The organism is Leptotrichia sp. oral taxon 215 str. W9775 (assembly GCF_000469505.1).
Classification (GTDB): domain Bacteria; phylum Fusobacteriota; class Fusobacteriia; order Fusobacteriales; family Leptotrichiaceae; genus Leptotrichia_A.
The window spans coordinates 5,264-45,908 of the sequence record NZ_KI272861.1 but is presented as its reverse complement, the minus strand read 5'-3'; the positions used below and the strand labels follow the sequence as shown (position 1 = coordinate 45,908).

The 40,645-nt window shown below is 32.7% G+C and carries 21 protein-coding genes; 4 read left to right on the top strand and 17 right to left on the bottom strand.

The genetic code is table 11. The annotated features are described in order from the left end of the window. The 11 genes from HMPREF1984_RS08475 to HMPREF1984_RS11000 form a co-directional block, all read right to left on the bottom strand. Window positions 1-6,880: autotransporter-associated N-terminal domain-containing protein (locus tag HMPREF1984_RS08475; RefSeq protein ID WP_021767554.1), on the bottom strand; the 6,880-nt coding region annotated here is incomplete at its 3' end. A gap of 324 nt (window positions 6,881-7,204) precedes the next feature. Beyond that, the gene (locus HMPREF1984_RS08470) at window positions 7,205-14,551 is read right to left on the bottom strand and encodes an autotransporter-associated N-terminal domain-containing protein (RefSeq protein WP_021767553.1); all 7,347 of its coding nucleotides are present in this window, start codon (window positions 14,549-14,551) and stop codon (window positions 7,205-7,207) included. A 328-nt stretch (window positions 14,552-14,879) separates the two neighbouring features. After that, window positions 14,880-15,911 (bottom strand): galactose/methyl galactoside ABC transporter permease MglC, encoded by a 1,032-nt coding sequence (gene mglC / locus HMPREF1984_RS08465; RefSeq protein WP_021767551.1) that lies wholly within the window; start codon window positions 15,909-15,911, stop codon window positions 14,880-14,882. Between the two features lie 10 nt (window positions 15,912-15,921). After that, window positions 15,922-17,436: a galactose/methyl galactoside ABC transporter ATP-binding protein MglA gene (mglA, locus tag HMPREF1984_RS08460; protein WP_021767550.1), complete on the bottom strand. Its 1,515-nt coding sequence runs from the start codon at window positions 17,434-17,436 to the stop codon at window positions 15,922-15,924. 90 nt (window positions 17,437-17,526) lie between these two features. Continuing rightward, a complete protein-coding gene (mglB, locus tag HMPREF1984_RS08455) occupies window positions 17,527-18,558 on the bottom strand; it encodes a galactose/glucose ABC transporter substrate-binding protein MglB (RefSeq protein WP_021767549.1) in 1,032 nt (343 codons plus the stop codon). Between the two features lie 89 nt (window positions 18,559-18,647). After that, on the bottom strand, window positions 18,648-19,823 hold the full coding sequence (locus HMPREF1984_RS08450; protein ID WP_036100348.1) for an ROK family transcriptional regulator: 1,176 nt from the start codon (window positions 19,821-19,823) through the stop codon (window positions 18,648-18,650). A gap of 283 nt (window positions 19,824-20,106) precedes the next feature. Then, window positions 20,107-20,403 (bottom strand): PG0541 family transporter-associated protein, encoded by a 297-nt coding sequence (locus HMPREF1984_RS08445; RefSeq protein ID WP_021767547.1) that lies wholly within the window; start codon window positions 20,401-20,403, stop codon window positions 20,107-20,109. A gap of 45 nt (window positions 20,404-20,448) precedes the next feature. Further along, window positions 20,449-23,508 (bottom strand): efflux RND transporter permease subunit, encoded by a 3,060-nt coding sequence (locus HMPREF1984_RS08440; protein ID WP_021767546.1) that lies wholly within the window; start codon window positions 23,506-23,508, stop codon window positions 20,449-20,451. 26 nt (window positions 23,509-23,534) lie between these two features. Further along, window positions 23,535-24,599 (bottom strand): efflux RND transporter periplasmic adaptor subunit, encoded by a 1,065-nt coding sequence (locus HMPREF1984_RS08435; RefSeq protein WP_021767545.1) that lies wholly within the window; start codon window positions 24,597-24,599, stop codon window positions 23,535-23,537. Window positions 24,600-24,638: 39 nt separating this feature from the next. After that, window positions 24,639-25,910: a TolC family protein gene (locus tag HMPREF1984_RS08430; protein ID WP_021767544.1), complete on the bottom strand. Its 1,272-nt coding sequence runs from the start codon at window positions 25,908-25,910 to the stop codon at window positions 24,639-24,641. A 52-nt stretch (window positions 25,911-25,962) separates the two neighbouring features. After that, window positions 25,963-26,571, bottom strand: a complete 609-nt coding sequence (locus HMPREF1984_RS11000; RefSeq protein WP_021767543.1) for a TetR/AcrR family transcriptional regulator — start codon at window positions 26,569-26,571, stop codon at window positions 25,963-25,965. A gap of 198 nt (window positions 26,572-26,769) precedes the next feature. On the opposite strand from HMPREF1984_RS11000, the gene HMPREF1984_RS08420 reads away from it, so the two are divergent. Together HMPREF1984_RS08420 and HMPREF1984_RS08415 are read left to right on the top strand one after the other, a co-directional pair. Beyond that, window positions 26,770-27,585, top strand: a complete 816-nt coding sequence (locus tag HMPREF1984_RS08420; RefSeq protein ID WP_021767542.1) for an META domain-containing protein — start codon at window positions 26,770-26,772, stop codon at window positions 27,583-27,585. A 386-nt stretch (window positions 27,586-27,971) separates the two neighbouring features. Continuing rightward, window positions 27,972-28,862 carry a DMT family transporter gene (locus HMPREF1984_RS08415; RefSeq protein WP_021767541.1) on the top strand — a complete coding sequence of 297 codons (891 nt, stop codon included), beginning with the start codon at window positions 27,972-27,974 and terminating at the stop codon, window positions 28,860-28,862. 335 nt (window positions 28,863-29,197) lie between these two features. On the opposite strand, the gene HMPREF1984_RS08410 is transcribed toward HMPREF1984_RS08415, so the two are convergent. After that, complete coding sequence (locus HMPREF1984_RS08410) at window positions 29,198-30,244, bottom strand: RIP metalloprotease (RefSeq protein WP_021767540.1); 1,047 nt, start codon at window positions 30,242-30,244, stop codon at window positions 29,198-29,200. Between the two features lie 117 nt (window positions 30,245-30,361). On the opposite strand from HMPREF1984_RS08410, the gene HMPREF1984_RS08405 reads away from it, so the two are divergent. Beyond that, on the top strand, window positions 30,362-31,327 hold the full coding sequence (locus tag HMPREF1984_RS08405) for a DMT family transporter (protein WP_051314499.1): 966 nt from the start codon (window positions 30,362-30,364) through the stop codon (window positions 31,325-31,327). A gap of 255 nt (window positions 31,328-31,582) precedes the next feature. Here the strand turns inward: HMPREF1984_RS08405 and mnmH are convergent, their stop codons facing one another. The 5 genes from mnmH to HMPREF1984_RS08380 all read right to left on the bottom strand — a co-directional run bounded on the left by mnmH (window position 31,583) and on the right by HMPREF1984_RS08380 (window position 36,842). After that, on the bottom strand, window positions 31,583-32,617 hold the full coding sequence (gene mnmH, locus HMPREF1984_RS08400) for a tRNA 2-selenouridine(34) synthase MnmH (protein WP_021767537.1): 1,035 nt from the start codon (window positions 32,615-32,617) through the stop codon (window positions 31,583-31,585). A gap of 106 nt (window positions 32,618-32,723) precedes the next feature. Then, window positions 32,724-33,224, bottom strand: a complete 501-nt coding sequence (locus tag HMPREF1984_RS08395) for a cell division protein SepF (protein ID WP_021767536.1) — start codon at window positions 33,222-33,224, stop codon at window positions 32,724-32,726. A 15-nt stretch (window positions 33,225-33,239) separates the two neighbouring features. Next, on the bottom strand, window positions 33,240-33,923 hold the full coding sequence (locus HMPREF1984_RS08390) for a YggS family pyridoxal phosphate-dependent enzyme (protein ID WP_021767535.1): 684 nt from the start codon (window positions 33,921-33,923) through the stop codon (window positions 33,240-33,242). Window positions 33,924-33,967: 44 nt separating this feature from the next. Continuing rightward, the gene (hemW, locus tag HMPREF1984_RS08385; RefSeq protein WP_021767534.1) at window positions 33,968-35,083 is read right to left on the bottom strand and encodes a radical SAM family heme chaperone HemW; all 1,116 of its coding nucleotides are present in this window, start codon (window positions 35,081-35,083) and stop codon (window positions 33,968-33,970) included. A 40-nt stretch (window positions 35,084-35,123) separates the two neighbouring features. Then, window positions 35,124-36,842, bottom strand: coding sequence for a phospho-sugar mutase (locus tag HMPREF1984_RS08380; RefSeq protein WP_021767533.1), 1,719 nt, complete (start codon window positions 36,840-36,842; stop codon window positions 35,124-35,126). Between the two features lie 316 nt (window positions 36,843-37,158). Here HMPREF1984_RS08380 and clpB point away from each other — a divergent pair, with 316 nt between their 5' ends. Further along, window positions 37,159-39,723 (top strand): ATP-dependent chaperone ClpB, encoded by a 2,565-nt coding sequence (clpB, locus tag HMPREF1984_RS08375; protein ID WP_036100345.1) that lies wholly within the window; start codon window positions 37,159-37,161, stop codon window positions 39,721-39,723. Window positions 39,724-40,645 lie beyond the last annotated feature (922 nt).

Here is a 40,645-nt window from a genome sequence, read left to right as displayed (position 1 = left end):
CATCTCCTACTTTTCCAAGTTCGTTTTCATATGCCGCACTTAATCCTACTGATAACTGGGTTTTTACTGCTAAAGGCTGTACATACTTGAATTCCAGTCCAACTTCAGGTTTTACTGAGAAATAGTCGTTTCCTTCAACCTCCAGTCTTATTTCTCCATCATCTTCCCTTATATCATTAAATCTTCCATATTCCATCTTCAATGATCCATAAGGTCTTAAATGGGTTCTTTCGCTCATTCTTATATCATACCCTAAATCTGTCTTAAGTGCCGCTCCGTATGAAGTATAATCTGATTTGGCATTAAATACTTCATCTACCACCAGGAATTTACGTTTCATTTCATTTCTTCCTACAAATACATCCCCTGCAACTGTCCATCTTAATGAACCGTTATGGTCTGTCATTGGTGACATTGTTTTAAAGATTCCTGCCTTTAACATAGTCTGATTTTCTTTTGATTTTCCTATATCCTTAAACTTGAATCTGTTTGTTACTGCCCCTGCATACCATCCTGAGCTGTTTCCAAGTTTTATTGCTTCATTTTCATGAACATAAGCTACTCCGTAAGCATCACTTGTATAGTCTATTATTCCCGCTGTATCTGTTCTGTATTCGTTTTTCATACCAAATACTTTGATTTTGTTATTATCTTTTGTTGGATTTCTCCACTCGTTTTTAAGATATTTAAACTCTTTGTCTAAAGTATTTCCTGTTTCATTGATTCTCTGCTGTACATTTGCATATTGATGTCCCATCATTTCATCAAATGCTTGGAATAGTAAAACTTCTTCATTATTTCCTATAGTATTTAATTTTTGGAATAATGCATTTTCTCTACTTCCTATTCCTTCAACTCCATATCTTTGTTCCAGTCCATCTGTAAAGTTATAAGTATTTTTATCTTTTGCAAATACAGGATAAGGTATCTTAGCTAAGTAAGCATTTTCTATAGTTCCATTAACTTGGTTTTGTCCTATATTAGCCATCCATGTCAATGAACCTGAGTAAATACTCCATTTATTTATTTGTGGATTATTCAATATAGTATCATTATATGGATCTAGTATAGTTTTACCAACTTGTATATATTTAGCTGTTGTGCTTTGAGCAGCTTCAGCTCCTATAATTAAGTCAGCTTTTCTTAATTGACTTAATTCACTTAGACCTGTTATAGGTTTTGTAAATTTAACTCCTGATGTATTTATATACATACCTATTGTAGATACTTGTGTTTCTTCTAATTCCAATCTCTTTGTTTCTACAATTTCTGGACTTTGAACTATATCTCCTAATTTAATAGTTCCTGTTGTTGCTCCTGCTGGTACATCTATAGAAATTTTATCCTTACCTTTTCCTAGACTCTTATTTAAATCTTTAGATTCAGAAACTTTTTCTACCTCTGAACCATCTCCTGTGATATTAAAAGTTCCATAGTTTTCAATAACTCCTAAAGTTTCTCCTTCATCTTTAGTTCTTAAAACACCTAGGGCATTGGTAGCATTTAAGCTTACTACCCCTGTAGCTTCATTTATAAATTTAGCACCATTTTTTACAACAACTCCTGTAACATCTTTTACTCCTGCAGCATTTGTTATTGTTCCATAGTTATGACCAACTGCTTTATCAGTTAAGTACATTCCTGTTGTATTATTTGCATTTAAGTTGATAGTTCCATAGTTTTTAGCAGTAGAGCCATTTCCACTGGCATACATTCCTAGACTGTATTGGCCATTTACATTAATAGTTCCTCTATTAATTATATTTCCAGTAGTTTGGACAGGTCTTTGGGAAACAGGTTTTAGTAAATCTTTCTTTGTCCAAGTATAACCTGCCGCCATAGCTATTCCATACTCATCATTTACAGGAACAGAACCACCTACAGTGATTGCCCCACTTCTATTTTCTATAGTTCCTCCATTAACACTATATACTCCTACATTTCCAGTTCCTGCTGACAGATTCATATTTCCATTATTAACAGTATAACCTGCTGAATAGATTCCATAGTTATTCTTTCCAGTAGCAGTGATATTAGTATTATTTATAATTTGTGGATTTGCTGAAGTTCCACTTGTATCTTTTGAGTAGATATATATAGAGTTATTTTGTAGGTTAACATTTGATATATCACTGTAAATCTTGTTATTTGAACCTACGTTAACAAAACCAAAAGCTCCTTTATCAGCATCACTTGAACCATCTCCAAGAGTCATATTAAATGTATTTGCTGCTGTTATAGTTCCACCATTTCCTGCAACATATACTCCAACTCCATCTTTTCCTGCTTTTATACTTCCAGATTCAAGATGACCATTTCCACTTTCTGTGTAAACTCCTATTCCATTTTCTCCAACTTCTATTGTGCTGTTTGGTAAAGTAGCTGAATCTCCATTAGAGAAATTCTTAGCATAAATTCCTATTCCATTTTTACCAACAGTAATTTTTCCCATGTTTCTTAAAGGAGATGACCCTGCTGTATACATTCCAATATTGGGTTTAGTCGGATTTAAAGAATCTTCTAAAGTAATATCTCCTTTATTTGTTACATCTGTTCCTGAAGATATAATACCAAAACCTAAGGTATTTGTATTAGTTATTTTTACATTTCCTTCATTAGTAAAATTACCATTTTTAGCATAGATTCCTATCATTCCTTCTGTAGCATTTGGAACATTTTCCACATTGATATTTAATTTATTAGTTATAGGACTTCCTGTCATTTCAAAATATGCCCCTGTTCCTACTACACCTGCTGCATTTGCTCCTGTATACTTTACATTCATAGTTCCAGTAGATGTATCTGTATTTTTAGCATAAAGTCCTACACCATTGTCTTTTATTTGGAAACCATAGTCTGTCAAGAGATTTACAGTTGAATCTTCTGCAGCAACTCCTATTCCATTTTTACCAACAGAGATATCATTTGTTCCTGTTCCTCTTAAATTAACTATTGCTTTTTTAGCATAAATTCCTACACTGTCATCTCCAAAGCTTAAAGAAGCGTTATTATTTACAACTGCATTTTCTTTTGTAACATGATTATTAAATCCAGCTATCGTACTTGTATTGTCAGCATAGATCCCTACAGCTTTTCCTGAAATTTCAATTTCTCCATCATTAGTAATATCTATTGTTTTTATAGTATTAGGAAGATTTCCTCCACTTGTTGCTATTAGGTTGCTAATCAGTTTATCTGTTCCATATTCCTGAGCAGCAGTTCCTGTAAGGAAACCTGCTATTCCTATTCCATGTTGACTTGGAGAACTTATACTAATTTTTCCATTTGCATTGTTTGAAATTTTACTTCCACTGCTTCCATATAGACCTATTCCATCATTCATACTAACTAAACTATTATTTTCAATAGTTCCATGGTCAACTTTAAGTCCTATACTTCCAGCACTTGCTCCCGTTATACTTACAGTTCCATTATTTATATATGCAGTCTTAGTATTATCTACAGTATTTTTTAAGGCAGCTTGTGCTAAACCTTTTCCTGCATTAGATGTAATAGAAATTCCATTATCAATTGTAACTTTTTCATTTCCCATAACTATACCGTTAAATACATCAGTTGTATCATCACGATTAATGTTTACTGCAATTTTAAATTCTCCATTAGTATAGTATGCCTTATATGTATGTCCATTCTTATTTAAGACTGAATATTTCATTATATTCTTAACATTAGTTTCAAAATTTGCTCCACCAGTCCAAGTTTCAGGTGCATGGTTGTCAACAGTTCTTAAAACTACATCATCACTTAGAAGATTTATAGTTACATTTCCCATACCATTATATTTTGTAGGAGTTACCCCTGCTGCTGTTGAAACGTTACTATTATAGAAAGCTGTATTACTTTCTTCATGAGGAAGTACTATTCCTTTTGAAACATTTATAGCAGTAGCTCTTGTAAAATCTATTTTTCCTGTTGCATCTGCATAGAAAAGTCTGGAATTATCTTTTGTTACATTGATAGTTCCACCATTTAACTTAGCATATCCATTATCTGTTGCAACCATTCCTCCAACAGTTCCAGCATTTATTACTATATCATTATTTGTTGAAGATAATATTGCTTCTGAACCTGTTCCTTTAGCAAAGGCTCCTATTCCATTTATAGTAACTGCTCCTTTTAGTTCAGCTTTTCCTCCAGCTTCTGCGAAAGCTCCTATATTCTTAAATTTATTAGCTTCAGAAACTGTATTTTTATCTATTGCTGTAACTGCTCCATTTACAGTAACTTGTCCCTTATTTTTACCATAGGCAATTATTGAACCATAGTTAACAGCTTCTGTTGTTCCCATTGCATTGACTATACCTTGGTTATCTCCCATATATGCTATACCTTCTTTTGAAGCTAGCACTACATTAGGATTGATATTTATTTCAGAACCTAGTCCTTGTAGTTTAGCAGCTGTTGTAGCAGTTGCATCTGTCAATGCTTTTCTAGCAGCTCCATTATTTATAGCCACTGCATCAGCATCATTTTGAGCAATTCTTGCATCTTCACTTCCATATCTATGTTTTAGCTGATCCCAAGTTCCTTCTGCATAAGCCACTATAGTTCCAGTTGAAGCATCTGCTTCAAGAGTATTAGCACCATTGATACCATCAGTAATATCTGAACTTACTCCAGTAATATGAAGATTAGAAGTATTTTTACCTACATCAATTACAGTTCCTTGTTTTGACAAAACCATAATTCCATTTTTAGAATATTTTCCAAATCTAATATCAAGTTTTGCAACTTCTAGATTATGTATAGGGTCTTTTGAATAATCATTACCCACTGCATAACTATATGCACTTCCGATTTTTGTATAATCCACCGGCAATAATTCTTGAGTACCTGGATTCCAAGGATGAAGAAACCATTTTTTATATTTTGGATCTGCTGCATTAGCTAATACTGTTGCTTGAGGTGGTGGAGTTTCTTCCATGATATCTCCTCTTGCTACTATTCCAACTCTTTGACCACTTTCTGAGAAAATTCCTACAGCACCATCAACTGTTTCGTTAGTATAACCTGCATTGTTTAAATTTCCTTCAGCTGTTTGTTGAGCTTGATTATTTATTGTTAATTTTTCTCCAATTTTTGCAGAAAAATCTATTTCTCCTTGATATATACCTATATGTGCTGCTTTACTATTAAAACCATAAACTCCTTCTAATTCATTTCCCCATTCTCTATGTACTTTAGCAGCATTTCCTTTCATTCTACTACCAAAATACATACCTATATTTTCATCACCATATAGCTTAATGTTTTCTAATTTTACTGTGTTTGTATATTTAGAATAGTCAACTGAAGTTGGACTTACAAGTTTAGATAAAGTTGGAGCATAAGAAAAACTTGAATATACTATATTTGAAGCTCCATCTGATTGTATTAATCCTTCATTTTCCCAATGTTTCATATATGATATTCCTGTTGTTAAATAAACTGAGTTATTTTTTCCATATACATTTACATTAGCTTTTCCTGTAAAACCTCCAACTGAAGTACGCCACTCTTTTCCTGTTCTAAAATATTTATAAGTATATCTAGCAATCGGCATATTATAGAATCCCATATTGTCGCTATTATACATATTTACCGTTATGTTATCTAAATCTACTATTCCATGTCTCCAAGTTTCAGTAGTTACTGCTCCTGCTCTTCCATATAGATTAAATACTATATTTTTAACATTTAAATCTCCCACTGTATGAACTCCAACAACACCTTCATCTGGAATACCATTTCCAAGAGCATCTTTATAGATTTTATGCCCATTATTAGATATTCCCAAATGTGCTCTAGTATTACTATCATTATAGCTATCTGTAGAATAATGCCCTCTTAAATAGAAAGTATTATTTTCAATTTTAGTTGCATTAGTTTGACTATTTATATAGTAAGCATTAGTATATCTATTATTTTCCCCTACTATACGTGTTCCTTCAAATGCTCTACCATTATATGAACCTGTCATTGCTGCAGGAGTAGGATTTCTATTATCTATATTTCCTATTAAAGAAGTAGGATCTATTCCTGAGTAAATAGAAATATTGTCTCTTAACTCTCTATGATTCCATGTTCCATCAAAATAATATCCTGTAAATGGTTCTGCATTAGGTTTTGCAATAACAACCACCTTACTAGGTGTATTAGGACGTGGTAATTCCAAGTTTATTGGTGTACTTGGATTGATAGTTGGTATAGGCACATTAGGTGCATTTATTCCAGGTATGCTCAATGCAAGTGGAGTCTTTTGTATAGTCTTAGGCTTAACTGCCGCATTAATTTCTATTGAAACTAGTGGTTCTTGTTTTCTTTCTACACCTGTTAATCCATAACCTGAAGCTAGTCCTCTTCTAGAACTTGTTAAAGCTGAGTATTTATTTGTAGAAAACTCTAAACTTTCATATTTTTCACTTAAAGGAGAAACAACTCTTTCAAATGAATTTAAACTTCTAGCAAATATACCTTCATAAGAATATTTTTCAGCTTTATCTCCTTTCCCTTTATATGTACCATTCCATTTGCTGTACATATAATTAGCCCCAAATTGCCAACTGCTCCAAGGAGCTTTTACCACATGGTCTCCTTGTTCCATAAGCTTAACAAGTTCAAGATTTGTATTTTTCAGCAGTTTATTATTTTCTTTCCTAGCTTCCTTTATAAGAACATTAAAGTCCTTTATATCTGTGGAAAGTATCTGCTTCTGCTTTTCTATATTTCCATCTTTTTCAGCTGAAAACAGATTACTTGAAACACTTACTGCACCTGTAATCAAAAATGTAATCAATGCTGAATCTGTATATTTAAATCCTTTACATTTTTTTGCAAATGCACACAACCCTTTCCTTATTCCTCTTAAATTATTTGTCATCTTCAATTTCTCTCCTTTTCATAGACCTTAGAATATTTAAACTTATATAACTTAAGTGGCTCTGATAACTTCCTTTTATACTGTTATCCTTCATATTATGTACTAAATATAACTTTAAAATTTCCTTAGTTTACTCATTTATTTTCGTTATAATTATATCTTAAAAATGAAATTTTTTCAATCATTTTCTTCAAAGTTTTACTTTTATTAAAAAACTAGATTATCTAGTAATAAACACATAAATAAATGCAGGAACTATACTTTAAATAACAAAATATAGTTCCTGCACTCTTTCTTTTAAGATAGTATTATTTTTTTCCTAAACTAGTAAATAGCTCTAAATCCTATTCCACCTCTTACATTTTTACCTTTTGTATCATATCCTGCATTCAATGTAAATCCTACTCTTTGATTTTCTATTCCAAGGTTCAAGTCTGCCTTAAAGTTTCCTTTTCTGTCATCCTTTTCTCCTCTTATACCAAACCAGTCAGCCGTTGTAAATCTTACTCTTCCTTTATTGTTTACATCTCCTACTTTTCCAAGCTCATTTTCATAAGCCAGTCCTAATGTAGTTACAAATGTTGTTTTTACTGCCATAGGTTGTTTATATTTAAATTCTATTCCTAATTCAGGTTTGATTGAATGATAATCATTACTTTGAATTTCAAGTCTGATTTCTCCTGTTTTTTCCTTTATTCCATTAAATCTTCCATATTCAAGTTTCAAGCTTCCATATGGTTTAATACTTGTTCTTTCACTTGTTCTGAATTCTTTGGAAAGTTCATTTTTCAGTGCCACTCCATAAGTGTAGTATGTAGATTTTGCACTAAATATATCATCTACAACAAGATATCTTCTATGCATATCACTTATAGAAGCATATCCTTCTCCTGATATTGTCCACTGTAGGCTTCCATTGTGGTCTGATGAAGGCGACATTGTTTTGAACACTCCAAGTTTTAGCATTGTTGTATTTTCTTTTGATTTTCCTATATCTTTTAGTTTAAATCTATTATGTACTGCTCCTGCATACCATCCTGAACTATTTCCAAGTTTTATTGTTTCATCTTCGTGAACATAAGCTACTCCATAAGCATCGTTTGTATAATCGATTATTCCTGCTGTATCAGTTTTATATTCTCCTCTTGATCCGAATGTTTTTATTTTATTAGATTGTTTTGATTTATTATCCCATTCGTTTTTCAAGTGAGTAAATTCCTTGTCAAGAATACTTCCTGTAGCCTGCATTCTTTGTTGTGTATTTCCATACTGGTGTCCCATCATTTCATCAAATGCCTGTGACAGAAGTATGTGTTCATTATTTCCTATTGAATTCAGTTTTTCAAACAGTTTTCTTTCTCTTGTACCAAGTGCTTCCACTCCATATCTCTGATCAAGTCCTTCTGCAAAGTTAAATGTATCAGTTGAATTTATTGGTGTAGATTGTTGTCCTACCCATACAGTATAAGGAACTTTAACTAGATATAGATTTTCTATTACTTGAGTATTCTTGTTCTGTACTGCTTTAGCCATCCATGTCAATGAACTTGAATATATCTGCCATCTTCTTAATCCTTGTCTTTGAGCCTCTAATATCATGTCATTGTAAGGTGCTATAAGATCTTTACTTAATTTCAAGTATTTTTCATTTGTCTGTTCTGCAGCTTCAGTTCCTATAATTAAATCTGCATATTTTATACCGGTTGCAGACAGTAATCCTAAATTATTTACAGGTCTTGTTGCATTTACTCCTGTTGTATCCAAATATATTCCTATAGGTGCTGTAGGAATTGTAGTTTTTCCACGTGCAAGTTCAGGTATTACATCAACTGTCTGAACATTAGGAACTTCAACTCCATTATAAGTAACAACTGCATCATATGTTCCTTCTTTAGGTACTATTCCTACCTGATTTACAGGAAGTACTCCCATTATTTTTGAATCATCAGATATTGTTGCAATTGCCACAGCTCCTTCTCCTGAAGCAGTTACATTTCCTGTTCCGTTATGCATTGTAGCAGTTTTCTTGTTACCGGATATTGTAAATTCTCCTCTGTTTACAAGTGTCAGTTTACCTCCGATTGCTATTCCTATTCCATCTTCTGCATCAATATTTACTGTTCCATAGTTATGGAATTTAGCTTCTCTCAGAACTGCAACTCCAACTTGCTCAACATTTCCAGTTCCTACTGTTGTTATAGTTCCATAGTTATATCCTTCAGCTCCGTCTTCAAGGAACATACCTACATTAAGATCTGTTCCGCTTAATTCTATTCTTCCGTAGTTCTTAGCTATTGAACCTTTTCCTCCTGCATACATTCCTATACTGTTAGGTGTTGTTACTGATATTACTCCACGGTTTTCAATATTTCCAAGTCCTATTACATCTCTATATATTTTTGTTTCTGTTTTAGGAGCTCCTGTAAGTGGATCTATTACAACATTTCCACTGGCATCAAGTACATTTTCAACCTGAGTTCTCTGTTTTACATATCCTGCAGCCATTCCAATTCCATTTTTCTGGTCAGTAGCTACTGTCAAGTCTGAAGCTGAAACATCTATTCTTCCATGATTTACAAATACATTAGGAGTTACTGTAGCAGGAACCGCTCCGGTAGGATGTGGCAGGTAGCTGTATATTCCAACATGACCTTTTCCTTGAGTCATATCCATATTACCATAGTTTTCTCCTCCACCATTAGTATAGATTCCATAAGCAAGTTCTCCACCTGTAGTTCTAAGGTTTGTATAATTTTTTACAGTTGAAGTAGTTCCTGTAGTATCAGCTGAGTATAAGTATACTGAATTATCAGGCAAGTCTACAGTTCCTGTACTGTTACTGAAGAATTTATTATTTGTTCCACCTTTTATTACAAATCCAAACGATTTATCTCCTATTGTAATTTTATCAGTATTATTTGTAATTGTTCCATTGCTTCCTGAATAATATACTCCTACTCCGTTGTTTGCTCCTGTTTCAAGTTTCGCTCCATTTGCAATAGTAATATCTCCACCTGTTGAGAATACAGCAACTCCATTATCTCCAACCTTTGTTTCAGAAGAAGCACCAAGAGTTATGTTTCCACCAGCTTTTCCGTAAATTCCTAAAGTATTCTTTCCTGCTTCTATTTTTCCGTTGTTTACTATTACATCACTTGAGTGTTCTGAATATATACCAATATTAGGTTTATCCTCGTCATTTGCATCCACAAGAGTTATTGTTCCAGTATTTGTTACTGCATGCCCTGCTGTCCCTTTATTATCAGTATGAAGTCCTATTGATTCCTGTCCTGAAAGTTCTATAGTTCTGCTGTTTGTCACGGCATTTGAACCATTGCTTGATGACATTCCTACTGCCCTCAATTTTGAGCTTTCTATTTTACCTTTGTTTTCAATATTTCCAGTAGCATTTTCAGAACGCATTCCTATTCCATAATCTCCATTAAGAGTTATTACTCCATTTGCACCATTTTCTCCTGTAGTTGCTCCTTTATTGTAAATTCCGACACCGTTTGTTCCTACTTTTATAATATTGTTATTTACAAGGGCTCCTCCAGCTTCTCCGTACAATGCAACTGCTTTGTCTCCTGAAAGGTCGATGGAACCTTCATTTGTCAAAGTTCCTGAATTTTTCAGATATGCAGCTACAACTTTATCTTTTGCACTTGTTAAAGTAAATGCTGTATCAAGTTTTATATCAGAATCTTTACCAAATATGAATACTGAACCATCTGTATCTATAGTTTTTCCTGCTTGATTGTAAACAAGTTTACTTTTGTCTGTTGCACTGTTTCCTTTTATATAGATATAAGTATATTTATTGTTTCCTGGATTAAATGCAAGATTATCTTTAAAGTTTGTAGTTGTATTTGCATCTGCATTTACAAGATAATATCCTACTGAATTTGGTCCATTTATTTTCAGTGTTCCCGCAGCCTGCCCATCAAAAGTAGTTGTTGATGTTTTTCCAATACCTTCTAAAATAAATCCTATAGATTTTGTACCTACTTCAACATTTCCTCCTGAAACTACTGTTGTAGAGTTAACAGCATTTACTCCTGCACTTTCATCTCCGACTTTTATGTTTCCTGAAGACGTCAGTCCAAGACTATTTGTGTATATCCCTAAACTTCCTTTTGCATTTAATAAGTCTATATTTCCACTTGTATGCTTTACTGTTGACCCAACTGATTTATTTGCATTGTCAGCATAAATTCCTATAGTCTTTACACCATTTGAATTAGCTGTAATATCACCTTTATTTTCTACGGTTATTTTTCCTGTAGTTTTTAAAGTACCATCCAAATCATTTTGTGCAAGTATCCCTGCTCCCTTACTTCCTATATTAATTTTTCCTGCAGTATCATTTGTTATTACAGAACCGTCTGCTCCATATAATCCTGTACTTTCTACTCCATTTACATTAATTATTCCTTTATTTTCTATAGTACCTGTTTCTCCAGCTATTCCTGTTGATTTATTTCCATCAAGTTTTATAGTACCTTCATTTATAAGTTTCATGTCAGCCGCATTGGCAGTAATTGTGTTTCTCTGACCAATTGCAACCTGATTTGCTGATGTCCCTTCTATTTTTTTACTTGAAGCTACTTTTATACTTGAAGACTCTTTATCTATTCTTCTATACTTATCAGTAACCGTTTCCAAATTCACATCCTCATCTACAAGAATATTTCCACCTGTTATTTTCAAAATTTTATAGTCATTCCCACTAGTTGCATTATCTATTTTTACACGAGTTCCTACAGAAGTAAGTCCTGATGTTGTTACTCCAGGTAACTCAGATAATTTCATTTCAGTTCCTGCTCCTATTGAACTATTTTTTACAGTAAACAAGTAACTTCCATTTTTTAAAGATAGTATCAAATCTTTATTAAGAATCATATTGTCTAAAGCTGTTTTTAATTGAGTTGCAGTATTCACATCTTTCAAATAAAATGCAAGTCCCCCAGAATTTACTGTCCCACTAACATCATGTAATAAATTAAATTTATTTGTCTGTGCTCCTGCAGAAGAAGTAGGATTGTTATAGAACATTAATCCTCCGGAATTTGTTACTAGTGTAGGAGCTGTTGTAGTAGTTCCCAAATTTATAGTAGATGTATCATCTGCAAAAAGTCCAACTGAACCTCCAGATGATGTTATAGTTCCTGCTTTAATGTCAGTATTTACAGTTCCTTTTGCATAAATTGATGCTCCAGTTCCATTAGTTGTAACATTTCCACCTGTTATGGTAAATGTTCCTGCATTATAGACTCCTGCTATTCTACTTCCAGACAAACTAATATTTCCTGAACTTGTTCCTGTAGATCCTGTATCAACTGATATTCCTGTTGTGTCTGTTAATCCACTTCCTGTAATAGTACCTGTATTTTCTACAGTTCCTCCACCTGTTGCATACATTCCGGCACTGTTTCCTGTTGTTCCAGTTAAAGTTATTGTACCTCCTGTATTTTGAGCTTTACTTGCACCATTGGAAACCATTCCAATATTTGCTGTCCCTTTTACAACTATATTACTTTTATTTATAGCAGAAGGATCTCCTGTTGCATCTGTTGTTACACTTCCTTTGTCAACTCTCATTCCAATATTTGCTGTTCCATTTACATTTATAGTTCCAGTATTTGTAATATTATCTTGAGCATTCACTTTAAGATACATCCCTATACTGTTAGAACCATTTACAGTTATTCCTCCTGTATTTTTTACTTTTCCTTGATATGCCCGTATTGAATCTGTTCCTGTTTTTCCTTGTTGCTCAATCACAGCTATTCCGGCACTGTATCCACCACCAGTAGTTATACTTCCTGCATTTTCAAGTGTACTATTTCCATGTACTCTTGAGTCCCATTTCATACCATAACTTCTTCCTGAAATAGATATTGAACCATTACCAGAATTAAGTACCTGTACATTTGGTGTTGAACCTTCAGCATCAACCTGCATTCCTATTGAATTACTTCCTGAAAAATTTATTTTTCCAGTATTTGTTAACTTGTTTATTCCCGTTGAACCATTATCTACATCTTCATGAGTCAGTAATAGTCCAATTTTATACCCCATATAGCCACCGTTATCATAGTTACTTCTGGCTATTCCATTTGCATCAAAATAACCTGTATCTGCTCCTCTTGCGAATCCACCTATACCATTTCCAAAACTTCCTGGTGTATTTTCTTGATCTACTCCATTAACTGATGTTCCATTATAGTTCATATCATTTGCTGTTATTTCTACATTTGTTCCTTCATAATAGTATCTATTGTTAATTTTTACTGGAACTTTAATTCCTCCCAGACCATTCGGACCTCTGTATCCTATTTTCTCAATTTCATCATTTATTTCTCCAGTATTTTTTATTTCTCTAGTACCTGCTCCATTATTTGTCTGTATTTCAAATGCAGTAACATAAGGTCCTGCCAAACTTACTTTTGCATTATTTGTTATACTTCCATTCTTCGCATCCAATGAACCGATTCTTGAACCACCTAAAAGAAAATATGCAGTTTGGTTACCACTTTTATTATTTAAAGAAGTATTTCCTAAAATTAAATTTGTATCCGTATCGTTCCTATATGCTGATGAATCTATTACAAGATTTTTAGTAACAGTTACATTTTTACCTTCTGTAACATCAAAATAGATTTTAAATGGTTTACCTGCACTGTTTTTCATAACAGCAGGTTTATTGCTGTCATTTCCCCATACATATCCTGAAGCCGCATTTGTCTTTTTATCTAGTATATCTTCCACTGAAGCAATCTCAGAGTCAGTTACTCTTTTCCCTTCAATATAGGCTGTATCACAATTTGTAGAGTTTATTCCATCACAGAAAGAGTTCATTTTCATATTAAAAGATAGGAACCCTGGTAAAGTAGTTGTAACAGGTGTCACTGGATTAAAACTCACTTCTCTTATTGTTGGAGTACTTATTTCCACTTCAGGAGGATTAATACTGAAACTTATTTCCTCAGGCCCTTCTATTGTTCCAAGATTTACCACTGGTGCCTGTTTTTTTATTTCCTTAGGTCTTACTGTTGCAAGCAGATTCAATGTAGTCACAGGTTCCTGATCAAATACTGATGATTCTATTCCCCATGATGCATTTGATAATCCTATTGTTGATGTAGTTGCTGAATGCAGCGGATCATCATATACTCTTGTAACATATCTGCTGTAGTTTCTACTGTTAGGAGATATCGATCTCAGGAATAAATCATTACTTCTTCTATATATCCCTTCATAAGGATATTTTTCCTTTTTATCTCCTTTTCCTTTATATGTTCCTCTCCAGTTACTATAAAAATAGTTCATTCCATATTGCCATGAACTCCATGGAGATTTTACAACCTGATCTCCCTGTTCCATCAGTTGAATCAGTTCCAGATTAGATCCCTTCAGAAGCTTATCATTTTCTCTTTTAGCTTCCCTGAAGAGTGTTTTCATGTCACTAATTGAAGTATTCAATTCTTTTCTTGCCTGATTTATTGAGCTTTCAGTACTTTTTATTTCAGGCGATGTCAATCCTTCTGAAAATGACAGCAATCCCAGTATTAAAAAGCTTAGAAGCAATCCTTTTGTATAACTGATATTTTTACATCTTTTTGCTAATGCTCTTAAATCTTGTTCGAGTTTCTTCAAATTATTAGTCATTTCTTCTCCTTATCTATATATTTATTTTTATTATCTAATTTACTGTGTCTATTATATTTATTTTTATTTTACCGGACCTTCAATATTTGTTTTCCCATTTTTTCCTCCTAATTTAATATTAGTTTGTATATAGTATATCAAATAAAATTCAAAAAAACAACTGTAACTATCTATGTAAAAACTATTTATTTTCAAATAATTCAGTTTATTTATATTTATTCAAAATTTTATCTTTTTGCCTATTTAAAATCATAATAAAAAGGATAAAATTCTTTTTATTATGAAATTTTATCCTCTTTAAATAATATATAAACTAGATATGGAATCTTTATTTATTTTTTCTATATTTCAATACATCTATAGCAACTGCTGTTATTATGATGATACCTTTTATAATATATTGCCAGTAAGGGCTTATTCCTATATAAGTAAGTCCATAGTTAATCAGTGTGAAAATTATAACTCCTGCAACTACTCCTGAAATCTTACCTACTCCTCCACTGAATGAAACTCCTCCAACAACACACGCCGCAATGGCATCCATTTCATACATGAATCCAAGGTTGTTTGTTGCAGATCCTATACGTGCCGCTTCAAGGAATCCTCCTATTGCATACATTACCCCTGATAACATATATACGATAAGTATTGTTTTTGCAACGTTAACTCCTGATACTCTTGCCGCTTCAGGATTTCCCCCTACAGCAAACAGGTTTTTACCAAATACTGTTTTATTCCACAATGTCCACATAAATACAATTGCAATTACAGCATATATTATCAGATAAGAAAGTCTAAGCTGTCCAATCTGGAATAATGCCCCCTGAGCCACCAGTGAATATTTTCTGTCAAATCCTGCTACAGGTGATGCCCCTACAAAGTCAAAGTATAACGAGTTTATCCCGTAAACTATTACCATTGTCCCCATTGTTGCAACGAAAGGTACTACATTTAATTTTGCAACTATAAGTCCTGTTATTAACCCTATTAAGGCACCAATAACTACTACAAGAAGTAGAACTACAGGTATAGGTAATGTTGGTAATCCTTTAAAAACTTTATTTACGTTTGTCATAGCCTGAAGCAATGTTGCCGATATAAGTGCCGCCATACCAACTTGTCTTCCTACTGACAAATCTGTTCCCTGTGTTACGATAAGTCCTGCAACTCCAAGAGCTATTATTATTCTTACTGATGACTGTGTCAGAATATTCTGTATATTTAATAAGCTTAAAAACGTAGGATCCTTCATTACTATTAGAATTAACAGTAATAGAAGTACCAGATAAATTCCTCCATTTAATATCAGATTTTTCAAATCAAAAGATTTCTTATTTTCTTTTACAACTTTCTCTGCCATTTTTGCCTCCCTATAAATATTTAGCCGTTAATTTTAATATTTCTTCCTGAGAAGTTTCAGCGGTATTTACTATACCTGCCACTCTACCATTACTCATGACTAGTATTCTGTCTGTTACTCCCAGCAGTTCAGGCATTTCTGAAGAAATCATAATAATACCCTTTTCTTTTTCGGCCAGATTTATCATTAACTGGTATATTTCAAACTTCGCACCTACGTCTATTCCCCTCGTAGGCTCATCCATAAGAAGTATTTCAGGTGCTGTAAGCAGCCATCTTCCTATTATTACTTTCTGCTGATTTCCTCCTGAAAGGCTTCCTATATGTGTCTTTTGCGACGGAGTCTTTACGTGCATGCTGTCAATAACCCATTTTGTATCTTTTTCTATTTTACTGTTATCCAAAAGTCCCAATAACGCCTTATAATTTCTAGTATTGGAAATAATTGAATTAAATTTTATATCCAGCATTGAATAAATTCCCGTAGCACGTCTTTCTTCAGTTATAAGTGCTAATCCATTTTTAGTAGCTTCCTTAGGATTTTTTATATTTACTTCCTTACCATGTATTTTTACTGTTCCTGATTTTTTCTCAATAACTCCAAATAACGTTTCCACTATGTCAGTTCTCTTTGAACCTACAAGTCCTGCAATTCCTAATATTTCTCCTTTTCTCAATGTAAAGGATACATCTTCTATTGACTTAGGTCTTTTTGCTGTCAGATGTTCAACTTCCAGTATAACTTCTCCCGGCTTATTTGTTTTATCAGGGAATCTGTTTGTCAGATCTCTTCCCACCATAAGGTTTATTATCTGATCTGTTGTAAGATCTTTTACTTTTTCTGTAGTAACCCATTTTCCATCTCTAAGTATTGTAATTTCATCACATATTTCTGTTATTTCTTCCATTTTATGTGAAATATACACTATTCCAATACCATTTCCCTGAAGTTTTCTTATTATCTTGAAAAGATGTTTTACTTCATTTTCTGTCAGGGATGAAGTAGGTTCGTCTAAAATCAATACTTTTGAATCATATGAAACCGCCTTTGCAATTTCAAGCATTTGCATCTGCGAAACAGAAAGTCTGCTTACTTTCGTTCTAGGATCTATATCTATATCCAGTTTTGCAAATATTTCCTTCGTATCTTTATACATCTTATCTTCATCTATAAATAAACCTTTTTTAGGATATCTTCCAAGCCATATATTATCCATTACATTTCTCTGTGTAACCTGATTTAACTCCTGATGCACCATTGAAACACCTCTTTCAAGTGCATCCTTCGAATTTTTAAACTCTATTTTCTGTCCTTCCAGTGATATTTCTCCTGTATCTTTCTTATATATTCCGAAAAGACATTTCATTAGTGTCGATTTTCCTGCACCGTTTTCTCCCATAAGTGCATGAACACTGTTGGGACGTATCTTCAATGTAACATTATCAAGTGCTTTTACCCCAGGAAATTCCTTGCTGATTCCTTCCATTTCCAATACATATTCATGTCTATTTTGAGAATTTTCCATCTGTTCACCTCTTCCGAAATAAAGATACCGTAAATAAAATTCGATAAAGTCTTTTATTTACGGTATACAATTCAACTATTAATTATTCAATTATTTTTTAAATTGTGCCAAATTTTCTTTATCTACACCTACATAAGGAACTCTAACTGCTTTTTCTTCTAATTTCCATGATGTACCTTCAACAGGATCTTTTCCATTACCTAAGTTTCTTGAAAGTTCCAGAACTGCTTTTGCCTGGTTTGTTCCGTCATTCAATACTGTTCCTGCTAATTCTCCTGATTCGATTAATGTTAAAGCTTCCTGTAACGCATCTACTCCAAATACAGGTAATTTTTTCTGGTGAGCTTTTAAAGCTTCTAAAGCACCTAAAGCCATACCATCATTGTTTGAAATTACAACTTCTATTTTAGAACCTGTAGGTCCGGCAAGCCATGCATCCATTTTATCTTTTGCCTGAGCTGCATCCCACATTCCTGTATCTTCCTGTAATTTTTCTGTTTTGATTCCTTTGTCATTCAATTCTTTTACTGAATAAGCTGTTCTTGCTTCTGCATCAGGGTGTCCAGGTTCTCCTTTAAGCATAACGTATTGGATAACACCGTCTTTGTTTAAGTCTAATTCTGGATGTGCTTTCCATACTTTTTCAATTAATTGTCCTTGAATTACTCCTGATTCTTCAGGTTTTGTTCCAACATAGTAAGCTTTGTCATAAGTTTTTAATGCTTCTGTTCCTGGATCTTTGTTAAAGAATACCACTGGTACATTTGCAGCTTTTGCTTTGTCAATAATTGTTTGGCCTGCTGCCGGGTCAACTAAGTTGATTGCTAATACGTTTACACCTTTTGAAAGAAGTGCATCTACCTGTTCATTCTGTGTTGCCTGACTGTTTTGAGAATCGTTCATGATTAATTCTATATTTGCATCTTCCTTAGCAAATGCCTCAAGATCTTTTCTCAATGTTGCCATGAAGTTATCATCATATTTGTAGATAGTAACTCCAATTTTAATTTTTTTACCTTCTGCAGGTTTGTCTCCTCCTGCCGCCGCTCCGTCAGCTTTCTTTTCTCCACCGCATGATAGCAACATTACCATTGCTAACATTAACCATAAAATCTTTTTCATTTCTTCACCTCTATATAATTTTTTTTATTACCTAACTAAGTTGCCTGAGTATCATAAACTACCTGAAACACCATTAACTGCTTTATTAACTACTTTACCTTAATTAATTTTTCCCCTTCAAATAAATTACTTGTTATAAGTGAAACAGCACCGTAAACTCCTATCATATTATCAAGCTTTGTTGTACTTACCTTTATCTTTTTGTTGAATTCTTCAAGAAGCATGGTATCTATTCCCTTTTTAAAATTCCTTACGAAGAGATCTCCCGTTGCTGTAATGTCTCCAGCTACTATAATGTTATTGACATCAAGCATATTAAGTACATTCCCCATTACTTTTCCTGTATGGTATATAGCATCTTTAATAATGGAATAGTAAGGTTCCTCTTTCTCCTTGGCTTTACTGTAAACAGTTGATATATCCAGATTTTTACCCATTTCCTTTTTCTCATCCTCTTCCAGTTTCCACATTACTTTATTTACGAGCACCTGTTCTGAGCATTCAGTTTCAAGGCAACCGTATTTCCCGCAACGGCACTGTATATTCGAATGTTCATTTACTATGAAATGGCCTATTTCTCCAGCTCCATAATTACTTCCTTCAAAGATTTTTCCATTTAGGAAAATTGCCGCTCCTATTCCATTTTTAATATACAGGAATATGAAGTTTTTCATATCTTTGGCATGGCCATAATTATGTTCGGCAATCAGCATCGATCTCACATCATTTTCAACTATTACAGGAAGATTGTACTTTTTTTCAAGTTCCTTTCTCAATTCCAGCTTTCTCCATTTGAAATGAGGGGAAACTATTACTGTACCTTTTTTCCTGTCAACAACTCCATGAGTTGCAAGACCTATTCCGATTACAGATTTCATATCATATTTACTGAGGGCTTTTGTAAGCTCCTCATCCAGCAGCTCAAGAACCTTTTCTTGTCCCTTAAATGCAAATTTCCTTTCAGTTATCCCTATTATTTCTCCGTTCAGATTACTTTCAACAATGTTTATAAACCCGGCTCCCAAATTAACACCTATTATTTTTTTATAGTTTTTGTTGATTGCCAGGGTTACTCTAGGCCGGCCACCTGTTGAAAAAAGTGTATTTTTTTCAATTATGAGATTATAGGAGAGTAACTTTTTTATTATTTTGGAAATTGCTGCAGGTGTCAGTTCCAAATATTTTGCCAAATCTGTTCTGGATATTTTGGAATTTTTCATTATTTTTTCCATGACTTTATAATCTGTCGTATTTAGTTTCTGCATTTTCACATTCCTCTTTTTAGGTTCTCTTCTTTCTGTTACCAATAATATACCCAACTTTTTTAACTTTTCAAAAAAAAGTTTTCGTTTTTTTAGCAACTTTTTTAACTTATTTAATTATATCATTTTTCCCTTTTTATTTACAACTTTTTAACGAATAATCTTTTTTAACTTATTTAAAAAATATTTTTTTGATGTTTTTTCTCCATTTTTAAAAAAAAATAAGGAAAATATTTTTTATCCCTTTTAAAGATTGAAATATTTTCCTTATCATATATTTTTATAATTATAGCAGCATGTCATCTATTGGTATAAGTACTGCTCCCATAGATATCATATGGCCTACATCTATTTTTATTTTTTTTATGGCCCTCATAATTTCTTCCGCCTGCTTATCTTCAAGATAGGCTATTAGAATACTGTCTGTTCCTGGCCAGAGATGACTGTTAAAATGTTTCAGATGTTTCCCCCAGTCACTAAAAACCTCTGGGATCAGCACATATTTTTCTAATCCATATTCATTTAACTCTTCTTTCACCTTTTCCAGAAAAAATGAGTCAAAATATACTTCAAGCCTCTTCATACCTACCGTCCTCCTAAAACTTTTCTTATTATATTATACCCTATTTTATGCCATTTTGGCTTTTTCCTTTTCTACATTTTTTTTCTTTTTTTCGGCTCTTTTTTCCTTGGCTTCTTCAACTATCAGATAAAGTACCGGAATAAATATAAGTGTCAGCAATGTAGAAAATGACAATCCAAACATTACGGCAATGGCCATTCCCTGATAATATCCCGCACTTCCTCCACCAATTGCAAGTGCCATCGGTATCCAACCAAGTACAGTTGTAAGTGTAGTCATAAGTATAGGACGCAGTCTCGATCCTCCTGCTTCTATAAGTGCTTCCCTTAAAGGAACTCCTTTTTGACGCATGCTAGCAACAAAGTCAAGAAGTACAATGGCATTGTTAACAACCATTCCCATAAGCATTATAATACCTATCATAACAAACATGCTCAGCTGTACACGGGTTATGACCATTCCAATTACAACTCCTATTATGGAAAGTGGCAATGATGTCATTATTACCAGAGGTAATATAAACGATTCAAGCTGTATTGCCAGAACTATATATATAAGTATAACTGAAAGTCCTAGAGCCCGTGACAGCTCTCCACCCATATCCTGCTGATATTTTGCAGAACCTGCAGCCGCAAGCTTGTATCCTTCTCCAGGATTTGTCTTTTCAAATGATGCTTTTATAAATTTTGCCGCATCGTTAAATCCTTTTGAGCTATCAAGGTTCAAACCTACCGTAACAGTTCTTGAACCATTATATTTTGTTATTGATGAAGCACCTTCCACATTTGAAAGTGTAGCTATATCTCCTATTCTTACATAAGCTCCATTTGAACTTTTAACTTCCAGATTCAGTATTTTTTCAAGTGAGTTTCTGTACTGTTCCTCAAACTGTAATGTTACATCAAGTCTTTCAGTCCCTTCTGAAACTTCTATAGGTGCTACACCCAGTACCGTCATATTAAGCATTGTTGTCAGGTTTGTTACATTTATTCCATAACTTTCAGCTTTTACCCTGTTTACTTCAAGCTTTGCCTGAGGATATCCACCTTCAGTTGAAGATTTTACATCCTTCATCCAACTTTCCTTTTTTATATCGCTAATAATCGAGTTTGCAATTCTGTTAAGCTCTTCTACATTATCACCTTCTATTTGGAAGGAATAGTCTTTACTTGTTCTTGAACTTGTTGCTTCACTGGCTGCCACCGTAAGATTTACATCAGGCATATCCTTCAGTTTCTCTCTTATTCTTTCCATAGCCTTAAATGTATCCTTCTTAACATCCACATTGACTATTGCGGCATCCGTTCTTGAAATTGAATAGAATTCTTTTGTATTTTTATCATTTTTTACAACTTCCTCAATCTGTTTAGTTATTTCATATGATTTCTCCAGATCAAGTCCTGTTGCAAGTGATGCAACTACTGAATACTTCTTATTATCAATTGTAGGAAAGAAGGTAGTTTTCATCATTGGTCCAAAAATCACCATAGTTCCTATAAATCCTATAATTGTTCCAATAACAATTTTCCATTTATTATTAAGTGCAGATGTTATTACTCCTTTGTATTTTTCCTTAAATTCATTAAAGTATTTAGCCTTATCCTTATTGTCAACTATTTTCTGCAGATTCAGGAATCTACTTGAAACCATAGGGATAAACAGCATTGCCACAATTATCGAAGCTCCAAGTGCAAACATTATCGATAATGCTATCCCTTTAAATACTTCCTTTGTAAATCCTTCATATATAACTATTGGAAGGAAAACACAGACTGATGTCATTGTAGAAGCTATCATCGGCAGTATTACTTCATTTGTTCCACGTATTGCCGCTACATTCGGCGGTTCCCTGTATTCCTGCATATGATCGAATATATTATCAAGTGTAACAACCGAGTTATCCACCAGTGATCCTACTGCAAGAGCTAATCCCATAAGTGAAACCATGTTCAGTGATATTCCCTGAGTATTTAAAAGGAATAATGTGAACATTGCTGAAATAGGTATTGAAAGGGATATAAATATTGATGCCCTTATATCCTTCAGGAATACTAGCAGGACTATTGCCGCAATTACCAACGCCTGTAATCCACTGCTTGTAACATTCGATATTGCATCTTTTACCATTTCACTGTTATCTGTAATAATGTCATAACTTGCCCCTTGAGGAAATAATGGTTTCATCTCCTCAAGCTGTTTTTTTGCAGTATTTGCAATTTCAACTATATTTCCATCTTTTGTTTTTTCTATTATTACCCCAATTGCCTCTTTACCATTTACCCTTGTGTAAGTTTCCCTGTCTTTAGTTCCATAACTTACTTTGGCTATATCTCCAAGTCTCAGAGTCTGACCATTGTTATTTGAAAGGATTATATTTTCCACCTGTTCAAGAGACTTTATTTCCCCTGAAACCATTAGTATGAACTTTTTCCCTCCATCAGTTACAGTTCCCGCAGGTGTTATTGTATTTGCCGCCTGTATTTTAGAATATATTTCCGGAGCCGAAAGATTGAAAGCCCTTAATTTATATGGATCAAGTTCAACCTTTAATTCCCTTTCAGTTCCTCCAGTTATTGATATATCTCCTATCCCCCTGTTTCTCTGTAATCTTGGTTTCATTGTCTCGTTTACAAACGAAGTAAGAGTAGCTTCATTAGCTCCCTTTAAAGTTATAAATAACGCCATTGAGTTACTTACTCCTGCAGCACTTCCCGCTCCTGATACTACCGGTGAATCTGCATCTTTTGGCAAATTATTTTTTATCTTATCTATTTCCGACTGTACCTGTACTTTCTTTATATCACTGTCTGCTCCGAAGTTAAACTGTACTACTACTACTGATGTTCCGTATGCGGAAGTTGTAGTTATATTTTTTATTCCATCTACATTCAGTGCCGCTTCTTCCACTTTTTTAGTAATCTGTGTATCCACATCTTCAGATACTGCTCCGGTCCATTTTGTCTGAATAACGACATATGGAAAGTTAAAGTCCGGCAGCAGTTCCTGTTTCATGTTCTTAATCGCAGTATAACCGGAAAAAACCATGAATAATATTATCATCGTCGTAGCAACGACTCTTTTGGTTGCGAATTCCGCTATTGTCATTTTCTTTCTCCTTTCTTCCGGTTTTCTTAATTAACTTTTTTTACTTTTTCTCCGTTCTGTACAACATTCTGCCCTTCAACAACAAGTTCTGAACCGACTGTAAGTCCATCTCCTGTTACAGCCGCATATGTTTCATTCTGATTAACTATTTTTATTGGTATTGCCACAGCTTTTCCATCTTTTACTATATATACAACCTGTTCCACTCCTCTTACAACTATTGATGTTTTAGGAATTACAATTCCTTCTTCAGCTCCTGTATCAATGCTTGCTGTTCCGTACATTCCACTTTTAAGTTCCCTGTCAGGATTCTGCATTTTTATTTTTACTAAAAACTGTCTTGTCGCATTTTGTGCCGCCCCTGATATTTCATACACTTCTCCGTCAACTTCCTTGCCAAGTTCATCTATCTTGACTTTAGCAGTCGTACCTACCTGTATTTTCCCTACTATCTGTGGAGAAACTCCAACCTGCAGTATCATTTCAGATTCATTTACAAGGGTGAACAGTGCCTGTCCCGCAGAAACCTGCTGATGTCTTTCTATATTAAGGTTTGCTAAAACTCCATTTACATCGGTTCTTATTACCGACTTACTGTTTGCATCGTTTGCAGTCTGTAAATTTGCTCTTGCACTGTCATAGTTTGTCTTTGCATTCAGATACTCAGTTTCTGTTACAAGTCTTTTATTATAAAGAACTCTATATTTTTCGTAATTTATTCTCGCAGTCTCATAATTTGAAGAAGCTGAAATTACATTTGATCTTGCAGCCTGATTATCAATTGCTATTATAACCTGTCCCGCATGAACATAATCTCCATTTTTACCGTTTACCACAGTTACTTCCCCACTTGATGTGGCCACATAAGGGATTTCTTCCTTCCCCTTTATAGTTCCACTGACTGTATATCCCAATGAAATTGTATTCTGACCTATTGACTGTACCTTTACAGGTCTAAGATTTTCTTCTACAACCTTTTCCTTCTTTTTCCCGCAGGAAACAGCGAAAGTAGCAGTCATCATGATTATAGCCATTGTCTTCATTGTATTCTTATATATTCTTTTTTTAGCAGATAAATTGTTATTTATCATTTTATATTACTCCTTTACATAATTTTTATTTTTTTATCTCTAATCCAGGAATGCACCATATCTTGAAATGAGATAGTAGTACTTCAATCTCGTACTTTCATACTCTGTTCTGCTCTGTCTTAAATTTGTTTCTGCATCAAGCAGATTTTTCATAGTTATTAAATTATAATTGTATCTTTCCTGTTCAAGTTCATATACTTCTTCTGCTTTTTCCACAGCTATTCTCTTTGCTTCCAGACTTTTTTCCAGTGCTTGTAGCTGATAGTATACTTTTTTCATATTTACCTTCAGGCTGTCCAGTGCCTGCTCAACTTCTATTTCCTTTATCTCATATTCTTTCTGTGCCTTCTGCACTTCATATTTTTTTGCTCCCCAGTCAAATATATCCCATGACATGTTCAGACCCACTGTTCCATTATAGCTTTTTTCCTTTGCAAGATCAGATATTTTTGTCTTGTTTGAAGCTCCATATGTTACAACTCCTGCAACTGTAGGCTTTAAATCTGCCCTTTTCAGATTTATTGTTTTTCCTGAAATTTCCTTCTGTTTAAGAGCCATCTGATATTCTGTATTCTGGCTTGTCAATTTTGCCAGATCGTCCTTTAAAACAACCTTCTTAGTGAAATTTTCTTCCACACTGAATGGTACAATTTCTATATTTAAGCTGTCTGAATATCCTATAAGTATCCCAAGGGCTTCCTTTGCAATTTCAATATTTGATTTCTGTTCTATTATTGACGCCTCTATCGCTTTTAGACTTCTTTCAGCTTCTATGAATTCAGGCTTTGTAACCATTCTTAAACTGTATTTTTCCTTCTGAATTTCATAGTTTTTAGATAAAGCTTCCCTTGATTTTTCCAGAACCCTCAAAGCACTCTGGGCATCATACACATCTATATATGCCTGTACTGTACTCAGTATCGTGTCCTTCTTTATTTTATCAAGATTAAGCTCATTTAATGATAATACTTCCTTTCCAATTCCTATCCCCGTTTTAACTGCTCCTCCAGTATAAATTGGTTGTGTCAATGTCACATTGTGACCATATGTTTGGTCATAGCTCCCTGCCAAAGATTTAATTTCTTTAAAGTACTTATTTGCAGAAGCATTATAAGTTACCTTAAAGTAGGCACTTTTCCAAGCTTTGTTTACATCCAGTCTACTTTTTTCAATTTCAAGCATACCTTTTTTTATGTCCCTGTTATTTTTGATAGCCATCTCGGTAGCATTCTGAATTGTTATTTTTTCTCCAAAAAGAGGCATTGCAAATAGTGTAAGCAAAACAAACAATTTCTTCTCAATTCTTTTCATATTCAGCTTTGTATGACTTATAAAATTTACAAATCAAACTTCTCCTTTCTTTTTATTTTAATGTGTTATTTATGAACTCTGTTATCTGCTCAATTTTCTCTTCCATTGTCATTTCATATTTCTTTTTCAGTTCCAGTTCCTCTGTAAAACATGTATCCAGGAAAAGTCCTTTCATTGATATAAATATAAATTCTGCAATGAATCTAAGGTTATAACCTTTATTTTTACTTCCTTCCATTCTTTCCACAACATTTTTTTGAAGAAATTCTATTAAGATATCCTGAATTTCTTCTATGTGTACTATTATTTTTTTATCCTTCAGAAAAACCTCTATATTTTGTAAATTGACTCTTTTTAAATATTTTAAAAAGAAATGTCTATGACTTTCTGCAAAATCCCTGAGAACTTCCTTCGGATCCTTATCCACATCCATTTCATGCAAAAGATCTATTCTCTGTTCTTTCATTATGCCAAGTATTTCATATAGAACTTCTTCTTTTGAATTGAAATAAGTGTAGAAATTTCCCTTTGATATTCCAAGTGCCTTCGTAATCTCTTCAACTTTTGTTGCATGATAGCCGTTTTCCTTGAACAGTTCCATTGATTTTTCTATAATTCTTTCCTTTTTAGCTTTCTTTTTTTCAGCACTAAGCCTTCCCATTGTAAAACTCCTATATTAATATTTTTACTTTAAAATGACCTATCAGTCATTTGATATAATATTACTTTTTCAAACTTTTGTCAACTATAATTTTTAAAAACATCATATAAAACTATTTTAGAAAAATTTTCTCATTTTTCTTTAATAAGATTGTGTTATTATTAAATTACCAAAAAAATAGAAAAGAGGTATTTAAAAATGAAAAAAAGACTTTTTTTAATTGGAATTTTTGTTATTTTAATTTTTAGCTGTGTTATTTCAAACGCTTATCCTTGGAAAAAGAAAACTTCAAGCGTTAATAATTTAAAAGATACATCATGGCAACTTGTCACTCTTAAGGAAAAAAATGTAGGTTCAATAACAGTTGATGATAATTCTAAAATTTCTATAAGCTTTACAAATAATCGTATCAGCGGTTTTTCAGGGGTAAACAGATACTCAGGAGGGTATAAATTAAGCAATGATTCTATTTCCATTTCACAATTAAGCGTAAACCTTATGTCAGGATCTAGAAGTGCAATGGATGTGGAAGATAGATTCTTAAGAATTCTAGGTTCTGCTAAAAAAGTAAAGCAGGATAAGGATATTTTGACATTGGAAAATTCAAAAGGTGATACTCTAACTTTTAGAAGCTTGAAAACGTCTGAAAATAAGGAGCAAAATTCTGCTCTTCCATTAAACAAAGAAATTTTAAACACTGAATGGAAACTTGTAGATATGGCAGGAAAAAATCTAGGAAATCATGAAAACGTTACAATTGCCTTTACAGAAGACGGTGTAAACGGAAATTCAGGTGTAAACAATTATTTCTCCAGCTATAAAATTAAAGATAATAATATAACAATTGGAATTTTATCTTCTACAAGAATGGCCGGACCAGACAACCTTATGAAACTTGAAAGAGATTTCTCACAATATATTCAAAATGTTAAAAAAATTAGATTACTTGATAAAAATACTTTAGTATTAACAACAGGAAATGGAAAAAATTTAACTTTTAAAAAAGTGAGATAAATAATAAAACTACATGATACATAGAAACTATATTTCTTCGTTTTCTAAAATTTTACTGATATAAAATAGTTATTTATTAAGAAAAAGGTAAAATTCAAAACTGATATTAAATATAGCATATAAGAACTATATTTCTTCGTTTTCTAAAATTTTACTCATACAAAACATTTATTCACTAAGGAAAAATCAAAATTCGCCTAAAGGCTGTTGATTTTTCCTAAGTTCATTTCTTGTTTTGCATTGTAAAATTACAGATAACTCGAAATATAGTTTTTTTTACATTAACTTTTATTTTTACAATTCCTGTGATATACTAATTTGTAGATGCGTATATTTTTTTAAATTTAATTGCGTATAAATAACAAAAAAGAAAATGAGGTTAAAAAATGAAGACAAAAGCCCGATTACGTGGAATGCTGCTTGCCAGCCTTGCCGCCAGTCTATGGTCTATTTCAGGAATTTCAGGAGAAATACTATTTAAAGAATTCCATTTTTCAGCAGATTGGCTTGTATCTGTAAGAACTGCTGTTTCTGGAATACTACTTCTCATAGCAGTTATTTTTATTGAAAAAAAATCCATATTCAAACCATTTAAAAGAGTTGAAGATATTATAGGAATTCTCCTGTTTGGAATTGCCGGAATATACTTTGTACAGTTTACCTACTTTAGAACAATCGAATTAAGCAACGTATCATTTGCAACAATTTTACAGTTTACAGCACCCTTTTTTATTTTCATTTATGAATCGGTTAAAAATAAAAAAGTTCCATCTATATCAACTGTCGTGTTACTGTTTATGACTATTTTAGGAGTTGTGTGCATTGCAACAAAAGGGAATTTTTCAAATTTGACAGGCTCAAGAGAGGCACTTTTAATAGGAGTCGTATCAGCCATTATGATTGCATTTTATTCCATTCAGCCAAAACAGCTTTTAAAAAGATATGGAAGTATTACAGTTGTCGGTTGGGGAATGTTTGTTGGAAGCATTATAGCAAATGTGATTCATCCCTTCTGGAAAGTTGAAGGGGATATTAATTTTGAATCTGTTATTCAGGTTATAATAGTAGTAATTTTAGGTACTGCCATTGCGTATCTTATATATATTGCAAGCCTTAACTATATTTCATCATCTCTAGCCGGTATACTTACAGCTTTTGAACCTATTCTGGCTGCAATATTGTCAGTAATAATTTTTAAACTGACTTTTTCCCCAATTGAGCTGCTAGGGTTTTTAATGGTCTTTGCATCCATATTCCTTCTGCAGAAAAGACTTTAATTAGGTTGGTTAGGAAAAAATAATAATCAATATAAAAACTATATTTCAAGTTATCTGAAATTTTACAATGCAAAACAGGATATGAATTTAGGAAAAATCAACAGCCTTCAGGCGAATTTTGATTTTTCCTTAGTGAATAACTGTTTTGTATGAGTAAAATTTTAGTAAACAATGAAATATAGTTTTTTTTGTTATATTTAGTATTTTTCCTTTTTAAAACAGACTTAAATTTTATTTTTCCTTAATGAATAACCGTTTTATATCAGTGAAATTTTAATAAATGAAACCAAATATATTTTTTATATGTTCTATATTTTTATTTTGAAAAACCCTCATTAGAAGTACTTTGTCACATCATTGAATATGATGAAGGCCATTAAAAGTAATAGCAGCATCATACCGACCATGTGGATTTTTTCCTCTATCTTTTTATTTACCTTTATTCCTATAAATTCAGGTATTACAAATAAAAGTCTTCCACCGTCAAGTGCAGGTATAGGAAGAAGGTTCATAAGACCTATATTTATTGATAATATTATGAAAATATTTATAAGAGCCAGTCCTCCTCCAGTTTTATAGGCTTCCCCTACAAATTTAGGTAATCCTACAGGCCCTGTTATTTCTTTTGCTGAAACTTTTCCAGTTATAAGCATTTTTAAACCGTGTACCATCATTTTAAAGTATTCTGCAAAGGAATACACAGAAATTTTTATTTTCTTTAAGAATGAAAGTTTCGGAGATTGCACCTGAATTCCTAAAATATAAGACTCAGTCTCTTTACTGTATGTCAGTTTTACATTATCTGACATTTCCTTTCCATTTCTGGATATTTTAACAGGAATATCTTCGTCATTATACTTTTTTTCAGTTCCGTTAATTTTTAAAATTTCCTCCTGCAAATCCTTCCAATTGGAAATTTTTGCTCCATTTATTTCTGTAATTCTGTCTCCAGGCTGTAAAAAATCCTTGGCTCTTGAACTTTCCTGAATCGTTCCAATAACAGGTTCTATATATTTTAATGGTACCACTCCTGTCATTGAAATTAAAATAAATATTGCTATAATAGATGTCAGAAAATTCATCATTACACCGGCAATCAGTACAACAAATCTGCTAAATGCAGGTTTTGTATAAAATCCTCCCGGAACTTCATCTTCAGGATTTTCTTCCGGCTGCATACCTGCAATATTTACAAATCCTCCTAATGGTAACATTCTTATAGAATAATCTGTTTCACCTATCCTTTTTGTAAATAACTTTGGACCCATTCCTATTGCAAATTCCAAAACTGGCATTTTATAATACTTTGCTGTCATAAAATGACCAAGTTCATGTAAAAAAATAATAATTCCAAGTATTATTATTGCTAAAATTATACTCATTTACTTTCCTTTCGTGTTTTTATTTTCATTCATTTTATGTTATAATTTGAAATAATATTTAATTATAGCATATTTCAACCTATATTTTAATATGTTATATATGGAAAGGAAAAAATGATGAAGAAAAACAACACTCTTTTAGGAGCTTCTTTAATTGTAATTGCAGCTGTCATGTGGGGGCTGGATGGAGTTCTGCTTACTCCTGCATATTTTTCAAAATTTCATTTTTATGATGTCAATTTTATTGTTTTTATTGCCCATGCAATACCAACTCTTATTTTATCGGTTCTTTTTTTCAACCAGTACAAAGAACTAAAAAATTTTACTAAAAATGACTATATATTTTTCATGCTGATTGCATTATTTGGAGGTACTTTGGGAACTCTTTCCATTGTGAAAGCACTTCAGCTGAGTGAATTCAGCAAATTCAGCATTGTAATACTTATCCAGAAGGCACAGCCTATATTTGCTGTCTTGCTAGCTTTCTTTATTTTAAAGGAAAGACCTTCAAAAAGATTTTATATAGTTGCGGCTATTTCGTTAATTGCAATATATCTTTTAACATTTGAATTTAAAAGTCCTGCACTTTTACCAAAAAATAATATTCTTGCTGCCATGTACTCACTGCTTGCGGCTTTTTCCTTTGGAAGTGCAACTGTATTTGGAAAAAAGGTTGTATATAAATTTTCCTTCCTGACAAGTACATTTTACAGATTTTTCTTTACTACAGTAGTAACTCTATTTTTTGTACTATTTTCAGGAAATACGGAAAAAAGTCTTGGCCTTTACTTCAGTAACGGAGGATTAATATCCCTTTCAATGTTTATCGCCATATTTGGACTGATAGCTATACTTATTTATTATAATGGACTGAAAAGTGTGACTGCTTCCATTTCAACTTTCTGTGAACTGGCTTTCCCACTGACTTCAGTTGTTACAGAAGCTATTGTTTATAAAAGATTTTTATCTCCTGTACAACTTGTGGCAGGAACTGTACTGATTGCTTCCATACTATATCTGAATTTAGGAAAGGTCAAAGTCGATATTGAAGGTATTGATAAGGTAAAAGAGGCTGATATTTAATAAAATTTATATTGTCTAAAATTTAAATAGGCTATCCCAAAAAAATTAAAACATAATGTGAAAACTATATTTATGGATTATTTAAAATTTTACAATATAAAACAGGAATGAATTTAGAAAAAGTCAACAACCTGAATTTTCAGGTGAATTTTGACTTTTTCTTTATGAATGACTGTTTTGTATAAGTGAAATTTTAGTAAATTAATAAATATAGTTTTCATGTTTTTTAAATTTTGAGATAGCCTCATTTAATTTTTATATTCCAAATACATATTTTATTATATCCTCAGCACACTTTTCCTCATCTGCATTGTGAAATGTTTTCTCGAAAGTATGGCTTTTTGTTTTGTATGCATTATCATAGTAGTTTCCCATCAAATCTTTTATGACTTTGTCAAACTCTTTATTTTTCAGTTCTTCGATATATTCATTTTTTCTTTTTTCACCAATATATCTACCAAGTTTTTCAAGTGCCGCAAAAATTTCATTCTCATCATAGCTTTCCTTCAGATATTCCTTTCTAATTATTTCAACTCTCTTATCCATATCTGTTTCTATGAAAAATTTTCTTGCATTAAAAACTTCTTCAAATAAATAGTTTGGCATAACAACACTACCTATCCGCTTGCTTTCCCCTTCTGTAAATATTATATCTGACTTGGATTTTAATATACTGTCCATTACATAAGCTTCAAAGTTTTTCTGGGTTGCATCTCCACCAAGACCTATTCCTCCCAGCAGTGACCCCCTATGATTTGCACATTTTTCCAAATCCAGTACATCGTAACCCTTCTGTTTTATTTCCTGCAGTATATTTGTTTTTCCGGAACCGGTTTTTCCGTATAGGGCAATCAGTTCCTTTTCTTTAATCATCTTGGGAAGATTCTCATTTAAATACTGCCTGTATCCCTTATAACCATTTTCCAGTTTTATGACAGGCAATGAAAATTCCTTAAATAGGGAAGTAACTGTTGAGGAACGCATACCGCCCCTTGCACAGTAAACTATCAGTTCCCTGTCCTTTTCAATATATTTTTCAAATTCAATATAAATATCCTGTACTTTTTTCCCTACAATTCCCACAGCTTCCCTTATTGCTTCCTTTTTCCCTTCTACTTTATAAAGTGTTCCTATATATTCCCTTTCCTTATCAGAAAACACAGGTATATTCACAGCTTCAGGTATTCTTGCCTCCTCATATTCTGAGGGACTTCTTACATCGATAAACAAAAGGTTTTTCCCTTTTTTTATTTTCTCCGTTATTTTTTCGTAACTTTGCATTATTATCATACATTTCCCCTAACAGGCCAAAATTTATTTAAACTTTTCAATATAATAAAAATATACCTTAAATTATTATAATCCATAATAACTAAGGCATATTTTTCAATTTTAATTATAATAATTTACTTCCGTCTTTTTCTTCTTCCAATGAAGTATCGATATCTTCGTATCCAACTCCATTTGGAATAGATGTAAGAACTTTATCTGTAACTTTTGAAAGATGTGCATCCATCGCATAAGCCGCTCCACTAACAAAATCTATTACTCTCTGTCCTACTTCAAATTCTAAAAACTCTAAACTGAATGTTACAACTTTCTTTTCTTTTATTGAGTCTGCTATTAATCTGGAATCTTCAAAGACTTTCGGTCTAATTATTGAGACATAGCTTACTTTCATCTTTCCTATTTCCTCCTTCTTTCCTCCGCCAAAAATATTCATACCTTTCTTTTCCTTTTCTTCAGGATGATCAAACTCCACATGACTGTAAGTCTTAACCTGCTGTTTTGGTTGTTGTGTCACTTCAACTTCTTCTTCAACTTTTTTATTTTCCACTACTTCATCGTCTTCATCAACTTCGCCGAAAAATTCCAAAAATTTCTGTTTTAATCCCAAAGCTCTAACCTCCTATTACCAGTATAATTTGCTTCCTATTCTAAGTATAGTAGCACCGTTTTTCAATGCTTCTATATAGTCATTCGACATTCCCATAGAAAGCTCACTACAATAATTATATTTTTTTTCGTACTCTTTTTTTAAATTGTACATCTTGGAAAAATATCCATCTATTTCTTCAATTTCTGCATCTAAAGGTGCCATTGTCATAAACCCTTTAATTTTAACATTGCTCATAGAAAAATATTTTTCTGATTCCTTCTGAAAATCTTCTATATAAATTCCTGTTTTGGATTCTTCCTTTGAAACATTAATTTGTATTAGACCATTAACAACTCTGTTATTTTCAATTGCTTTTTTATTAATTTCCGATAATAAGTCGAAAGAATCTATTGAATGTATCAAATTTACATTTGTTATTATATACTTTATTTTGTTTTTTTGCAACCTTCCAATAAAATCCCAAACTAAATTCTCATATTTTTCACCGGAAAATCTTTCCAGTTTATCTCTGTAAACTTGTGCCCTGTTTTCTCCGAAATAGTTGTACCCCATATTTATCAAGGCTTTCTGTTCTTCAATCCCCAGATACTTACTTACAAATAATATTTTTACCTTTTCAGGATAAGGCGAATATTTTTTTATATCCTGAAGAATACCTTCATAATTCTGAGATATTTTTTCACTGTTAAGTTCCATAATTTCTCCTTGCTTTAAATCTTTTATATATTATACCTGTTTTTTTAAATAAATTCAACAAATACATCATTTGCAAGAAGAATTCCCTTTTCAGTCAGTCTCATTCTTTTACCGCCGTCAAATCTTTCAAGCAGTCCATTATCCAAAAGTTTTTTTACTTCTTCAGCTTCAAAATATTCTGTTCCTTCTTCTGTAAGTCTTAATCCAAGCATATTTTTAAGTTTTTTCTCTTCTTCTTTGTCAACTATTTCTATACTTTTATCATCTACAGGAAAAATATTTTCCTCAATACATCTGTAATATTTACTGAAAGATCTCACATTGCTGTATCTTTTTCCTTTACAGTATGTGGCCGCACTTAACCCTGCTCCTATAAATTCCTTGTTTCTCCAGTATTTCAGGTTATGCACTCCACCCATTCCTTTTTTTGAAAAATTGGATATTTCATAATGACCATATCCATTTTTTTTCAGGAAATCAATTATTTCTTCATACATTTCAGCTTCCAGATCCTGATCCATTTCAGATAAAATCCCTTTCTGAAGCTTACTCCAGAAGACTGTCCCTTCCTCCCAGATGAGTGAGTATATTGACACATTTTCAGGAGAAAGCTGAATTATTGTTTCCAAATCTTTTTTCAAGTCTTCAAGGCTCTGGTTGGGAATACCGAACATCAGATCAATGGAAATATTTTCAAATCCTGCATTTCTGGCATCCCTGAACACCCTTATGGCATCCTCGCCGCTATGCAGTCTTCCTAAAAATTTTAGTACATGATCCTGAAAACTCTGTATTCCTATACTGAGCCTATTTATCCCTAATTTTCTTAATTTTATGAGCTTTTCGGGAGACATATCATTTGGATTGAGTTCCAATGTTATTTCTCCCTCTTTTTTATATTTTATATTTTCCATTATATATGAGAGCAGTTCAATAGGCAGAAGAGACGGAGTCCCTCCTCCAAAATATACCGTATCATATTCATATTCAGGATACATTTTGAGTTCCTTCACCAGTGCTTCCGTATATTTCTCATATTCACGGCTCATATTTATAAATGTGCAGAAATCACAATATTCACATTTCTTTTCACAAAAAGGAATATGTACATAAAGTGCATCTACATTTTTTTCTATTTTCCTGTTTCCTGTGTCTTTCATCTACCTTACTTTTACCCTCTTCATACAATTTTTCTTTATTTTATAAATTCAGGAATTTTTCAAATTCTTCCATTGTTTTTGCAAGTTTTTCCTTAACATTTTCATTTGAATCTGAATTTACACTGAAGTAGAACTTGATCTTAGGTTCAGTTCCTGAAGGTCTTGCTGTTATAAATGTATTATCTTCAAGAACAAACTGAAGTACGTTTTCTTTTGGAAGATGTATTTCTTTTTCTTCCCCTGTTTCAAGATTATATTCCTTATGCGAATCAAAATCTCTCTTGATTTTTATTTTCTTACCTATCAGTGTATCCTTTACATTTTCCCTTAGACCAGCCATTAATTCTGCCATTTTTTCAATTCCATCTTTTCCTTTTAATGTAACGGATTTTATTCCTTCAAGATAGAATCCAAATTCCTTGTAAAGTTTTTGAAGTTCTTTGTAGATTGAGCTTCCGATAGAATTATAGTATGATGCCATTTCTGCTATGATCATTGATGTTACAAGGGCATCCTTATCTCTTGCATGAGTTCCTATAAGATATCCGTAGCTTTCTTCAAATCCAAATAAATAGCTTCCGTCAAGTTCTTTATTTTCAAACTGTCTTATTTTTTCTCCAATATATTTAAATCCTGTAAGAGTTTTCATAACTCCTACATTCTTTGCAGGTGCTATTACATCTATCATAGGTGTTGAAACTATTGTAGTTATTACCTGTGCATTTGCAGGAATATCCTTCTTGTTGTTTAGAAGATATTGCAGTAATAACAGTCCTACCTGGTTTCCATTAGGATAGTACCATTCATCATTGTCATCCTTTACAGCTATTCCTATTCTGTCTGCATCCGGATCATTTGCCATAACAATTTTTGCTCCAGTTTCATCAGCTAAAGCAGTTCCAAGTTTAAATGCGGCAACTTCTTCAGGATTTGCATAAACTACTGTAGGAAAGTTTCCGTCAGGCTCTATCTGTTCCTTCACAACTTCAAAACTGTATCCAAAATCAGACAGTATTCTCTTCATCGGTCTTCCACCTGTTCCATGAAGCGGAGTATATACTATCTTGAAGTTTTCCTTTCCAGGAATGTCTGTTTTTAATGTCTGTTTCTTTATTTCTGCAATATAGTCATCATCAATCTGACTGTCAAGCTCGATTATAAGTCCTGATTTTCTTCCTTCTTCTTCAGATACAACTTTTATTTCTTCAAGAGTTGCAATACTATTTACTTCAGCAACTATTGAAGGTGCATGCGGATCTACAACTTGCGCCCCGTCTTCCCAGTAAACTTTATATCCGTTATATTCCACAGGATTGTGGCTCGCAGTTACAACTATTCCTGCAAGACATCCTTTATATCTCACACCAAACGACAATTCAGGAGTAGATCTTAAATCAGGATAAATATACGCCTTTATTCCGTTTGCAGCCATTACTCTCGCTGTATTAAGGGCATATTCCCTTGATCCTATTCTACAGTCGTGAGCAATTATTATTCCTCTTTCCTTTGCTTCTTTTTCATTGTATTTAAGCATGTAGTTAGCAAGCCCTTGAGTTGCTTTTCTTATTACATATTTATTAATTCTGTTTGTTCCTATTCCTCTTACCCCTCTTATTCCCCCTGTACCAAAGCTCAGATCTTTAAAAAATCTGTCTTCGATTTCTTTCAAATTATCTTTTAGGCCTCTCAATTCTTCTTTATCCTTTTCATCAATTGAATCAGAATTTAGCCAGTAGTCATATTTTTTCATAAAATCCATAACGATATCCTCCCAATTTTTTGTCTACTATTAATTTTACCACATTTATTCAATTATACAAATTTTTTTTAACGTTTTCTTTAAATTTATTCATAGTTTATCCGCCTGAAGAAAATTTTATCTATTTTTTCTGTATTTTAGATATATTTTACTATATAGAATAGAAAAATAAAAATTTTTTTGAAAAAGTATTGACATATAAATTTAATTGTGATATATTATCGTTAGCACTCAGGGAGATGGAGTGCTAACAAATAGAAAAGTCAGGAAATAAAAGGCTTTTTTCAATATATAGTAAAAAAGGAGAATGATACATATGGAAAACAATTTTACGCAGAAAAGTATGGAAGCTATTTCGGAAGCCCATAACTTTGCGATTAGATATAAACATTCCGATATGAAGGTTGAGCATCTGCTTCTTGCATTGATAGGACAGATGAACGGACTTATACCCAACCTTCTGAAGAAAATGGGGATAGATACAGTTGACCTCATGAAAAAACTGGAGGAAAAACTGGACCGGATGCCGAAAATCGAAGGCGGAGTTTCAGATCCGAGGCCAAATGCAGAAATGAACAGAGTTTTAGTAGGTGCAGAAGATTATGCTAAAAAAATGGAAGATGCATATATAAGTACAGAACATCTGTTTCTGGCAAGCTATGATAATAACAGTTTTCTTAAGGAAAACGGTGTTGTGAAAAAACAATTTGAAAATGCTCTGGAAGGAGTAAGAGGAGGTAAGAAAATTATGACAGACAACCCTGAAAATACATATGAAGCTCTTGATAAATATGGTAAAGATCTTGTTGAACTGGCAAGAAAAGGTAAAATTGACCCGATAATAGGAAGGGATAATGAAATAAGACGTGCCATTCAGATTTTATCAAGAAGAAATAAAAACAATCCTATACTGATAGGGGAACCTGGAGTTGGTAAGACAGCCATTGCAGAAGGAATCGCACAGAGAATACTTAATGGTGACGTTCCTGAAAATCTAAAGGATAAAACAATATTCTCGCTTGATATGGGAGCCCTTATATCAGGTGCAAAATATAGGGGGGAATTTGAAGAAAGACTTAAAGCAGTGCTTGATGAACTTGAAAACAGTGACGGAAGAATAATATTATTCATAGATGAAGTTCATAACATTGTAGGTGCCGGAAAAACTGAAGGTTCAATGGATGCAGGAAACCTTTTAAAACCAATGCTTGCACGTGGGGAAATTAAAGTAATCGGTGCTACAACTATTGATGAATACAGAAAATATATAGAAAAGGATGCCGCTCTTGAAAGAAGATTCCAGCCAATCCTTGTAAATGAACCTTCTGTGGAAGATACAATTTCAATACTTCGTGGACTGAAGGAAAAATTTGAAATATTCCACGGAATAAGAATTACAGACAACGCCCTTGTTACTGCAGCAACAATGAGTGACAGATATATAAATGACAGATTCCTGCCTGATAAGGCTATTGACCTGATTGATGAAGCTGCCGCAAAGGTAAAAACTGAAATTAATTCAATGCCGACAGAGCTTGATGAAGTTACAAGACGTGTAATGCAGCTGGAAATTGAAAAAGTTGCCCTTGAAAAAGAAAAGGATCAGGCTTCAAAAGACAGACTGGAAAATCTTGAGAAGGAACTGGCTGAACTGAATGAAAAGAAAGCCGCATTCCAGTCTCAATGGGAAAATGAAAAACAGGAAGTTGAAAAAATTAAGAAACTTAATGAAGAAATTGAAAAAGTAAGACTTGAAATTGAAGCTGCACAGAGAAAGAGCGACTACAATAAACTTGCAGAATTACAATATGGAGTATTACCTCAGCTTGAAAAGGACAGAACAGAATTACAGGAAAAAGCTAAGGAACACGACAATAACAAACTGTTAAAACAGGAAATAGACAGTGAGGAAATTGCTGAAATTGTTGGAAAATGGACAGGAATACCTGTATCAAAACTTATGCAGGGAGAAAAGGAAAAAATATTGAATCTGGCTAAATATATGAAGGAACGTGTTATAGGCCAGGATGACGCTATCGAAACAATCAGCGACACTATTATAAGATCACGTGCAGGACTGAAGGATCCAAACAGACCTATTGGTTCATTCATATTCCTAGGTCCTACCGGAGTAGGTAAGACTTACCTGACAAAAACTCTTTCCCTTAACCTGTTTGATGATGAAAACAATATTGTAAGAATTGATATGAGTGAGTACATGGATAAATTCAGCGTCACTAGACTTATAGGAGCGCCTCCAGGGTATGTAGGATATGAAGAAGGTGGCCAGCTTACTGAAGCAGTAAGAAGAAAACCTTATTCAGTAATCCTGTTTGATGAAATTGAAAAAGCACACCCGGATGTATTCAATGTCTTGTTACAGCTGCTTGATGACGGACGTCTTACTGACGGAAAAGGAAAAGTTGTAGACTTTAAAAACACTATCGTTATAATGACTTCAAATATTGGAAGTGAAATAATACTTGAAGATCCTCAGCTTTCAGATACTACGAAGGAAGCGGTACTTGATGAAATGAAACATAGATTCAAGCCTGAATTCCTGAACAGAATAGATGATATTATTATATTCAAATCACTTGGAAAAGACAGTGTTAAAAATATTATCAAACTTATTCTGGAAGACATCAACCATAAGCTTAAGGAACAGTTCATAAAAGTGGAATTCACTGACAATGCTCTTGATTTCATTGTAAACGAAGCCTACGATCCTGCTTACGGAGCAAGACCGCTGAAAAGATTTGTACAGAAGGATATAGAAACTAACTTATCAAAAATGATACTGTCTAATGAAATACCTGAAAACAGTACAATACTAATAGACAGCGACGGAGAAAAGTTGACATATACTGTGAAAAAGTAGTAAATGCATAAGCAATATTTATAATAGAATTTTTGACATACTTGACTAAACCTGAATTATTTTAAGAAAAACTGCCTTGAAGGGATAAAAAACCTTGAAGGCAGTTTTTTTACCAATATTGTTTCCTATCTTCTATTCCTTGTTGTTTATTTCCTCTCCCGAACTTATTATAGTGAAGTTTGTCTCATATATTCCGCTTCTTTCTTAAACCCTGCCCTGTCAAGGAAGTATTCACTTCCATAAAATCCGCTTATACCTGTTGCTGCAGCAACTTTATTATCATAAATTCTAAATATTTAACAAAATTGAAATAAATATTGCATATATTATAAACTTCATATACTTTAATTGATATTTTATTCTTTTTTCTAATAAAGCTAAAAGATATACTACTATAAAAAACGGTACATTTATTAGAAAATATTTTTCTAATAAATTTGAAAATCCATAATTTGTATAGTATTCCAAAAAAAATATATTACTAAAAAACAGTATATCAAAATAATTCATGCATATCTCCTTTTATCCAACAGGTAAAAAATACATTTTATAGATAAAAAATAATATTTTAATACTAACTATAAAATACAAATATGTAAATATTTTTTCCATTATAATTTTTATCTTTTCATTTTTTATAAAAATTTCTACACATAAAAGAAATAAGAAATAGTAGATATAACAAATAAAATTTATTACTTTAAATATTATCCATAATATTAAAACTATTCTAAAATCATTAATATAAGTATCAAATAAATAGTTAATAAAAAATGTAATGTCCAATAATAAAAATATTTCTATATGTTTTTTGTTTAAGAATTTTTTCTTTATTTCCTCTTTCTTCATTTCTTCTCCAGTATATTTTTGATTTTCTTTTCCCTTTCTTTTCCACTAAGTTTTTTTGTACTTTCTATTTCCT

Bases quoted from the DNA above. Each gene is read 5' to 3' on its own strand.
- HMPREF1984_RS08445 (WP_021767547.1), bottom strand. From the start codon at position 20,403: ATGAAGAGGCTTGAAGTATATTTTGACTCATTTTTTCTGGAAAAGGTG.
- HMPREF1984_RS08380 (WP_021767533.1), bottom strand. From the start codon at position 36,842: ATGGATTTTATGAAAAAATATGACTACTGGCTAAATTCTGATTCAATT.
- HMPREF1984_RS08410 (WP_021767540.1), bottom strand. From the start codon at position 30,244: ATGAGTATAATTTTAGCAATAATAATACTTGGAATTATTATTTTTTTA.
- HMPREF1984_RS08420 (WP_021767542.1), top strand. From the start codon at position 26,770: ATGAAAAAAAGACTTTTTTTAATTGGAATTTTTGTTATTTTAATTTTT.
- HMPREF1984_RS08390 (WP_021767535.1), bottom strand. From the start codon at position 33,923: ATGGAACTTAACAGTGAAAAAATATCTCAGAATTATGAAGGTATTCTT.
- mglA (WP_021767550.1), bottom strand. From the start codon at position 17,436: ATGGAAAATTCTCAAAATAGACATGAATATGTATTGGAAATGGAAGGA.
- HMPREF1984_RS08470 (WP_021767553.1), bottom strand. From the start codon at position 14,551: ATGACTAATAATTTGAAGAAACTCGAACAAGATTTAAGAGCATTAGCA.
- mnmH (WP_021767537.1), bottom strand. From the start codon at position 32,617: ATGATAATAATGCAAAGTTACGAAAAAATAACGGAGAAAATAAAAAAA.
- HMPREF1984_RS08450 (WP_036100348.1), bottom strand. From the start codon at position 19,823: ATGCAGAAACTAAATACGACAGATTATAAAGTCATGGAAAAAATAATG.
- HMPREF1984_RS08435 (WP_021767545.1), bottom strand. From the start codon at position 24,599: ATGATAAATAACAATTTATCTGCTAAAAAAAGAATATATAAGAATACA.
- mglB (WP_021767549.1), bottom strand. From the start codon at position 18,558: ATGAAAAAGATTTTATGGTTAATGTTAGCAATGGTAATGTTGCTATCA.
- HMPREF1984_RS08440 (WP_021767546.1), bottom strand. From the start codon at position 23,508: ATGACAATAGCGGAATTCGCAACCAAAAGAGTCGTTGCTACGACGATG.
- clpB (WP_036100345.1), top strand. From the start codon at position 37,159: ATGGAAAACAATTTTACGCAGAAAAGTATGGAAGCTATTTCGGAAGCC.
- hemW (WP_021767534.1), bottom strand. From the start codon at position 35,083: ATGAAAGACACAGGAAACAGGAAAATAGAAAAAAATGTAGATGCACTT.
- HMPREF1984_RS08430 (WP_021767544.1), bottom strand. From the start codon at position 25,910: ATGAAAAGAATTGAGAAGAAATTGTTTGTTTTGCTTACACTATTTGCA.
- HMPREF1984_RS11000 (WP_021767543.1), bottom strand. From the start codon at position 26,571: ATGGGAAGGCTTAGTGCTGAAAAAAAGAAAGCTAAAAAGGAAAGAATT.
- HMPREF1984_RS08415 (WP_021767541.1), top strand. From the start codon at position 27,972: ATGAAGACAAAAGCCCGATTACGTGGAATGCTGCTTGCCAGCCTTGCC.
- mglC (WP_021767551.1), bottom strand. From the start codon at position 15,911: ATGGCAGAGAAAGTTGTAAAAGAAAATAAGAAATCTTTTGATTTGAAA.
- HMPREF1984_RS08405 (WP_051314499.1), top strand. From the start codon at position 30,362: ATGAAGAAAAACAACACTCTTTTAGGAGCTTCTTTAATTGTAATTGCA.